Genomic DNA, 56450 nt, shown 5'->3' on the forward strand with positions numbered 1-56450 from the left:
GCGGCTCAAGCAGCAAGGCCACGAGGCTGTGGCAGCCTCACCGAAATCAGGCGTGAATGCCGTGACCGGCGAAGGCCTCGCTGCGGCATTGGCGGGCGCGGATGTCGTCGTCGACGTCGCCAACGCGCCGTCCTGGGAGCCCGCCGCCGTGCTCGAATTCTTCGAGCGTTCGAGCAAGAACCTCGTCGCGACGGAGGCTGCCGCGGCCGTGAAGCACCACGTGGCCCTGTCGATCGTCGGGACGGAGCGGTCGCCCGACAACGCCTATTTCCGGGCCAAGCTCGCCCAGGAGACGATCATCAAGTCGGCCCGGGTCCCCTACTCGATCGTGCGCGCCACCCAGTTCTTCGAATTCCTCGGCGCCATTGCCGAAATGGGTGCGATTGACGGCAAGATCGTCGTTCCCTCGGCATTGTTTCAACCGATCGCCGCGGACGACGTCGCAGCTCGCCTCGCGGAGGTCGCAACGGACAAGCCGCTCAACGGCACGATCGACATCGCAGGGCCCGAGAAGGCCCCTTTCAATGAATTCATCGCGCGCCGCCTGAAGGCGTCCGGCGACCCCCGGACAGTGATCGGAGACCCGAAGGCGCCCTATTACGGCGGCCCTATCGACGATACATCGCTGAACCCGCTCGGCGAGGCGCGGCTGGGGAAGACGCCGCTGGCGGCGTGGCTTGCGAGCCTCTGACAGCCCTGCTGTCGTTCAACCCCGGCGCTTTCCAGCCGTTGCCATCTCAGCCGCGAGCAGCACCGCGGCACGGCTGGCGCCGATCGAAGCAATGCCCTGCCCGGCGATGTCGTAGGCGGTGCCGTGCGCGGGCGTGCAGATCGGGAATGGAAAGCCGCCGAGCATGGTCACACCGCGATCGAAACCCATCAGCTTCATCGCGATCTGGCCCTGGTCGTGATACATCGTCAGCACCGCATCGAAGGCGCCGCTCTTGGCGCGCAGAAACACCGTGTCGGCGGGGAACGGTCCCTCCGCGGCAATGCCCTCGGCCTGCCCGGCTGCGACGACGGGCGCGATGACGTCGATCTCCTCGCGGCCGAAATTGCCGCCGTCGCCGGCGTGCGGATTGAGGCCGGCGACCGCGATGCGCGGCCGCGCGAAGCCGGCGTTGCGCATGCAGGCATCGGTTAGCTTGAGCGCACGATGAATGCGCTCGCTCGACAGCTTGGCTGCGACGTCCCTCAGCGGGATATGGGAGGTGACCCGCGCGTTCCAGAGACGATCGAGCACATTGAATTCGCTGGCGGGAGTCTCGAGACCGACCACCTCCGCGGAGAAAGCGATCTCGTCGTCGTAGTCGGCGCGCGCCAGCCGCATCGCCTGCTTGTTGAAGGGGGTGAAGCAGGCCGCGTCGACGCGGCCGTCCCGGCCGAGCTCGAGCGCGTGCTTGTAATTGGTCAGTGCGAATTTGCCGCCGGCAAGAGTGGCAGTCTTCGGCTCGACCTCGCGGGGAGCGAGATGGCCGAGATCGACGAACAGCGCTTCGCCCTCTGCCGCGTGAAGATCGGCGTCCGGCTCCACCGTCGACAGAGCCGGCTTGACGCCGGCAACGCGCGCGCCCTCGTCGAAGATGCGGCGGTCGCCGATGACGACGAGCCGGCTTTGGGCGCGGATGTCGTCCTGCGCCACCAGCCTGGCCGTCAGCTCGGGGCTGATGCCGGCGGGATCTCCCATGGCCAGCGCAATCAGCGGCTTTGCGGTCATATGATCACTTTCTCCTGGCTCGTCGCCTCAGTGGCGGGGGATGCGGGTTTGCGCCAAAGGCGCGCCAGCTGCAGCACGAGCGGCAGCAGCAGAAGCGCGATGCCGGCCACGATCAGGCATGTCACCAGCTTGTTGGCAAAGAAGATGCCGAGGGATCCCTTGGACATCAGCATCGACTGCCGGAACGCGTCCTCGGCCTTGTCGCCGATGACGATGGCGAGCACGAGCGGTGCCAGCGGATAGAACAGCTTCTTGAAGAGATAGCCGACGATCCCGAAGCCCAGCATCATCACGACGTCGAGATAGGAGTTCGACACCGAATAGGCGCCGACGACGCAGATGATCACGATCAGCGGTGCGATCACCACGAAGGGAATCCGCATCAAGGCGGCGAACACCGGAACGGTGAGCAGCACCAGCGCGACGGCGACGATGTTGCCGACATACATCGAGGCGATCAGGCCCCAGACGAAATCCTTCTGGTCGACGAACAGCATCGGCCCGGGATTGAGGCCCCAGATCATCAGGCCGCCCATCATGACCGCCGCGGTCGCCGAGCCTGGAATGCCGAGCGAGAGCATCGGCAGCAGCGCGCTGGTGCCGGCGGCATGATCGGCAGTCTCCGGCGAGATGATGCCTTCAACCTCCCCTGTGCCGAAATACCGGCCGCGACGCGAGAAGCGGCGGGCAATGCCGTAGCTCATGAACGATGCCGCGGTCGGGCCGCCCGGCGTGATCCCCATCCAGCAGCCGATCGCAGCGCTGCGCAACAGCGCTACGCTGTGGCGCGGCAGCCGGCCGACCGCACGGAACACTTCACGCCAATCGATCTTCGAGGACACGGCGCGGGCATGAAACTCTTCCTCGACCGCGACCAGGAGCTCGCCGATGCCGAACAGGCCCATCACCGCGACGACGAAGCTGACGCCCTTGACAAGTTCGTCGACGCCCATGGTGAGACGCACGCTGCCGGACACCGTGTCGATGCCGATCGCGGCGATGGCAAAGCCGATCGCGAGCGCCACGACCGTCTTGACCGGCGCCGCGCCGCCCATGCCGACGAAGCTGGCAAAGGCCAGGAAATAGACCGCGAAATATTCGGCCGGGCCGAAGGCGAGCGCGACCTGCGCCACCCAGGACGCGAGGAAGGTGATCAGGACAACGCCGATCAGGGCGCCGAATGCGGCCGAGCCGAAGGCGGTCGCGAGCGCCGTGGTTGGCCTTCCGTCCCGCGCCATCGGATAGCCGTCGAAGGTGGTCGCGACCGACGACGGCTCCCCCGGAATGTTGAACAGGATCGAGGTCACGGAGCCGCCGAACAGCGCGCCCCAATACATGCTGGAGAGCAGGATGATCGCCGACACCGGCTGCATGCCGAAGGTCAGCGGCAACAGCAGCGATACGCCGTTCGGTGCACCCAGTCCCGGCAGCACGCCGACGAGAATGCCGAGCAGCACGCCGACGACCATCAGCACCAGATGCGGCACGGTGACCGCGATGCTGAAGCCGTGCAGGAGCTCCGCGAGATTATCCATCGACTTCTCCGTCAGAGCCCGAACATGGCGGCGAGCGCGCCGTGCGGGAGGCTGACCTGGAACATGCGCTCGAACACGACATAGAGCGCGAGCGCCGTTGCCCCCGCCATCGCCAGCGCACGCGGCACGGATTGGTGGCGCGGGATGGCCAGCACCGTGAAGACGTAGAGCGCGGAGGCGACGTACATCCCGGCGAGCGGAATCGCGGCGACGAAGATCGCGGCCGGCACGAACAGGCCGGCAAGCCGGCGCAACTCCACCGGCGTGATGGCGATCGGAACATTGGCCAGGGATGCCACCGGCAGCACGCCCCGTGCCAGATTGTAGAGGCTGCCGAGCACGATGATGATGCCCGTCAGGAACGGGAATGTCCCGGCATCGACGCCCGCGCTCGACCAGCCGATGCCGTTGTCGAGGCTTTGGATCACGACAGCGACACCAAAGCCGCCGGTGAGGACGGCAGTCGCAAGTTCAAGCGCGCGGCGGGAGATCATGGAGGACTCCGCTTCGGCGGCGTATTGTGGCCGAGTCTGACCCAAGCAGTTTCCCAGCGCTCGGTGTCGTCCCTGCGGACGCAGGGACCCATAACCCCGGGAGCAGATTGACGAAGATACGAAGCCAAGTCGGTATGACGATCAATGCACATCGAGAGATCACGCGGTATGGGTCCCTGCGCCTCCGTGCGCAATTGCGCACTAGGCAGGGACGACAGCGGAGGCGTTGGGCAAGCCCGGCGCATATCCAAGCTGGCGCCCCGTCTCACTTCACCAGCCAGCCCTGCTCGCCCGCGACCTGCTTGACGTGTTCGAGGTCCTCCTTGATGAACTTGTCGAATTCGGCGCCGGTCAGGAAGGTGTCGACCTGGGAGGTCTTCTCGATGTAATCCTTCCACTCCGGCGTCGCCTGCACCTTCTTCATGAGGTCGACATAGAACGCGGCCTGGTCCGGCGTGACCTTGCCGGGCAGCCACACGGTGCGCGGCTGCTCATATTGCTTGATGTCGAGGCCCTGCTCGACGCAGGTGGGAACGTCGCCCCAGCCTTCGGTCGCCGTGATCTTGGCGCCCTGCGGCAGCCGCTTCGGGCTGAACACACAGAGCGGGCGCTGCGTGCCGCCGCGCCATTGCCCGAGGCTCTCGCTGGGATTGTTGACGTGGGAGTCGAGATGTCCGCCGGCGAGCTGCACGGCGGTCTCGGCGCCGCTCTTGAAGGGGATGTAGGTCAGCTTGACCTTGCCGGCTTTCTCGATCATGCGCGTCAAGACCTCGTCGGTGTCCTTGGACTGTGCGCCGCCCATCTTGAATTCGCCGGATGCGGCGGCCTTCAGGTAATCGCCCGCATTCTTGTATGGCGCGTCCTGCTTGACCCAGAGCAAAAACTCGTCCTGCGCCATCGCCGCGATCGGGGTGAGATCGGTGTAATTGAAGGCGACCTTGGAGACGAGCGGCTGCTGCCAGGCATTGGAGGTGCCGAAGATCACCTTGTAGGGATCGCCGGCCGACGCCTTGCCGTAGACATAGCCTTCGGCACCGCTACCGCCGCCCTTGTTGACGACGACGATCGGCTGCTCCGTCAGCTTGTGCTTGGTGATGATGTTCTGCACTGCGCGGGCGAGATTGTCGGTGCCGCCGCCGGGGCCGGCGGTGGCCACGAACTCGATCGGCTTTTGCGGTTGCCAGGCACTGAGCGCGGGCATGGTACCGGCGAGCACGGTTAAGGCTGCGGAGAGCAGAAATATTGACGTCCGACCCATGATTTCCTCCAGCTGATTTTTGTCTTTTCTAATTTTTGTCTTTGGCCTTGTCGTATTCACGTCCGATCAGGCGACGCGTTCCGCCTGTCTTCCCGAGGCCAGGACGATTGCGCCTTCTTTTGCGAGCGCTTCGATCTGCTTGTGGTCGAACCCGTGCTCGGCCAGCACGTCTCTCGTGTGCTCACCATAGACCGGTGCGCCTGACAGCACTTTGCCTGGGGTCTCCGAAAACTTCACGGGCAGCCCGATCGTCTTCACGGGACCGAGCGTGGAATGCTCGACCTCGACCACCATCTCGCGCGCCAGCGTCTGGGGATCACTGAGCGCCTCCAGCATGTCGTGCACGGGGCCGCACGGCACGCCCTTCTCGTCCAGCGCGGCAAGCCAGTGCGCCCGAGTTCGGGTGCGGAAGCGCTCGCTGAGGACCGCCTCGAGCTCCTTGAGATTGGCCATGCGGTCGGCGCCGTTGACGAAGCGCGGATCGGCGGCGAGCTCGCTCGCACCGAGCGCTTCCAGCATCAATAGCCAGTGCTTCTTGTTGGCGCCGCCGACCACGAGCCAGCCGTCCGAGGCCTCGAACGCCTGATACGGCGCGTTGAGCGGATGCGCCGAGCCCATCGCGCGCGGCGCGGTGCCTGCGGCGAGCGCGATAGTGGACTGCCAATAGGTCTGCACCAGCGCGGCCTCGTAGAGCGAGGTCTCGACCCACTGCCCCTCCCCGGTCTTGAGGCGGTGCGTGTAGGCCGCCAGAATGCCCATGCTCGCGAGCAGGCCGGCGGTGATGTCGGACAGCGGCGGGCCGCATTTCACGGGCGGACCGTCGGGGCGTTCGCCCGTAAAGCTCATGATGCCGCTCATGGCCTGCGCGACGAGATCGAAGCCGCGGCGGTGCTTGTAGGGACCGGTGCGGCCGAAGCCCGACAGCGAGCAATAGATCAGCGATGGATATTGCTTGTGAAGCTCTTCGTAACCGAAGCCGAGGCGCTCCATGGCGCCGGGCGCGAAATTCTCGACCAGCACGTCGGCATTCGCGATCAGCCGGCGCAGTACCTGTTTGCCGCCCTCGGTCTTGAGGTCCAGCACGATGCCGCGCTTGTTGCGGTTCATCATTAGGAACGAGGCCGCCTCATCGCCGATCTTCGGCGGTACGGAGTGGCGGGTATCATCGCCGTTCGGCGATTTCTCGATCTTGATGACGTCGGCGCCCATGTCGGCGAGCATCAGGGTGCAGGTCGGGCCGGCCATGACATGGGTGAGATCGACGACCTTGAGCCCGGCAAGCGGTCCTGAACGGCGGGAGGTAGATTGCGAACCTGGCATCGGGGCGTCCTATTGGCCGCGCCATTGCGGCGCGCGCTTGTTGAGGAAAGCATCGAGCCCTTCGCGAAAATCCTGGCTCGTGTAGCACATCAGGATGAGGTCTTCGCCCTCGTCCCGGGTCAGCCGCCTCTGCAGGCGGGCGACCGCCTGCTTGGTCGCATTGAGCGTCAGCGGCGCATGACCGGCGACCAGCCGCGCGACCTCATCGGCCCGCTTGTCCAGCGCGGCAAGATCCGCGACGACCTCGCCGAGCAGCCCGACGGTTGCGGCTTTCGCGGCATCGACCAGGCGCGCGGTGAAGATCAGGTCCTTGACGCGCGCGGCGCCAATCAGCGCGGTGAGACGGCTGACATTGGACATCGACAGGCAATTGCCGAGCGTCCGGGCGATCGGAAATCCGATCTTCGCGCTTGCCGTGCCGATGCGCAGGTCGCAGGCCGCGGCAATGCCCGCACCACCGCCCGTGCAGAAGCCGTTGATCGCCGCGATGGTCGGCACGCGGCACGCTTCCAGCGTGGTCAGCACCCGATCGATGCGGTTCTCGTAGTCGATCGCGTCCTGCGGCGTCTTGAACCCGCGGAACTGGTTGATGTCGGTGCCCGAGGCAAACGCCTTGTCGCCGGCCCCGCGCAGCACCAGCACCTTGATCGAGGGGTCGCCGTTCGCCTGCTCGCAGATCGCGGCGAGCCGTTCATACATGGCGAAGGTGAAGGCGTTACGGGCCTGCGGGCGGTTGAAGGTGATCCGCCCGATGCCGTCATTGCATTCAAAAACGAGGTCGTCCGCCTCCGCAGCTAGGTCCATTTCCTCATGTCCTCTTGTTTTTTACATTTTTGAATGCAAAATCTGCGATAAGCAAGCTGGAACTTGCAGATTTCGACAGATTCCCGCATTTTTGAATTCAAAGGGAGCGCTGGTGCCATGCTTCATGAAGACGTCGTCGGACGCATCCGCGCCATTCTGCTCGACGGCGAAATCCCGCCGGGCGCCCGGATTCCCGAGCGCGAGCTGTGTGAGCGGCTCGGGATCTCGCGCACACCGCTGCGCGAGGCGCTCAAGGTGCTCGCCGCCGAAGGCCTCGTGCAGCTCTTGCCGCATCGCGGCTCGCGCGCGGCAAAGCTGACCGACAAGGACATGCGCGACCTGTTCGAGGTCTGCCAGGGCCTCGAGGCCCTCGCCGGCGAGCTCGCCTGCGAGCGCATCACGGATGCCGAGATCGACGCGATCGCCGCAGCGCACGCACAGATGGTGCAGCATTATCGCGACGGCGATCTGATCCAGTACTACCGCGGCAACCGCGCCATTCACGAAGCCATCGTCAGCGCAGCCGGAAACCCCGTGCTGGCGGGGCTTTACACATCCGTGACTGCGCGCATCCGCCGCGCGCGTTATGTCACGCCGATGACGCCGCAGCGCTGGGCCCTCGCCGTGAAGGAGCACGAGGCCATCCTGAATGCGCTGCAGAGGCGCGACGGCGCCGGCCTCTCCCATATCCTGCGTGCGCATCTGCGCCACAAGCGCGAAGAGGTGCTGCAGGCGGGCTTTGCCGAGACGGAAGCAAGCGAACTCGCGCTGAGAATTGCGTAAGGCGCAATTCACGATGCGTTGGATCGCACACAGCGCGTCCACACGCGACCTTCCCGCTCGGCCGCCCCTTCCCGCTCCGCGCGAATTGGCGCACTAATTCCACTTGCTAGCTTGTCGCCCCCGGCGCAGCATACTTTTCTGCCGGCCCGCGGCCACGTCGCCGCTCAGGCCGGCCCCAACGCGCGAACAATCGCGCAAGACAAAAGACAAAAGCGGAGGAAACGCATGACAATCGATGTCTCACGTCGATCCCTACTTGCCCTTGGAGCCGGCCTTGGTGCCAGCGCGATGCTCGGCAGCAGCGCGTTGGCGAAGGCTCCCAAGCTCGGCACCCAGACGCCGTACTGGCACCGCTTCGTTCTCGGCGATGCCGAAGTGACCGTCGTGTCCGACGGACCGCTGCCGCTCGGCGACCCCTCCGGGACCTTCACCGGCGTTCCCAAGGAAGAGGTCAAGAAGATGCTGGCGGACAATTTCCTGTCGCCGGACAACGTCGTGCTCGAACAGAACTCGCCGATCGTAAATACCGGCGACAAGCTCATCCTGTTCGACACCGGCATGGGCTCGTCGAAGATGTTTGGCGCCAGCACCGGGCGGCAGCAGAAGAGCATGATGGAGGCCGGCATCAAGCCGGAGGACATCGATGCCGTGGTGTGCTCACACGCCCATATCGACCACATCGGCGGCATCGTCGATGCCAACGACAAGCCGCTGTTCCCGAACGCGCAGATCTACATCTCCCAGACCGATTTCGACTTCTGGACCGACGAGGGCAAGCTCGGCAGCCCGGCCAAGGACTTCGTCGTTCACGCCCGCAAGAACCTGCTGCCGGTTCGCGACCGGATCAAATTCTTCAAGGACGGCGAGGAATTCCTGCCCGGCGTGCAGGCGATCTCGGCGCCCGGCCACACCGTCGGCCACACCATCTTCATGGTGTCGTCGGCCGGCAAGTCGTTCGCTTTCCTCGGCGATCTCTCGCACCATTCCGTGCTGCTGCTCGAACGGCCGCGGATGGAGTTCTCGTACGACACCGATCCGAAGCAGGCGGCGGAGTCGCGCGTCAAACTGCTGACGATGCTGGCGGCCAACAAGACGCCGGTGATGTCCTATCACTTCGCCTGGCCGGGCTACGGCCATGTCGCCAAGGCCGGTGAAGGCTTCCACTACTATCCCGAACCGATGAAGATGGCGTTGTAGCTCGTCACACCAGGTCCGGGCGGCGCATGCGCTGCCCGGACCCGTCTGATCAAGTCGCGCCGCAATTTCCGCTTTTCGTAATATCTATAAATCCGATTGTAACCGTCCATATTATTCGTTTGTCAAAACCATTCTCCTGCGTAGCGTAAGCCGCGTGGCATCGCCGGCCGGCCGCAACGGCCGCGTCGGCAGACGCCTCACGCACCAGGAGCGACCATGACCACGACGTCACAGAGCGAAACGTCATTCTCCCAACTGCTGCTCCGTTGGATCGCCCATCGGCTGTCACTGACGATGGCGGCGATCAGGCCGGTTTATCGCGCCGGCGACATCGCCGCCGCCGCCGCCGCGAGCAACAGTCCCTCCGGCGCGTAAAGCCGATCCTCAGCGTCGCTTGCGCCCGCGGTTCAGCGGAGTTTCCGTTGCGCGACGGGCCTGCTCGGCCGCGAGGTCACGCATGGTCGCGATCGCGCTCGAGACGTGTGCGTCCGGCTGGTCGACCGAGTAGACGACATAGGCCGGCATCGAAAATTTCGGCGCGCCGCCAACGAGGTGCAGCCGCCGCGCCCTCAGCAGCGGCTCGACGATCCGCTGCGCGAAGTAGCCCGAACCGCCGTTGGCCAGGACATGCCGCAGCCCGAGCCAACCGATATTCGCCGTCAGCGCGGGGCCTGCGAAATTCGGGAAGACGGCGCTGTGGCGGGCGTAGAACTCCGGGCCCCAATCGACGTAGACGTAGCCGTTCTCCGGCTCCGGCCCGCTCCTCGGGTTGGTCGAGACGAGCACGAGCTGCTCCTCGAACAGCAGTTCGACCTTGAGGCCGGGGCGACTTTGCGGCGTGTACATGACGCCGATGTCGATGCGTCCTTCGACCAGCCCTTGCATCAGCTCCGGCTCGAGCGCGCTTTCGGCGCGGATAGAGATCTGCGGATTGGCCTCCTGCATGCGCGGCACCCAGAGCAGCAGGAATTCCTCCCACAGGCCGATGCGCCCGCCGACCACGAGCGCGCCGCTAAAACCTTTGGGGATTCCGACGTCGTGCCGGGCCTGTTCGACAGTGCGCACCAGCGTGGAGGCGTGCCGCTGAAACTGGCGGCCCGCCGCCGTCAACGCCGCACCGGCCTTGTTGCGAACGAACAGCGTGCAGCCGAGCAGCTCTTCGAGGGAATGGATGCGCGTGCTGACGGTGGACTGGCTGACGTGAAGCCGCTCGGCGGCCGTGATGAAATTGCCGGTCGCAACCACGGTCAGGAATGTCCGCGCCAGCTCGGTATCCACGACCCCCTCACATCGATCTTTTCGATATGAAAGGCGCTCTCTTCAGCAATGTCAAACGGACGGCCCTGAAACCTAACAACCGAGCTTGTCGGCGATCCCGCCAAAATCCTTGGCAACGATGTCCCATTTGCCGGTCGCTTCGAAATCGACCTTCTGAAGCGGACCATACTCCGTCGGACGTGCCACGAACGCGGTCTTCAGCCCGTTCTTCTGCGCGGCCGCGAGATCGCCGTTGTGGGCGGCGACCATCATCACCTCGCCCGGATCGAGGCAAAGCAGACGCGCGGCACCGAGATAGGTCTCGGGATCCGGCTTGTAATGCTCGAACAGCTCGGCCGACATGATGAGGTCCCACGGCAGGCCAGCGAACTTCGCCATGTTGGTGAGCAGCGCAACGTTGCCGTTCGAGAGCGGCGAGATCACGAATTTCGACTTCAGCCGCGTCAGGCCGGCGACGCTGTCCGGCCAGGGATTGAGGCGGTGCCAGCCCTTGGTGAGATAGTCGAGATCGGCTTCGGTGAGGCCCTTGATCGCGAACTGCGCGACCAGCTTCTCCAGCGAGCGGCGGTGCAGATCATCGAGCATGACATAGCCGCGCTCGGGATGTTGGCGCACGTCGTCCATCGAGGCCATGTACATGCCGCGCCAGCCGTCGACCAAGGCGGTCCAGTCGGCGCTGATGCCGCGCTGCTTGCTCCACCACATGAAGTCGGTGATCAGGCTGGTGCGCCAGTCCACGACCGTACCGAACACATCGAAGACCAGGGCTTTGACGGCGGAGAGATCGGACATGGCGCTTCCTGATTGTTCTTTTTGTCATTCCGGGGCGATGCGCTGCATCGAACCCGGAATCCATTGAGCGTCAGAGTCTGCCGCCCGATGGATTCCGGGCTCTCCGGGCCGCGCCTGGCGCGGTCCCGTCGCCCCGGAATGACGGCAGCTGTTATTGCCTGGCTTAGTCCAGATGGAACTTCGCCAGCTCGCGATGCTCGGCCTTGATGTAGCGCACGGTGCCGGTGACGGAGCGCATCACGACGGTCTCGGTCTCGATCACGCCGTCCTTGCGGAATTTGACGCCGGACAACAGCGACCCCGTGGTGACACCGGTGGCGGCGAACAGGCAGTCGCCGCGCGCCATGTCCTCGATGCCGTAGATCATCTTGGGATCGTTGACGCCCATCTTGCCTGCACGCTCGATTTTCTCGGCGGAATCGAGGATCAGGCGGCACTGCATCTGGCCGCCGATGCAACGCAGGGCCACGGCGGCGAGCACGCCTTCCGGCGCGCCGCCCGTGCCGAGATACATGTCGACGCCGGTATTGTCAGGGTCGGCGCAATGGATCACGCCGGCGACGTCGCCATCCGTGATCAGGCGCACGGCGGCGCCGGTCGAGCGCACGCTCGTGATGATGTCGGCATGGCGCGGACGGTCGAGCACGAGAACGGTGATGCCCTCCGGCTTGACGCCCTTGGCCTTGGCGAGGCGGCGGACGTTGTCGGCCGGGCTCGCATCGAGATCGACGACGCCCTTGTCGTAGCCGGGGCCGATCGCGAGCTTCTGCATGTAGACGTCGGGCGCGTGCAGCAGCGTGCCGCCGTCGGCCATCGCCATGGTGGCGATCGAGCCCGGCATGTTCTTGGCGCACAGCGTGGTGCCTTCGAGGGGATCGACCGCGATGTCAACTTCGGGACCCGCCTTGAGGCCGACCTGCTCGCCGATGTACAGCATCGGCGCCTCGTCGCGCTCGCCCTCGCCGATCACGATGGTGCCCTGGATCGGCAGCTTGTTGAGCTCGCGCCGCATCGCATCGACGGCGGCCTGGTCGGCCGCCTTCTCGTTGCCGTGCCCGCGCAGCCGCGCCGACGACACCGCCGCCCGCTCTGTCACCCGCACGATCTCCAGCGTCAGGATGCGCTCGAGCAATGCCTGCGGCGGGACTGAAATATGGGTCGACATCGGCTAACTCCTTCAAACGGTTCTGGGCAGACTCTCTCTGCCCACATCAATTCGCAACGCCCACGATTCGTTCGAACGAACCGCCTCAGTTCTTCTCGATCCGGATCACCTGCGGCCGTCCGCTGATCACCTTGTCCTTCTGCACGGCGGCGAGCGCACGGCGCACGGCGTCCTCATGCGTCGCGTAGGTGATCAGGATGACGGGCACGGGGACGGCCTTGCCGTTCTCGGGCGCAACGCCGCCATTGGGATGACGCTGCACGATCGACTCGATCGAAATCTTCTGCTCCGCAAGCCGCGTCGCGATCGCGGCCGCGGTGCCGGGGAAATCGCGCGCCAGCAGGCGGATGTAATAGCCGCCCTCGTGGCGCTCCATCGGCGCCTTCTTGGTGTCGCGCAATTGGGCAATGGGCCGGCCGAACGGATTGGCGCGGATGCCGCGCGCGACGTCGGCGATGTCGGCGACGACGGCGGATGCGGTGGCCGCGCCGCCGGCGCCAGGGCCGACCAGCGTGATCGGCGGAATGCCCTCGCCGTCGATCGTGACCGCATTGGTGACACCCATCACCTGCGCGATCGAGGAGGATTTTGGAACCATGGTCGGATGCACGCGCTGCTCGATGCCCTTGGCGGTGCGCACCGCAACGCCGAGCAGCTTGACGCGATAGCCGAGATCGGACGCCGCGCGCAGATCTTCCGGCGCAATGGATGAGATGCCTTCGACATACACCGCGCTTTGAGCAACTTTCGTGCCGAAGGCGAGGCTGGCGAGGATCGCGAGCTTTTGCGCGGTGTCGTGACCATCGACGTCGAACGACGGGTTGGCCTCGGCATAGCCGAGCCGCTGCGCGTCCTTGAGGCATTCCGCGAAGGACAGGCCCTCCTGCTCCATCCGGGTCAGGATGTAATTGCAGGTGCCGTTGAGGATGCCGTAGACGCGGTTGATGCCGGTGCCGGCAAGCCCCTCGCGCAAGGTCTTGATGACGGGGATCGCGGCGCCGACGGCTGCCTCGAAATTCAGCGCACCGCCGTGCTTTTCGGCCGCCTTGGCGAGCTTGAGGCCGTGCTTGGCCAGCAGCGCCTTGTTGGCGGTGACGACCGACTTGCCGGCGTTGAGGGCAGCCTCCACCGCAGACAGCGCGGGATCGCCGGCGCCGCCCATCAGCTCGACGAAGCAGTCGATGCCGGGATGCATGGCCAGCGCCAAGGGATCCCGGACCCATTCGACGCCGCGCAGATCGACGCCGCGCTTCTTCGCCTTCGAGCGCGCGGTGACGGCGACGACGCGGATGCCGCGGCCGCTGCGGCCCGCGAGCACACGGGCCTGCGTTTCGATCAAACGGACCACTTCGGCGCCCACGGTGCCGAGCCCCGCTATGCCCACTTTCAGGGGTGCAACCATGATGACTTAGAAAACCTGCCGAAGAGAACTCAACGCCGATTGGCGAGCGGAACGACGTTGTGCAACGTTTCGATGCCGCTTTCAAGGAAGCGTCGCACGCCGCGCGCGGCCTGCCTGATCCGTTGCTCGTTTTCCACCATGGCGATGCGGACATATCCTTCACCATGCTCGCCGAAGCCGACGCCGGGCGAGACCGCGACGCCGGATTTCTCCACCATCAGGGTGGCGAACTGCATGCTGCCGACGCTGCGGAAGGCCTCCGGCAGCGGTACCCAGGCGAACATCGAGGCCTCCGGCGGCGGGATCTCCCAGCCGGCGCGGCCGAACGATTCCACCAGCGCATCGCGGCGCTTGCGATAGGTGTCGCGCATCTCCTTGATGCAATCGTCCGGGCCGTTCAGCGCCGCGGTCGCGGCGACCTGCACCGGTGTGAACGCACCGTAGTCCAGATAGGATTTGACGCGGGCGAGCGCGGCGATGACGCGCTCATTGCCGACCGCAAAGCCCATGCGCCAGCCGGCCATCGAATAGGTCTTCGACATCGAGGTGAACTCGACGGCGACGTCCATCGCGCCCGGCACCTGCAGCACCGAGGGCGGCGGATTGTTCTCGTCGAAATAGACCTCGGCATAGGCCAGATCCGACAGGATCAGGATCTCGTGCTTCTTCGCGAACGCGACGAGGTCCTTGTAGAAGTCGAGGCTCGCGACATAGGCCGTCGGGTTCGACGGATAGCAGACGACGAGCGCGAGCGGCTTCGGGATCGAATGCACGATCGCCCGCTCCACCGCCTCGAAGAACTGCGGCGTCGGCTCGGAGGGCACCGAGCGGATCACGCCGCCCGCCATCAAAAAGCCGAAGGCGTGAATCGGGTAGCTCGGGTTCGGACACAGGATGACGTCGCCGGGCGCCGTGATCGCCTGCGCCACGTTGGCAAAGCCTTCCTTCGAGCCGAGCGTCGCCACGATCTGGGTGTCGGGGTTGAGCTTCACGCCGAAGCGGCGGGCGTAGTAGCCGGCCTGGGCGCGGCGCAGGCCGGGGATGCCGCGGGAGGCCGAGTAGCGGTCGGTGCGCGGCTTGCCCAGCGTCTCCTTCAGCTTCTCCAGCACATGCGCCGGGGCCGGCAGATCCGGGTTGCCCATGCCGAGGTCGATGATGTCGGCGCCGGCATTCCGCGCGGCCGCCTTGGCCCGGTTGACCTGCTCGAATACGTAGGGCGGAAGGCGGCGGATGCGGTAAAATTCTTCCATGGCTCTCTGGGCTCCGGGCAACCGGTCAGGACAGAATCGACGGAACAGGACGGCGACTCGAAAAGGGGTTCCGTCTCCTCGCGAAAATTACTCAAAATCAGATACTTAGAGCAATCATCGACAACGCGGACTGAAGTCGTTCGCCCTGACTGTCGGCTGAACCGGGGTCTTTTAGCACGGCAAGGCGGGGGCGCCAGCGATTACCTTGCAGCGCCTCACTTGGCATCCTTGCTGGCGGCGGCCTGGCGATCGCGCGCAGCGGCGAGCTCGGCCTCGATCTTGGCGCGCTGCTCTGGCGGAATGACCGCTTGATTGCGATCCGGCGGCAGGTCGTGCACCGGCAGATAGGTCCCGGGCTCCTTGGGATGCGCCTGCGCGTCCGCGGGCGTCATATCCGCGAATTGACTCGAACAACCGCCCAACACAAATGCCACGCTCAGAAGCGCGCCACCGATCAGCAGCGACCTTTGCAGGACCCTCAACGCCAACACTTGGGAAATCCCCTACTCGTCCCAATGCAAGCTGCCGCACACTAACCCGACAACCTGCCCAAGCTCAAACCATTGCTGCCCACAAATGGTACGAGCGAGAAAAACATCAAAGGCCCACGACGGGAGGGTTGCACCGCGATTGTGACAAAACCAAGAAAATTTGTCGCAGTGCAGCACATCTTGGAGCGTGTTTAACGTCAAACATGCGAGCTTCGCGGTGACGAATACGGAATGACTCGTTACTGTTCTGCTCATGAGTATGGCCACGACCGATACGCCCAAACCCGAGACGAAGTTCGATGCGGAAGCCTTCGCGATGAATGTCGCGCGGGCGATGGAGAGCGGCGGCAAGGCGCTCGCGGCCTATCTCAAGCCGCGCGAGAGCGGCGAGGTGCAGGATCGCCCGCCGGCCGAGCTGGCCGAAGTCGTCAGGACCTTCACATCGGTTGCCGAATACTGGTTGTCGGACACGTCCCGCTCGTCCGATCTGCAGACCAAGCTGGCCAAGGATTACCTCGACCTCTGGGGCTCGGCGGTGCGCCGCATGGCCGGCCAGGACGTTCCGCCCGCGATCGCGCCCTCGCCGCGCGACAAGCGTTTTGCCGATCCGGAATGGAAGTCGAACCAGTTCTTCGAATTCGTCATGCAGCTCTATCTGCTCACGACCAAATGGGCGCAGGAGCTGGTGCGCGATGCCGAAGGGCTCGATCCGCAGACCCGTCGTAAGGCGGAGTTCTACGTCCAGCAGGTCACCAACGCGCTGTCGCCGTCCAACTTCGTGCTGACCAATCCGGAGGTGCTGCGCGAGACCGTGGCGAGCAGCGGCGAGAACCTCGCGCGTGGCCTGAAGATGCTGGCGGAGGACATCGCGGCCGGCAAGGGCATGCTGAAGATCCGCCAGTCCAACCCGGACAACCTCGTCGTCGGCGTCAACATGGCGACGACGCCGGGCAAGGTGATCTATCAGAACGAGATGATGCAGCTGATCCAGTATTCGCCGACCACGGAGACGGTGCTGCGCACCCCGCTCCTGATCGTGCCGCCCTGGATCAACAAGTTCTACATCCTCGATCTCAAGCCGGAGAAGTCCTACATCAAGTGGTGCGTCGACCAGGGCATCACTGTGTTCGTGATCTCATGGGTCAATCCCGACAAGCGGCTCGGCAACAAGAGCTGGGAAGACTACATGAAGGAAGGCCCGCTCACGGCGATGGACGTGATCGAGAAGGTCACCGGCGAGATGAAGGTGCACACCGCCGGCTATTGCGTCGGCGGCACCATGCTCGCGACCACGCTGGCCTGGCTGGCCGAGAAGCGCCGCCAGCGCGTCTCGTCGGCGACGTTCTTCGCAGCGCAGGTCGACTTCACCCATGCCGGCGACCTCCTGGTGTTCGTCGACGAGGACCAGATCGCGGCGCTCGAGCAGGACATGAAGGCGGCGGGCGTGCTCGAAGGCTCGAAGATGGCGATGGCCTTCAACATGCTGCGCTCCAACGACCTGATCTGGTCCTACGTCGTCAGCAACTACCTGAAGGGCCAGCAGCCCAGCGCGTTCGACCTACTGCACTGGAATTCCGACGCAACCCGCATGACCGCGTCGAACCATTCCTATTATTTGCGCAACTGCTATCTGGAGAACCGGCTCTCCACCGGCACGATGGTGCTCGACAACACGCTGCTCGATCTCTCCAAGGTCAAGGTGCCCGTCTACAACCTCGCCACCCGCGAGGATCACATCGCGCCGGCGGAATCGGTGCTGTACGGCTCGCAGTTCTTCGGCGGCCCCGTGAAATATGTGCTGTCGGGCTCGGGCCATATCGCGGGCGTCGTCAACCCGCCGGCCTCGAACAAGTATCAGTACTGGACCAACGACAACATCAAGGACGCCAACGTCGCGCAATGGATGAAGGGCGCCGTCGAGCACAAGGGTTCGTGGTGGCCGGACTGGCGGCAATGGCTCGGCGAGCTCGATCCGGAGCAGGTTCCCGCGCGCGTGCCGGGAAGCGAAGCATTCCCGGCGATCGAGGACGCGCCCGGCAGCTATGTCAGGGTCCGCGCATAGCGGAATCTTCCGCGCTTTTGTATAGACTCACTCTCAACACAGCTGCGACGACAGAGGGGATCGAACCATGACGCGCGAATTGTTCTGGCTGACACTGACGGTGATCCTGACCGGGATCCTCTGGATTCCCTACACCATCAACCGGTGTCAGGTCCGCGGTCTCAGTGGCGCGATGGCCAACCCCTCGCGCGGCGACAAGCCGCAATCGGAATGGGCCAACCGGTTGATGTTCGCGCATGACAACGCGGTCGAGAACCTCGTGCTCTTTGCGCCGCTGGTGCTGATCCTCAACGCGATCGACTATTCCACCAAATGGACCGTGCTGGCCTGCGCCGTCTATTTCTGGTCCCGCGTCGCGCATCTGATCGTCTACGCACTCGGGATCCCGGTATTCCGCACCCTCGCCTTCACCGTCGGCTTCCTCGCCCAGGCCGTGCTGGCGCTGGCGATCTTCAAGGTGCTGTGAACGCGAGCCGCGCCTCACGTCAGGGGAACAGCGCGATCTGCTCCAGCCCGGCCGTCTCGGGCAACCCGAACATCAGGTTCATGTTCTGGATCGCCTGGCCGGCCGAGCCCTTCACCAGATTGTCGAGCGTGGAGATGACGATTGCCCGGTTCTTGATGCGGTCGGCGACGACACCGATCTGCGCATAGTTGGAACCGCGTACATTCTGCGTCTGCGGCAGCACGCCCTTTTTCGCGACATGCACGAAGGGCTCGTTGACATAGGCCTGCTCGAGTGCGGCCCGCAAATCGTCGGGCGTCGCGCCATTGAGTTTTACATAGGACGTGCACAGTTCGCCGCGCGCCATCGGGATCAGATGCGGCGTAAAGTTCACCGTCACCGTCGAGCCGGCGGCAAGGCCGATCTCCTGCTCGATCTCCGGCGCGTGCCGGTGGGTACCGACCGAATAGGGCGAAAGCCCCTCGCCCGCCTCGCTGAACAGCGTGTTCTGTTTCAGCCCGCGTCCGGCACCGGTAACGCCCGATTTCGCGTCGATGACGATGTCGTCGACGTCAATCAGTTTGGCCTTCGCAAGCGGTACCAGCGCGAGCAGCGCCGCCGTCGGATAGCAGCCAGGACAGGCAACCAGCCGCGCCGACGCGATTTTCTCGCGATAGAATTCGGTAAGACCGTAGACCGCCTCGCCCTGCAGTTCGAGCGCTCGGTGCTCATGGCCGTACCATTGCGCATAGGTGTTCTTGTCCCGCAGCCTGAAATCGGCGGACATGTCGAGGACCTTGATCCCGGGATTCGCCTCGAGGACCGCGGCGATGATTTCCTGCGTGGTCCCATGGGGCAGTCCGCAGAACACCGCATCGAGCTTGCTCCAATCGACCTTTTCCCATTCCACAAGCCTGGGCAGGTCCAGCATGAAAAAATGCGGAAACACCTCGCTCATGGTTTTGCCGGCATGGGTATTGGCAGTGAGTGCGGTGATCTCGGCATTCGGATGTCGCGCCAACAGGCGCACCGCGTCGGCGCCGGTGTAGCCGGAGGCGCCGAGAATGCCGATCTTCTTCGTGCTCATCACACGCTCCTCCGACATGGATCGGTTACGCCTCTGGCAGGCCCAGCATCAGCCGCATGTTCTGCACGGCCGCGCCGGAAGCCCCCTTGCCGAGATTGTCGAGCCGGGCGACCAGCACCGCCTGGTGATATTTGTCGCTGGCGAAGACGTAGAGCTCGAGCTGATTGGTCTCGTTCAGCGCTTCCGGCTCGAGCCGGCCGCCCTTTGACGCTTCGTTCTGCAGCGGCATCACCGAAACGTATTTCGAACCGGCATAGCGCTTGGCGAGCGCGGCCTGCAGGTCGGCACCGCCAGGCTTGCCGGGCAGCGTGTCGAGCTGCAGCGGCACCGAGACCAGCATGCCCTGGCGATAGTTGCCGACCGAGGGAATGAAGATCGGCCGCCGCGTCAGGTTCGAATAGAGCTGCATCTCGGGCAGATGCTTGTGCTCGAAGCCGAGGCCGTAGAGCTCGAAGGACGGCGCGCTGCCGTCCTCGAAGCTCGCGATCATCGACTTGCCGCCGCCGGAATAGCCGCTCACCGCGTTGACGGTGACGGGATAATCGCCCGGCAGCAGGCCGGCATCGACGATCGGCCGCAAGAGCGCGATCGCGCCGGTCGGATAGCAGCCGGGATTGGAGACCTTCTTGGCGGCCTTGATCTTGCCGGCCTGGTCAGCCGTCAGCTCGGGAAAACCATAGGCCCAGTCCGGCGCGACCCGGTAGGCGGTCGAGGCGTCCAGCACCTTCGGCCCCGAGGCGCCCATGCTGTCGATGAGAGCCACCGTCTCCCTGGCGGCATCGTCGGGCAGGCAGAGAATGACGAGGTCCACCTCCGCCATCAGCGCCTTCTTGGCCGCGGGGTCCTTGCGCTTGTCGTCGGCAATGGTCTTCACGACGACGTCGTTCTGGAGCTTCAGCCGCTCGTTGATGCCGAGCCCGGTGGTGCCGGAGCCACCGTCGACGAAAACGGTGGCCGGCTTCTTGGCCGCGCTGGTGGTCGAGGCTTTGGTGGTGTCAGCGAGGCTCATGATACGCTTCCTTCGAGCATGTTCGTGTCATCAGCGAAAACCTGCGGCCTTGCCTGCCGCATCAATTGTGAGATCTGCTTCGCGTCGGCATCGCCGGCGCCGAGCGCATTGGCGATCGCCGCATAGTCGGCGTCGGATTTGTGCTGGTTGAGCTTGAAGCTGCCTTCGACCTCTTCAACATTCATGACCAGACCCACGATCGCCTTCTTCATCGCCTCGAGCCGGCCCGCCGTCATCTTGCCCGATGTCCACGGCTTCTTCGGCAGCAGCCAGGTCTCGAACTTCTCGCTGAGCGTGTCGATCTGCACCGACAGCTCGTCATCCGTCAGGAGGCGCACGGGCCCGCTCAGATGCACCGACTGGTAGAGCCAAGTCGGCACCTGGTCCGGCGAGACGTACCAGTCGGGCGATACATAGGCATCGGGACCATTGACCGCGAGCAGCCAGGACGCATCGCCGCCCGCAAGCTTTAGCAGCGGATTGTGACGGGCGACATGAAACGCGGCCTGCGGCGTGCCGTCGGCGGCGTAGGTCAGATAGAACGGCAACGGCGAGGCGATCGGCCTCTTGCCGTCAAAGGCGCACATGGTGCCGAAGCCGCGCTCTTCGGCGAATTTCAGGCTCGCAGCGCGGTCCTGCTTGAAAAAGGGTGGCGTGTACATCGTGGTCTCCTGCTGGGCCTTCTTGGGGGCCGCCGGATCAGATCGCGCTGACAGGAGAGAGAATGCCGCGGATCGGATCCAGCGGCAAAGACGATGATCTCAAACGCGATCGACCGCCCAAACCGCAAGACTGCGGCGGCGGCGACGGGCGAACAGAATGGTCGCGGCGTTGATCATGGCGCGCGGCTATAGAGCGAGATCCGGTTCCCGTCAAGGTTCGGGCGTCAGATCACCCGCCAGATCCATTCCATGATCTTGGCGAGCACGTCGCCGAACAGCAGGAGCACGGCGGACCACACCAGTGCCGAGACGAAATTGGCGGCCTGGAAGCTCCAATAGGGCATCTCGAAGATGCCGGCCGCGAGCGGCACCGAGGCGCGCAAGGGGCCGAAGAACCGGCCGATGAAGATGCTGGGGATGCCCCAGCTGCGCACGAAAGCCTCGCCCCGGGGCAGCAGTCCCGGATAGCGCGAGAGCGGCCACATCTCGGCGACCTTCTCCTTATAGCGATAGCCGAACCAGTAAGAGACCCAGTCCCCCAGCGCCGCCCCGAGGCCGCCGGCAATCCAGACCGGATAGAAGCTGATGCCGCTCGCCCCGATCAGCGCCCCGATTGCGACCAGCGCGCCCCAGGCCGGGATCAAGAGCGAGATGAAGGCGAGCGACTCTCCGAAGGCGAGCAGAAACACGATCGGAGCTGCCCAAGCCTGATGAACGCGCACGAAATCGGCCAGGGCGTGCGCATATTGCTCCATCAAAAATAGCCTTCCCGCCCCGTCTCAAGGTGCTGCTCGATGAAAAAGACTGGTAAGCCAAGCACTTGTGTGACATCAAGTCACAAACCTCAGCTCGCCGTAGACCGACGGGTCAAATTGCCGGGAATTGGAGCACCTGCGGCGTAAAATCGCCGGTATTGGTCCGCAACCACACCGCCCGGCCCACCCTGCGATAACCTTTCCCAGACAGAAGTGGCATAGTCCGCCTAATCGATTCGCCGCTCATGCGGCCCTCAAAGCGCATCAAGATATATGTCCAAGCAGTTGAAACCCAAAGCAAAAGACGACTTTTTCGGCGGCGACGAGCCGAAACCCCGCGCCGCCAAGGCGGCGCCGCGCGGAAGTGGCGGGGAAGCCGACTACACCGCGGCCGACATCGAGGTGCTCGAAGGCCTGGAACCGGTCCGGCGCCGGCCAGGCATGTATATCGGCGGCACCGACGAGAAGGCGTTGCATCATCTGTTCGCCGAGGTCATCGACAACTCGATGGACGAGGCGCTGGCCGGACATGCGACCTTCATCGGAGTCGAGCTGACTGCGGATGGGTTCCTGACCGTCACCGACAACGGCCGCGGCATCCCGATCGATCCGCATCCGAAGTTCCCGAAGAAGTCGGCGCTCGAAGTCATCATGTGTACGCTGCATTCGGGCGGCAAGTTCGACTCCAAGGTCTACGAGACCTCTGGCGGCTTGCACGGCGTCGGCATCTCCGTGGTGAACGCCCTCTCCTCGCGGCTCGAGGTGGAGGTCGCGCGCGGCCAGAAGCTGCATCGCATGATTTTCGAGCGCGGCCACCCCAAGGGCAAGCTCGAGGACCTCGGCAAGGTCAACAACCGTCGCGGCACGCGCGTGCGCTTCAAGCCCGACACCGACATCTTCGGGCCCAAGGCCGCGTTCAAGCCGCAGCGCCTGTTCAAGATGACGCGCTCGAAGGCCTATCTGTTCGGCGGCGTCGAGATCCGCTGGAACTGCGCGCCCGAGCTGCTCAAGGGCGTCGAGGACGTGCCGGAAGAGGCCACGTTCCACTTCCCCGGCGGTCTCAAGGACTATCTGGCGGCGGCGATCCACGCCGATACCCTTGTGCATCCCGACATCTTCTCGGGCAAGTCGGGCCGCAACGGCGCGCATGGTGCCTGCGAATGGGCGGTGGCCTGGACCGCGGATGCGGACGGCTTCCTCTCGTCGTACACCAACACCGTCCCCACGCCCGATGGCGGCACGCATGAATCCGGCTTGCGCAGCGCGCTGCTGCGCGGCCTGAAGGATCACGCCGAGCGCGTCGGCCAGGGCAAGCGCGCCTCGTCCATCACCTCGGAAGACGTGATGGTGGGCGCGGCCGTGATGCTGTCGGTGTTCGTGCGCGAGCCCGAATTCCAGGGCCAGACCAAGGACCGTCTCGCCACCGCCGAAGCACAGCGCATCGTCGAGCAGGCGATGAAGGATCCGTTCGACCATTGGCTGTCGGGCAATCCGAACATGGCCAACCGGCTGCTCGACTTCGTGATCGACCGCGCCGAGGAGCGGCTGCGGCGGCGGCAGGAGAAAGAGACTGCGCGGAAAACCGCGGGCAAGAAGCTGCGCCTGCCCGGCAAGCTCGCCGACTGCACCGATGCCGGCACCGAAGGCTCCGAACTGTTCATCGTCGAGGGCGACTCGGCCGGCGGCAGCGCCAAGCAGGCGCGCGACCGCAAGACGCAGGCCGTGCTGCCGCTGCGCGGAAAAATCCTCAACGTCGCGTCCGCCGGCAAGGACAAGCTGACTGCGAACGCGCAGCTCTCGGATCTCGTGCAGGCGATCGGCTGCGGCCAGCTCCTGCACTATCGCGAAGAGGACCTGCGCTATCAGCGCATCATCATCATGACCGACGCCGACGTCGACGGCGCGCACATCGCTTCGCTTTTGATCACCTTCTTCTACCGGCAGATGCCGAAGCTGATCGACGAAGGTCATCTCTTCCTCGCGGTGCCGCCGCTCTACAAGCTGACGCACGGCCAGAAATCGGTCTACGCGCGCGACGACAAGCACAAGGAAGAGCTGATCAAGAGCGCGTTCAACGCCAATGCCAAGGTCGAGGTGAACCGCTTCAAAGGCCTCGGCGAGATGATGCCTGCGCAGCTCAAGGAGACCACCATGGATCCGCGCAAGCGGACGCTGCTCAAGGTGGTCCTGCTGCCCGACGACCGCGACACCACCGCAGATTCGGTGGAGCGGTTGATGGGCACCAAGGCCGAGGCCCGCTTTGCCTTCATCTCGGACAAGGCCGAGTTCGCCAGCGAAGAGCTGCTGGACGTCTGAGCCTCGGCGGCGTCGTAATTAGCTCAAGAGCCCCGGCAAAGCCGGGGCTCTTTTGTTTTGCGGGGGAAGCCACCCTTTGCCGGGATAGTGGCTGCCTGCAGTCCGCCTCCCACCAGGCGATTCCCGGCACCGTTGCCGCGACTCGGCCAACGACTCACGGCGCTCGGGGCGAGGCTGGACTGCCTCCATTTCGGAGACGGCCGAATTTCCTAACGAAATCCTACCAAAAATCGAGTCGGCGAAATTCTTGCAAGCTATTGAAATTGTACGCGCATTCCTGATTTTGGCGCTGCAGCCCCAAATGCGCGCGCCCCGGCGTTTTCCGGCAACTGTGCCTGCCCGGCAACAGCATTTCGGCGCGAAACGTCTATAGTCCGGGACATCAGATGACACGAACTCCAGTGCGCTCGCGCCTGCTACGACAGACCAAGGTTGGGGATTTTGACAATGAAGAAGGTTTTGCTCGCTCTGACCGCGGTTGCCGCGATGACCGCTTCGGCCTCCGCGGCCGACCTCGGCGCCCGCCCCTACGTGAAGGCTCCGATGCCGGCGCCCGTCGCTAACTGGACCGGCTTCTACATCTTCGGTGGCGCCGGCGGCGGCATCTGGGATGCGGACTCCCACACCAACTTCGTTGGCGTTCCCGTGACGATCGATCAGCGCGTCGGCGGCGACGGCTGGTTCGGAACGGTCGGCGCCGGTTACGACTGGCAGTTCAGCGGGACCTGGGTTGCTGGCGTGTTCGCGGATGGCCAGTTCGGCAGCCTGCGCGGCAGCCTGAACGACGAGTTCGCCGCCCTGACCGGCCGCATCAAGATGGAAAGCGCTTGGGCCGCGGGTGTTCGTCTCGGCTATCTGGTTGCTCCGAACGTTCTCTCCTACGTCAATGCCGGTTACACCGGATCGCATTGGTCGGGCACCGGCCTGACCAATCTCGCCGGCACCCCTTCGGGCTTCCACACCGACTCGTTCAACCGCAACGGCTGGTTCGTCGGCGGTGGCGTCGAGAACAACCTGAACATCTTCGGCATCTCGGCGCCGGGCTGGTTCATGAAGACCGAATACCGCGCTGCCTACTACGATCGCAAGGACATCGCCGTCCGCACCGACGTCGGCAACCTCGTGACCACCGACTCGATCAGCTTCAAGCCCTGGGTCCAGACCATCAGCACCTCGCTGGTCTACCGCTTCAACTGGACCGGTCCGGTCGTCGCCAAGTACTGATCCGATCTCACGATCGAACGTCAAAGCCCCGGCATCGCCCGGGGCTTTTTCGTTGCGCGGTACTTGTCCGCAGCCCAGTGCTCGCTCTTCGAAGCACGCAGCGGGCAACTGAGCTGCGATCAGCCACACGCTATCGCTTGATCGCCCCACCCCACGCGTCGCGCCGCTTTATTCGCCGCGACGGCATCTGCCGGCGCTGCCATTGTATCCCACCCAAACCTACGGGTACTGTGGGCCCAAGCTTTCGCGGCTGTGCATGGTTTATGCCCTACACCGCGACAGCAGCGGACCGATGGGAGGACATGCATGCGCAGATTTCTGCTGGTCGCAGGCCTGTTTGCGACTGCCGTCGGGCTGCTCTGGATCGGACAGGGCACCGGCACGGTCCCCTGGCCGCGATCGAGCTTCATGGTCAACCAGCTGCAATGGGCCGGCTATGGCGCCGCCATGGCCGGCTTCGGGCTGGTGCTGATCTGGCAGAGCAACCAATAGAAGAAACCAGGGAATACAAGCATGACATCCAGCCGGTTCGATCTCCGCGGCAAGGTCGCGATCGTCACAGGAGGCAATGGCGGCATCGGCCTCGGCATGGCGCGCGGACTTGCCGACGCAGGCGCCGACATCGCCGTGGTCGGACGCAACGAGGCGAAGTCCAAGGCCGCCGTCGAAGACCTCAGACAGCGCGGCGTCAAGGCGATCGCAATTGCCACCGACGTCACCGACAGGGGCGCGATCGAAGCCATGGTCGCCCGCGTCGCGAAGGATCTCGGCCGCATCGATATCCTGATCAACAATGCCGGCATGAGCATCCGCAAGCCGCCGCACGAGCTCGAGCTCGACGAGTGGAACAAGGTGATCGACACCAACCTCACCAGCGCCTTCCTGTGCTCGAAGCTCGCTTATCCGCACCTGAAGGCCTCCGGCAACGGCAAGGTGATCAACATCGGCTCGATGATGTCGATCTTCGGTGCGAGCTTCGCCACCGCCTATGCGGCGAGCAAGGGCGGCATCGTGCAGTACACGCGCGCCTGCGCCAACGCCTGGGCGCCCGACAACATCCAGGTCAACGCCATCCTGCCGGGCTGGATCGATACCGACCTCACCCGCGGCGCGCGGCAGCAGGTGTCGGGGTTGCACGAGCGGGTGCTGGCGCGCACGCCTGCGGGACGCTGGGGCGACATCGACGACTTCGCGGGCATTGCCGTGTTCCTGGCATCGCCCGCGTCGAACTTCGTCACAGGCACCGCGATCCCCGTCGACGGCGGCTTCTCGGTGATGGCTTAAGGCGCCGCACGAAAAAAGCCCCGGCATCCCTGCCGGGGCTTCTGGGTCCAAGGGGCCTAGGTCCAAGGGGCCTGGCGCGATCAGTACTTCGCCATCACGGGACCGCCGAACTTGTAGCTGATGCCGACCGTGACGGTCTGGTACTGGCTGGCGACGCTGTAGGGAACATTGCCGTTGGGCGTGACCAGCGGCGCGCCGCCGCGGCGGTAGCGCTCGAAATCGTAATAGCGATACTCGACCTTGCCGAGCCAGTTCGGAGCGAACGCGTATTCCACGCCCGCACCCGCCGTCCAGCCGCTGGTGTTCGAGGAGAAGGCGTCGACGCCGACCCCGAGATTCGTGTTCACGTGGCGCTGCTCGCCATAGGCCCAGCCGCCCGTTGCAAAGAGCAGCCATTTGTCGAACGCAATACCGGCACGGCCGCGAAGGGTGCCGACCCAGCGCAGCGTCGTCTCGTCCCGGGTGCCGCCCACGAAATTGCCGTCACCCTTGATGTCGGCCCAGGCCAGATCGCCTTCGACGCCGAGCACGAAATTCCTGATCTGCCAGTTGTAGCCGGCGAGGCCGCCGGCGATGGCGCCGCTCGAGCTGTAGCTGTTCGCAAAACCGGTGTCATTGAGCCGATCGTGATCGCCCCAACCATATCCGCCGAAGCCGCCGATGTAGAAGCCAGTCCAGTTGTAGACCGCCACCGGCGGCGCGATCAGCGCGGCCTTGACTGCCATGTCGGCTGCCGTCGCAATGCCCGGCGCGGCGACGAGAAGAGACATCATTCCTGCGAAAGCCAAAGCCTTTTTCATCGGTATTGCTCCAGAAAAAGTTGCAACAAATCGAAATGGTCTATTGCCGAATTTATACGTCGCGCCGGTCACGCCGCGAGGCTGAATTGGCCCCGCCCGTCGCTTCCCGTGCGCTATTCGGGAAAAAGTGACATTTGGACCACGCAAGGGTCTGCGATGCTGACGTTTCTCGCCAAGCAAAAAAGAGCCCCGGACGAAGCCGGGGCTCTCAGAGTTGGCAGTGCTTTTTTGATCGTTGGTCGCGTTGCGTCGACGTGCTCAGTAACGGGCGATGGTCGGGGCGTCGAACTTGTAGCTCGCACGCACCACGGCCCATTGGATGTCGCGCGGCTTGGTGTCGAAGGTGTAGTTACCCGAGGTGCCGCCGAGCTGATAGGTCTGGCTGCCGAAGGCAGCGTAGTTGTATTCGAGGCCCACGATCCAGTTGCGGGTGATGCCATATTCCCAGCCGGCGCCGACGGTCCAGCCGTTGTGCCAATGAGTCTGGCCGCCCGAGCCCGTGGACGGGTTCGCAACGTTGTCGACCACCGAGAGACGGTTGTTCACGCCGGCATAGCCGCCCTTGATGTAGAACAGGTTGTTCTGCACAGCGAAGCCCGCACGGCCGACGATCGTCGCGAGCACGTTGGCACGCCAGCTGAACTGGTCGTCGAGGCCTGCGCCGAACACGGTGTTCGTGAACGAGCCCTTGTTGTCGAGGCCGGAGATCGTGCCTTCCATGCCGAACACGTAGTTGTTGGCCTGCCAGTTGTAGCCGATCTGGGCGCCGCCCATGATGCCCGATTTGCGTTGGCGGAAGCCATCGCCTACCGAAAGATCACCGAACGGCGCGCCGGTCCCGTTGTTGATGAATTGCTCGTTGGTCCATGCGCCGCCAATGTGGCCGCCGACATAGAAGCCGGTCCAGTTGAACAGCGGCTCGGCGTAAGCGGGCGCCTTGGTGTAGCGCGCGCCGAGATCGGCGGCGGAGGCCGCGCCCGTCGAAACCAGAGCGGTCGTGCAGGCGAAGGCGGCAATCAATTTGTTACGCATGGTAGACCCCGTGTCCTTTGATGGGTGCACGGTCACAGACGGGTGTTACTAAAATTGGAATCAACAGAGTTAACGCGCCGCGTGGGCACGCGCGGCTCCGCAAATCCGCTTGCGCTGTTGCACACCCGCAACGCTCTACGCGCGATTTAACGCGACATTATCCCTACCGATGTCCTGCGCTACGATGCCGGCGCGGCCTTCGAGTGCACGTGCTCGGGCCGCACGCCGAGCGCAATCAGGCGCGCCGGAATGCCTTGGAGCCAGGGCAGCGCGGTGACGAGGCGCACGATCAGCGGCACCTTCAGCGGGCGGTCGCCGCCCTGCAGGGCGCCGCTGATGATGTTGTTCTGCACCACCACCTGCATGCGTTGCGTCATCTTCACCGGGAACTCGCGGCGACGCCTGACCGCATCGAGCTCACTCTCGGAGGGGCAGCCGTGCTGCAGCTTGTCCGCCAAGAGATTGGCGGTCGCGACCGCGTCCTGCACGGCGAGATTGACGCCGACGCCGCCGACCGGCGACATCGCATGCGCGGCATCGCCGATGCAAAGCAGGCCCGGCTGCGTCCAGCGCGGCAGGCGGTTGATCGCGACGGTCAGCAGCTTGACGTCGTCAAAGCTCTTCACGTCGGCAATGCCGGATTTGAGGATCGGTGCCATGCGCACGACGTCGTCGAGCAGCGTCTGCAGCCCCCTCGCCTTCACCGCCTCTTGCTGTCCCTTGGCGATGACATAGGCGCATTGCCAATAGTCGCCGCGATCGAAGGTGATCATCATCTTGCCGGGCTCGACGCGCGCGAACACGTTCTCCGTCTCGTCGGCCCTGCGGCCGGCACGAAACCACAGCACGTCCATCGGCGCACCGATCTCCTCGACGGCAAGGCCCGCGCGCTCGCGCACGGTCGAATGCCGGCCGTCGCAGGCGATGGTGAGATCGGCTTCGATGTCGATGATTCCGTCAGGCGTTTTCGCCCGCACGCCGGCGATCGTCTCGCCGCGGCGGATAAGATCGACCGCCTCGGTGCTCATCATCACCTCGAGCGAGGCAAAGCGGCGGCCCGCCTCGCGCAGGAAGTTCAAAAAGTCCCATTGCGGCATGAAGGCGATGAACGGGTATTTGGTGTGAAGCCGGGAAAGATCGGCGATGCGCACCGGCGTGCCGCCGAACAGGCCATCCATCTTCTGCAGTCGCTGATGCGGCAGCTTCAGGAAGCCGTCGATCAGGCCGAGCTCGTCCATCACCTGGAGCGTCGAGGGATGCACGGTGTCGCCGCGGAAGTCACGGAAGAAATCCGCATGTTTCTCCAGCACCACGACCTCGATGCCGGCCCTCCCCAGGAGGTAGCCGAGCATCATGCCGGCAGGTCCCCCGCCGACGACGCAGCAGCGGACCTTTTTCGTCCGGTTCGATGGCTGGTCGGATGTCATTGCAGCCGCGATCCGCGCGTAACGAGCAAGATGTCGCAGTCAATGTAGCGCCGATTCAGGGCTTTGGCGCCTGAATCTGGATGCGGAACGCGACCTCCAATGCCGGCCGGCAGCTTGGATCAGGCTTGCGCGTCAGCCGCCGGGAATAGATCGACCTGGCGGTTGTTGTTACAAGGGAACACGACCCAAAAGGGCATCGCGAGGAAACGTCCAACGTGGCATGGTTGCTTGCAGGCGTGGCAGCCTGGCTGGCCGTCAACGTCGCGCTCGTCTATCTGCGCTCGCGGCGAGCCCGTGAGGCCGAAGAGAGCGAGCCGCGGGCCTAGCTTCTTGCGTGCCGCGCGGGTTTCAGACGCTCGCGTCAAAACGGCTGCCCGCCCTTGATGCGCCGAGAAAGGCCCGCGCGACGCAGGCCCACGATGGTGCAGAGAGATTACTTCTGATCCTCGTTGCTAGTCCCGGTGCCCGGACTACCGATCGGCAACCCGTTGGGCGCATGACCGACACCGGCGTTCCGTTCGGCTTGCGCTGCCGTCGGTGTCTTACCGTTCGCGGTCGGCGGCTGGACGTTCGGATTGTTCAGGCTGTTGTTGCTGTTGACGTTGGCCCCAGTGGTGGTGCTGTGCGTTCCCATGCCCGAGGGAGCCGACGGTCCCGAATTGGCGCTGCTGGAGGACGTGCCCATTCCGGCGCCCGAGCTCGCCGCAGATCCCGCGCCTCCAGTCCCCGTCCCGGCAGCAGCCCCTGCACTGGCGCCGCCACCCGCACCACCGCCGCCTGCCCCTCCTCCGCCGCCACCGCCGCCTCCTTGGGCAAAGGCCGCCGTCGAAAGTGCTGCACAAGCAATCGTCACGAGGATGGATTTGCGGATCATGGATGGTCTCCCTGGTTTCGCAGACAATCCAGGGACCTAAGAGTTGTTCCTGGGCCGAACGTCTTCGACCTCAGTCGCTGAGCGCCGAAGACCTCAGCTCTCGTCGCTCTGCCAGAAGCTCAGTGACGGTTGGACGAGGACAGCAAACGCGGCAAGAGCGAGGATGGCGATGGCGACGAATGCAATTGCGAACTCTTCCATGAAGTCTCCCGGCGCCACAGCCCTCTTCCGGCATGCATGCCAGACCGTTGCGGCGGCATGGTGGCTCCAAGGTGGATCTAACATGCCTCTTGAGACGAGTTCCTCGTTACTCCAGCTCGCTCAGGCACAGTCAGATCGCTCTCTTCAGCACATAAGCCTCGTCAGGACATAAGCCTCGCGATGACGATCACCGCTCTCGCGACTTGCGAGAGCGGTCCGGAACATACTCCAAAGTCAGACGGCTTTCTCCTTCAGCTCGAAATCCATCTGCCAGGTCGACTGTCCGGGCTGCTTTCGAAATATCCAAATGGTAAGCGTGGAACCGGCTGGAATCACGATGCTGTCGCCTTCATGCATCGTGAATTGCCGAATATTGTTCTCGGTTGCCCAGATTGAATGAGAGTAAACGTCCTTGTCGCTGGCCTTGGTGCAGCTCAGGACTCCCCCACCGATTACTGCGCGGGTGACAGTCTGGCTAATCGACGAGTCCATGTGAATGGTAGTCATCTCGGCATCTCCAAAAATATGAATAAAACGCCAGATGCTCCCTCAGGTTGTGCCGCTCTGTCAACAACTCGCTCTCGAATGTCGACTATGGTTTCAGGCGCAGGACGCAATCAACATTCGCCGCGACGCATTCGACAAAGATCAATCATCAATTGCTACCCCGGTTCGCGCTCCGAAAGCTCTTGATCTCCGACACGCTCCCGTCGCGATAGGTCAGCTCCACCGAGACGGACTGCGTCGCTGGGGCGAGCTTCATGTAGAGCGGCATGCCGGCGGTGATGGCGCTGGGATCGCGCATGTCGCAGGGCGGCATCTTGAGCACCTGGTTGGGCACGGCGGTGTCGATGCCGATGCGCACCTCGCGGATGGCGCAGCGGTAGGACACGAGGTGGGTGTAGTAGACCAGGAGCCCGTTGAACTCGCGGAACGACAGCCAGCTCGTCGACGTCATGTCGAGGATCTTGCGCTGGTCGCGGATCAGCGCGGCCTCGGGATCGAAGCGGATCGGGAACGGTCCCTGCATGTCGCCGGACTGGTCGACATAGCGGACCTCGATGGTGCCGGCCTGCGCATCCGGCGGCAGCTCGATCGACGGGTTCGGCATGCGCTTGCGCGTGCGCGGATCGAGCGTGTCGATGAATCCGGTCTCGCGGAAATCGCCCTTGCCGGCCATGCGCCAGGAAATGCCGAGCGTCGGGTCGGCGAAGGAGAACACCACGCTCCAGCCGCCATTGTGCCGCGAGAAGCTCGCGATCGGCGCATTCAGCGTCTCCTCCTTCGGCAGCTGCGGCACCGAAACCGGCGGCAGCGCGGCGAGCTTCTGCGGCGGCGGGTCGGCCGGACGCGCAGCGGCATCCTTCGCCATGCCGCTCAGGAAGACGTCGTCGACCATCTGGTCGAAATAGACCGGCACCTGCCTGTGCTTGACGGTGTCGGCCATCTCGCTGACGGCGCGGCGGGTGCGCTGCGCCACCTGCACGAGGTTCTCGCCGGGCTGCAGCAGCTCCCTGGCGAAGGTGCGCGTGAACACCGAATTGGGATTGGTGTCGTCGTTGGAGAGACGATCGAGCGCGGTCTGGCGGGGACCTGCCGAGAACACCGAGAACACGCCTTCAGGCAGCTGCGTCATCGGCGCGAGGCCGCCGGCACCGGCGACCGCGCGGGTGCCCTTGCGCTCGAATGGATTGTTGCGGCAGGCGTCGAACACCAGGATCGAAGTCCGCGCCTTCTTGTTCTGCAGACGCTCGACGATGCGGTCGGCGAGGATCGAGGCGTCGCGCACCAGCTCTTCCTGGCCTTCCATCGCCGCCGGCACGTCGGTCGGCAGCAGATAGTTCTGGCCCGCGATCTCGAAGCCGTGGCCGGCGTAGAAGAAGAACGCGGTATCGCCGGGCTCGATCGCCTTGTCGAAGGCGAGCAGCGTCTCGGAGAATTGCTGCCGGTTCTGGTTCTCGGCGACCATCACCGAGAAGCCGAGTTGCTTGAGCGTATCGCCCATCGTGCGGGCGTCGTTGACCGCCTTGAGCAGCTTCGGCACGTTCCTGTAGTCGTTGTTGCCGACGACCAGCGCAATGCGCTTCTCGGCATGAGCGGGAAGCGCAAAGCCGCTGAGCCCCGCCGCAAGGCCAAGGGCCGCCAGAATTCGCAAAAGCCGACGCGTCATCGCAAGTTTCCCGTTGCAGATCGGCGCAGAGGCCGCTTCCTTCGAACAGCAGTTCATTGGACCCCCTGCCGCTGTGTGATAGTCGGCCCAGACGTAACGACGGTTCAAGGGACGCCGCGCTCCGGTTCCCCGATCTCGCTATGGCAGATTCCCGCGGAATCTGCTCTTTCTAGGGCAATTGCGTGCAAGCGGGGGCTGCCGTGTATCGCTGGTGTACCGACGAGGTCGAGCCGAATGAGCGGTTCGACTATTGGCGCGAGGTGCGCTCCAAGGGATTGTTCGGCGTCACCGCCGAGCTCGCGCGCGAACAGCGCGCGGATTTCTTCGGCGAATTCTCGCTGCGCCAACTGGGCGGCGCCGGCCTCGTCGAGCTGAAGGCCTCCCCCTACACGGTCGAACGCAGCAGCTCCGACATCGCCCACGCGCCGGGCGACGCCATCTGCGTCTACCAGCAGCTCGGCGGTGGCGGATGGTTCGGCGGCCTGCGCGGAAGCGACTTTGCGATCGCCAACGGCCGCTTCGCGACCAGCCATACCGACCTGCCCTACCGCACCGCGCCGCTGGGCGCCGAGGGCTTCCACCTGCGGATCCTCAAGATCCCGCTCGGCGCCATCCCGGCCCAGGACAAGCGCATGCGCGAGCTTGCACCCCGCACGTTCGACGATCCCACCCTGGCGCCCCTGCTCGGGGCCTGCTTTGCCGAACTCGGCGAAGCCTCTACGGAGCAACGCGCGGACGATGCGACCTCCCTTGTCCAGGCGTTGGCCCATCTGGCGCTGATCGAGCGCGGCATCGTCAGACCCGGCAGCCGGCGCGGACAGGCCGCGCTGCGGACCGCCCGCCTCTCGCAGGCCCGGCGGCTGATCGCGCGCCATCTGCAAGATCCCAATCTCACGCCGATCATGGTGGCTGACCTGCTCGGCGTGTCCGTGCGCCACTTGCATATGCTGTTCGAGGCCGCGGAAAGGAGCTTCTCGCAGACCGTGACGGACGAACGGCTGAAACAAAGCCGCCGCCTGATGCGTGAGGCGCCCGAACGGCTGATCGCCGACATCGCGGCCTCCTGCGGCTTCGAGAGCCTTGCGACGTACTACCGAGTCTTCAACGCCGCCTACGGCATGGCTCCCGGAGATTTCCGGGCCCACGGCTCGGATCGGCGTTAGCCGCCCGGCCCGGGAGCTCGCTCGGTCGATGCGCGGGCCGGAAAACCCCAACCGCGCCCGTGATTTGGGCAAAAACCTCTGGTTTTTTAGGACCTTCCCGCGTCCGCTCCATTGACTTTGGCCGATTCCCGCCTATGTTCCGGGGCGACGCGGCTCAGATCGAAGAGCGATTCCTGAGCCTTGCGCTTTGTTCGCGTGAGTCAGCACCCCCAGCTTCTTTGAGAGCGCGCCGTTTCGGGGTGGAACGCGACAGCCTTATTACCCTCGATTCCGAACGGCGGTTTCGACCAGAGGCTCAATGTCCTTTACAGATCTCGGACTGTCCGAAAAAGTCCTCGCCGCAGTGGCGGCCACCGGTTACACCACCCCCACCCCCATCCAGGAACAGGCGATCCCCCACGTCCTCGCACGCAAGGACGTGCTCGGCATCGCCCAGACCGGCACCGGCAAGACCGCGGCCTTCGTGCTGCCGATGCTCACCATCCTGGAAAAGGGTCGCGCCCGGGCACGCATGCCGCGCACCCTGATCCTCGAGCCGACCCGCGAGCTCGCGGCCCAGGTCAAGGAAAACTTCGACCGCTACGGCGCCGGCCAGAAACTCAACGTCGCCCTCCTGATCGGCGGCGTCTCCTTCGGCGACCAGGATGCCAAGCTGACGCGCGGCGTCGACGTGCTGATCGCAACCCCCGGCCGACTGCTCGACCACACCGAGCGTGGCGGCCTCCTGCTCACCGGCGTCGAACTGCTCGTCATCGACGAAGCCGACCGTATGCTGGACATGGGCTTCATCCCCGACATCGAGCGCGTCTGCAAGCTCGTCCCGTTCACGCGCCAGACCCTGTTCTTCACCGCGACCATGCCGCCGGAAATCCGGCGCATCACCGAAGCCTTCCTGCACAATCCGCAGAAGGTGGAAGTCTCCAAGCCCGCCACCACCGCCGTCACCGTCACGCAGGTCCAGGTGCCTGCCGGGCGCGAGGCGCACGAGAAGCGCGAGCTGCTGCGCCGGCTGCTGCGAGAGGCCAAGGATCTCAAGAACGCGATCATCTTCTGCAATCGCAAGCGCGAAGTCGCGATCGTTCACAAGTCGCTCCAAAAGCATGGCTTCAGCGTCGGCGCCCTGCACGGCGACATGGACCAGTCGGCCCGCACGGCCGCACTCGAACAATTCCGCAAGGGTGAGCTGCCGCTCCTGGTCGCCTCCGACGTCGCCGCGCGCGGCCTCGACATTCCCGAGGTCAGCCACGTCTACAATTTCGACGTTCCCCATCACGCCGACGATTACGTCCACCGCATCGGCCGCACCGGCCGCGCCGGCCGCACCGGCACCGCGATCTCGATCGTCACGCCGCTCGACCAGAAGTCGATGGTGGCGATCGAAAAGCTGATCGGCCAGAGCATTCCGCGCGCCGAGGGCGATTACGAAATCCAGGCTGAATCCTCCGATGGGACCGAGCGTCCGCGCGAGTCGCGCGGCCGCGAGCGTTCACGCGGCGGACGCGGCAAGCCGCAGCGCGGCCGCGACCGTGAACGCAGCCACGAGCCGCGCGAGGCCCGCGGCGAGGCAAGGCACGCTTCTGAAACAAGGCCTTCAGCCGAAGCACGGCCCGCTGCCGATGCAAGGCCCGCACGCGAGGCAAGGCCGGCACGCGAGGCAAGGCAGCCGCGTGAAGCCAGGCCGTCATCCGAGCCGCGTCATGGCGCCCGCCCGCAGGCCAACAATTCGCATGTGCCGTCGATCGGCCGTCCCGAGCCGCGCCGCCAACGCGAGGCCGACAGCGAGCCTGGCGATCACTCGCATCTGCCGGCATTCCTGCTGCGGCCGGTCCGTTCTCCCGCGGGCGCCTGAAGCGCGCGAGCGCGCTCCAGGTTTCGGTTGCGAAAACAGGAAGTGCACGTTTTTAGACGTTTCGTGAACGTATATTTACGGGGTGTTCACGATCGTCCGTTAGCCTACGAACATAATTTAAGCATTGCTGCGGTCGTCGGCGCACCGACCGCTGTGGAGTATGTTCCGTGGTCAAGGTGCTCGACGAACACGAACGCACGATGGCGTTCGCCGAAGTAGCGCTCGGTCAGATCCGATCGCTTCGGCAGACGGCGATTCCCCGCAATTACGAGATCTGGTACGTCTACGCCACCGGCTACAATGCGCCGCTCAACAAGATAGTCAACGAGACGCTGGCGCGCAGCGGCAAGCTGACCGAAGCCGATCTCGAGCAGATCTACGAGACCTATCTCTCCCACATCAAGACCACCGACCGCATCGACAAGGTCGGCGCCCGCGTCATCGGCGAGATCGACGACGTGATGAGGGTCCTGAGCGACGCGCTCGGCATGACCAGCTCCTACGATGCCAGCCTGTCGGGCGCGGCCGCGAAACTGTCGTCGGCCAAGAGCCGCGACCAGATCAAGGCGATCGTCGAAACGCTGCTGCGCTCGACCAGCGAGATGCGCGAGACCAACAAGGCGCTGGAAGACCGCCTGACGCTGTCGAAGGACGAGATCAGCAATCTCCAGCAGAGCCTGGAGGCGATCCGCGCCGAGAGCCTGACCGATCCGCTCACCGGCCTCGGCAACCGCAAATATTTCGACCGCATGATCGGCATGGCGGTGCAGAGCGCGCTAGCCTCGGGCGAGCCGCTGTCGCTGCTGCTGTTCGACATCGATCACTTCAAGTCGTTCAACGATTCCTACGGTCATCTCACCGGCGACCAGGTGCTGCGGCTCGTCGGCCTGTCGCTGAAGCAGACCATCAAGGGCCAGGACATCACCGCGCGCTATGGCGGCGAGGAATTCGCGGTCGTGCTGCCCAACACTGCGCTGCGGCAGGCCCTCACGGTCGCCGACCACATCCGCCGCGCGGTGATGGCGAAGGAATTGAAGAAGAAGTCCACCGGCGAGATCCTCGGCCGCGTCACGATTTCGGTCGGCGTCTCCATGCTCAAGCCGGGCGACGACACCGACGCGCTGATCGAGCGCGCGGACGCCTGCCTCTACGCCGCCAAGCGCAACGGCCGCAACCGCGTGATCTGCGAAGCCGATCCGGAATACGCGGTCGAGAGCCATAGCCGGGTGGCGTGAGTTTCCGTCGACTGCCTTAGGATGGACAAAGCGGAGCGTGCCCACGGACTTTCGGCGGGCACGGCGCTATGCGCCTTTGCCCCGTCTACGCGCTGTCTTCTTGACCGTCTTCTTCGTCGTCTTCTTGGCCGCAGGCTTCTTTGGCTCGGTTTTCTTGCTGGCCCCCGTCTTCCCCTTCGGCCGCTTTTTCACCTTGGCGCGCTGGGCGGCGGCGAGTGCCGCCCTCGCCCATTGTGCCAATTCTGCGGAATCATCGAACAGGCGCGCCGGCAACTCCCAATAGGAGTTGACCACCACGGTCTTGGCGCGGGTCGAATATTGGAACGGCTTCGAGCCCTCGGCCTCGAAGTCCGGAATAGTCACCTCGTCGGCGCGGAAGAACAGGCCCCCGCGCAAAGCGAGCGCGAAGTTGACGCCGTCGACGGAGATGCCGTGGCCGGAGAACATTTTGCGGATGGTGACGGGGCCGAAATCGGAAAACAGGTCGATCAGGAATTCGCGGTCCATGCTCACGCTCTCTCGCGCCGCGGACGCAGCGCGCCGTGCAACGGTGCGCTGCTGAGCCGGGGCCCATGCCCTTTGCGACAGGAAGTATAGCGTGGGTCCCGGCTCTGCGCAGCAGCGCAAGAGCGCTGCAGCGCGTCCGGGACACGAGAGCGATGCGTTGGGCTGATTACCCGTCGATCTTGGCCGGCCGCAGCTCGACCGACTCGCCGCAGCCGCAGGCGGAGATCTGGTTGGGGTTGTTGAAGACGAACTGGGCCTGCATCTTGTCGGCCTTGTAGTCCATCTCGGTGCCGAGCAGGAACAGCACGGCCTTGGGGTCGACCAGGATCTTGACGCCCTTGTCCTCGACGACTTCGTCGGTCGGCCGGACGTCGTGGGCGTATTCGACCGTGTAGGACTGGCCGGCGCAGCCGCCGTTCTTCACACCGACGCGCAGGCCCACGATCTCGGAATCGGCGCGCTGGGTCAGCTCGGTGATCCGCTGGGCGGCAGCGTCCGTCAGCCGCATCACCTGCGGGCGCGGCCGCCGGGGCTTTGGAGTGGATGCTGGTGTTGCCTGGGTCATGTTATCTATGTGGTCCGTTGCGGAGCGAATTCAATGCGAGCTGTGACCGTCACCACATGTTGAGGACGAGGCGCGCCTCGTCGCTCATGCGCTCGGGCGACCACGGTGGCTCCCAGACCACCTTGACGTCGACCACGCCGACCCCGGGAACGCTGGCGACCGCGTTCTCGACCATGGTCGGCAGCTCGCCGGCGGCCGGGCAGTTCGGCGTCGTCAGCGTCATCTGGACGTCGACGGAGCGATCGTCCTTGATCTCGACCTTGTAGATCAGGCCGAGCTCGTAAATGTCGGCCGGAATTTCCGGATCGAACACGGTCTTGAGGCCCGCGATGATCTCGGTGGTCAGACGCTCGGTTTCCTCCGGCGGCAGCGCCGAATGGGTCTCCATTGGACTAGCTTTGATTTCGGCAGTGTCACTCATGCGAACAAATCCCGCGCCTTCAACAGCGCCTGTGCCAGATGATCGACTTCTTCCCGCGTATTATACATGCCGAACGAGGCCCGGCAGGTGGCCGTCACGTTGAACCGCTCTAAAAGCGGCATCACGCAATGGGTGCCGGCGCGCACGGCGATGCCCTGGCGATCGATCACGGTCGCGACATCGTGGGCATGTGCGCCCTTCAGCTCGAACGAGATCACCGGGCCCTTGCCCCGCGCCGTGCCGATCAGCCGCAGCGAGTTGATCTCGCGCAGGCGATCCTGAGCGTAAGTCGTGAGGTCGGCCTCGTGCGCGGCGATGCGCTCCTTGCCGATCGAATTGACGTAATCGATGGCCGCGCCAAGGCCGACGGCCTCGACGATCGCCGGCGTGCCCGCTTCGAATTTGTGCGGGGGATCGCCATAGGTGACGACATCGCGCGAGACCTCGCGGATCATCTCGCCGCCGCCGTTAAAGGGGCGCATCGCGACGAGGTGGTCATATTTGGCCCAGAGCACGCCGATTCCGGTCGGACCGTACACCTTGTGACCTGTGAACACGTAGAAGTCGCAGCCGAGGTCCTGGACGTCGACCGGCAGATGCACCGCGCCCTGGCTGCCGTCGACCAGCACGGGAATGCCGCGGGCGTGCGCGATCTTCACCACGTCCTTGACCGGCACGATGGTGCCGAGCGCGTTCGACATCTGCGTGATCGCGACCAGCTTGGTCTTCGATGTCAGCAGCTTCTCGAACTCGTCGATCAGGAAGTTACCTTCGTCGTCGACCGGTGCCCATTTGATCACCGCGCCCTGACGTTCCCTCAGGAAATGCCAGGGCACGATGTTGGAGTGGTGCTCCATGATCGAGATGACGATCTCGTCGCCCTCACCGATGTTCGGCGCGCCCCAGGACGACGCGACCAGGTTGATCGCCTCGGTCGCGTTGCGGGTGAAGATCACTTCCTCGGTTCGGGCAGCGTTGATGAACTGCGCGACCTTGGTGCGACCGCCCTCATAGGCTTCGGTCGCCGCGTTGGCGAGGTAATGCAGGCCGCGATGCACGTTGGCGTATTCGCTGGTGTAGGCCTGCGTCATGCGATCGAGCACGGCGCTCGGCTTCTGCGCCGAGGCGGCGTTGTCGAGATAGACGAGGTTCTTGCCGTAGACCTGCATGGCGAGCGCCGGAAAGTCCTGGCGCACGCGTGCGACGTCATAAGTTCCGTTCTTGACCGCGGGATGGGTGCTCATTGGCGGCGCTCCAGCCAGCGCTCGGCAACGCCGATCACGTGCTCGCGCAGATCGTCGGCGGCGATCTGCTCGATCGCCTCACCGACGAAAGCCTGGATCAGCAGGGCCTGGGCCTGCTTCTCCGGCAGGCCGCGCGCCTTCAGGTAGAACAAGAGGCTGTCGTCGAGCGCGCCGGCGGTGGCACCGTGGCCGCAGGAGACGTCGTCGGCGAAGATTTCCAGCTCGGGCTTGTTGTCCGCCTCGGCTTCGTCCGAGAGCAGCAGCGCGCGAGTCATCATCTTGCCGTCGGTCTTCTGCGCGTCGGGACGGACAATGATGCGGCCCTGGAACACCGAATGGCCGCGGTCGTCGATCACGGCGCGGAAGACCTCACGGCTGACGCAATTCGGCACGGCGTGGTCGACCACCAGCGTGGTATCGCCATGCTCGGTCTTCTTCAGCAGGTTGACGCCGTTGGCCGAGAGCTCACTGCCTTCGCCCGCCAGCGTGATGAAGCCCTGCAGACGGCTCACCGCGGCGCCGGTGGTCATGTTGAAGAAACTGAATTTTACGTTGGCACCGATGGTGACGAAGTGCGAGGTCACGTTCACCGCGTCAGGCGCATCGTCCATCAGGCGGATGTGCGCGACGTCGGAATCGTCGCCGACCGAGACGAGGACGGCGTCGTTGACCTGGTAAGCCTTGGCATCCGCCGTAACAAAGGTCTCGACGATGGTGGCGCGAGCGCCCTTCCCGACCGCGACCTGCGAGCGGGTGAACGCCGAGGCCGACGAAGCGGTCGCGATGTGAATGATCTGAATCGGCGCGGACAGTCTTGCGCCGTCGGCGATCTCCAACACGACGCCGTCGGTCGCCATCGCCGCGTTCAGCGCGATCATGGCGTCGGTGGACGCGGTCTTCAGCAGACCCGCGTCCTTCTCCAGCGCCTCACGCAGGGTCCTGAAGCCGGCCTCGGCGACGAGCGCCTTCACGTCGGACAGATCGGCCGCGAACACGCCGTCGACCAGCACCAGCTTGCGGGCGCCGGCGATCGCATGCGCCTTCACCGCGTCCGCAGCGCGCTTGAACGCGGCCGCATCGGGCGCGGCTGCCAGCGGCAGCACCTCGCCGACCAAGGCGCGCAAATCGGTGTATTTCCATTCCTCGATCCGGCGGTGCGGCAGGCCGAGACGCTCATAGGTCTCGAATGCCTCGCGGCGCACGGCAGTGATCGCGGGCGCCCCCGGCAGTCGGCCTTCGGCGCTGGTGAAGAGATCGCTCACCGCGCGGCCCTTTCCGGTCTTTGCCACAGCAACGTTCATCGCAAAATTCCTTACGCGGCATCCTCGAACTGGGCGTAGCCGGACGCTTCCAGCTCCAGCGCCAGTTCCTTGCCGCCGCTCTTCACGACACGGCCCTTCGACATCACGTGCACGACGTCGGGCACGATGTAGTTGAGCAGCCGCTGATAGTGGGTGATGACGACCATCGACCGCTTGGGCGAACGCAGCGCGTTGACGCCGTCGGCGGCGATGCGCAGCGCGTCGATGTCGAGACCGGAATCCATCTCGTCGAGGATGCACAGGCTCGGCTCGAACAGCGCCATCTGCAGCACCTCGTTGCGCTTCTTCTCGCCGCCGGAGAAGCCGACATTGACGCCGCGCTTGAGCATGTCCTGCGGGATGTTCAGCGACTTCGAGACCTCGCGGACCTTCTTGAGGAAGTCCGGGGTCGAGTATTCATCCTCGCCACGCGCCTTGCGCTGGGCGTTCAGCGCCGTGCGCAGGAAGTTCATGGTGGCGACGCCGGGAATCTCGACCGGGTACTGAAACGCCAGGAACACGCCCTTGGCGGCGCGCTCGTCCGGCGACATCTCCAGGAGGTCCTCGCCCTTGAACAGGATCTGGCCGTCGGTGACCTCATAGCCGGGCTTGCCGGCGATGACATGGGAGAGCGTCGACTTGCCGGAGCCGTTCGGCCCCATGATGGCGTGGATCTCGCCTTCGTTCACGGTCAGCGTCAGCCCGTGGAGGATCTCTCGTTCCTCGACACGAACCTTGAGGTCTTTCACTTCAAGCAAAGCCATCTTGGTATCCAGTCTATTCAATTGATGTTGGAGCGCCGAAGCGCGCCGCGAGGGTCGGTGCTTAGCCGACCGACCCTTCAAGCGAGATCGAGATCAGCTTCTGCGCTTCCACCGCGAATTCCATCGGCAGTTGCTGCAGCACGTCCTTGACGAAGCCGTTGACGACGAGGCCGACCGCCTCTTCCTGCGAGAGACCGCGCTGGATGCAGTAGAACAGCACGTCCTCGGAGATCTTCGAGGTCGTCGCTTCGTGCTCGAAGGTCGCCGAGGAGTTCTTGGCCTCGATATACGGCACGGTGTGCGCGCCGCATTTGTCGCCGATCAGCAGCGAATCGCAGGCGGTGAAGTTGCGCGCGCCGGTGGCTTTCCGATGAGCTGTCACAAGACCACGATACGTGTTCTGCGACTTGCCCGCGGCGATACCCTTGGAGATGATCCGGCTCGACGTGTTCTTGCCGAGATGGATCATCTTGGTGCCCGAGTCGACCTGCTGGAAGCCGTTCGAGATCGCGATCGAGTAGAACTCGCCGCGCGAATTGTCGCCGCGGAGAATGCAGCTCGGATATTTCCAGGTGATCGCCGAACCCGTCTCGACCTGGGTCCAGGAGATCTTGGAATTGTTGCCGCGGCAGTCGCCACGCTTGGTGACGAAATTGTAGATGCCGCCCTTGCCTTCCGAATTGCCGGGATACCAGTTCTGTACCGTCGAATATTTGATCTCGGCATCGTCATGCGCGACGAGCTCGACCACGGCGGCGTGCAGCTGGTTCTCGTCGCGCTGCGGCGCGGTGCAGCCTTCGAGATAGGAGACGTAGGAGCCCTTGTCGGCGATGATCAGCGTGCGCTCGAACTGGCCGGTGTTGCGCTCGTTGATGCGGAAATAGGTCGACAGCTCCATCGGGCAACGCACGCCCGGCGGCACGTAGACGAACGAGCCGTCGGAGAACACCGCCGAGTTCAGCGTGGCATAGAAATTGTCCGATGTCGGAACCACCGATCCCAGATATTTCTGCACCAGCTCGGGATGCTCGCGGATCGCTTCCGAGATCGGCATGAAGATCACGCCGGCCTTCTTCAGCTCCGCCTTGAACGTGGTCGCAACCGAGACCGAATCGAAGACCGCATCGACCGCGATCTTGCGGCGCGCCGGATCTTCCTCGCCGGGCTTGGGCTCGACGCCCTCGAGCATGGCGACTTCCCGCAACGGGATGCCGAGCTTCTCGTAGGTCTTCAGGATCTCCGGATCGATCTCGTCGAGCGAGGTGACCGTCTTCTTCGGCTTCGGCGCGGCGTAATAATACAGGTCCTGGAAGTCGATCTTGGGATAGTCGACGCGCGCCCAGGTCGGCTCCTGCATGGTCAGCCAGCGCCGATAGGCCTCCAGCCGCCACTGAAGCATCCAGGCGGGCTCGTTCTTCTTCTCGGAGATGAACTTGACGGTCTCTTCCGACAGCCCCTTGGGGGCCTTGTCGGACTCGATCAGGGTTTCAAACCCATAACGATACTGGTCGACGTCGATGCGCTTCACGCGCTCGACCGTCTCTTGCACGGCTGGCATTCTATCCTCCGCTCGCGGTTTCAAGGACCGCGGTGGATCAAACTCGAACGAGTATTACGATGTTTCTGTGCGGAAAGCACGGCTTAGAACCGTTCAAGCCGTGTTTCATCGCTTAAGCCTTAAGTAGGCTATTACCGAGCTTTCGCCAAGCCTCTAACGCCCTGTTGATGTCTTCTGGTTCCGTGGACCAGCCCAGACTGAGACGCACCGCTCCCTGGGCCACCGCCGGGTCACATCCCATGGCCGAAAGAACGTGCGACGGCTGGACCTTGCCCGAGGAACAGGCCGAACCGGAGGAAACGGCGACGCCTTCGAGGTCAAAGCCAATCACAGCAGTCTCAGCCTTGAGGCCCGGCGCCGTGAACAGAGCGGTATTTGGTAACCGTCCGACGTCCCCAGAGAAGATGATTGCGCCCGCAACGCTCCGGATGCCATTTTCCAAGCGATTTCTGAGGGTTGCTATGCGCTCCGCATCCTCCGGCAGAGCCTGAAGCGCGACCTTCGCCGCCGCGCCGAAGCCGGCGATGCCTGCGACGTTCTCGGTGCCCGCGCGACGGTTCAGTTCCTGTCCCCCGCCCCGCAGCACCGGCTCCAGTCCGGCGATCCCCTCGGCCACGACCAGCGCGCCGACCCCCTTGGGACCGCCGATCTTGTGTGCAGAAAGGGTCGCAAGGTCGGCGCCTATAGCCTTGATATTGAACGGGATCTTGCCGAGCGCCTGGATCGCGTCGACGTGCAGCAGGCTCCCCGCCTCGTGGACGATGCCCGCAGCTTCGGCGACCGGCTGGAGCGCGCCCGTCTCGTTGTTTGCGGCCATGATCGACACCAGCGCCGGCGGGCCGTTATTGAGCTGCGCCCTGAGATGCTCGACGTCGACCACGCCGGAACGCGTGACGTGGATCAGGTCGATGGCGGCAGCCGGGAACCGACCACCTGCCAGCACCGAGGCGTGCTCGACCGCCGAGACCAGCAGCCGTTCGACGGGTCCGCCTGACGGCCCCCGCAAACCCGGCGACAGGGCCAGCGCATTGGCCTCGGTTCCAGACGAGGTGAAGACGACGTTCCGTGGCAACGCACCGACTGCCGCGGCAAGCGCAGCACGGGCGTCCTCGATCAACCGTCGCGCTTCCCGCCCCTCGGCATGGACCGACGACGGATTGCCGACGAGGTCATAGGCCGCAACCATCGCCGCCCGCGCCTCGGGGCGCAGCGGGGTGGTCGCGTTCCAGTCGAGATAGACACGGGTCGGCATCTCGCCCTCTTAGCACCTTTTGCCATCCGTCCAATCGGAGGGCGGCATGCATCAGGCCGGCTGGTGTTGCTCCATTCGGGCAACCATCCGCGGCACCGCCCGCAGGCCGAACAGAGGCCGCAGCCAAGCGATGCGCCGGACCACTTCATAGGTCACCACGCAGGTGAGCGCGGTGCCGATGATGACAAAGGAGGCTTCGATCCCGACCGGCAGGCCGCTGTCGCGCAATGCGTGCGCGATCACGATGATCGCGGTCTGATGCACGATGTAGTACGGGAAGATCGCGTCGGTCAGATAGCGCCGCACGGGGCTGTCGGCCGTGAGGTGGCGCCGCGCAAAGCCCAGTACGGCGGCGATCGCGAGCCATTGGTAGCAGCCATAGGCCGAGGCGGCGGTCCATTTCAGCGCGGGCGACGGCGCAAACAGACCGGCGCGAAGCAGGATGAAGGCCAGGAAGCAGACGGCTGCAGCTGCCAGAGCCACCCAGCGCTGGCGCTCGACATTGCGCCAGATCCCCTCCTGCTTCGCCAGCAGGAAACCGGTCAGGAAGGCCGTCGCGTGGTCCGCATGGTTGTACCAGTCGCCGAACAGCGCATGCGTCGACGGGAAGGCCGGGAACAACACCAGGCGCCAGGCCGCGTACAGCAGGCAGGGCACGATCAGGAGCCATGGCCCGGCGAGCATGACGGCCAGCTTCCGGCCCAGCCAGTCAGCGCCGGCGGGCCACAATGCGAGCACGCCGATCAAGGCCATCGTGTAGACCCACAAATAGACCACGAACCAGAGATGGTTCCAGGTCGGCAGCACGATGCAGGGATTCGGACAGAACTGCGCACCGAAGGCAAAGTAGTGCCTGGTGTAGAAATCGAAAAAGCCCGCGGGATAGCCGAGGCTTTCGACGACCTGGAGATAGGATTGCGGCGGCACGATCGCGAGCATGCCGAAGATCAGGGGGATCAAGAGCCGCACAGACCGCGCCCCGGCGAGCGAGGCGAGAGTGGACTTGCCGAGCATGAAGCGGGTGGCAACCCCTGACACCAGGAACAACAGCGACAGCCGCCAGGGGTTGAGGAACAGCATCACCGGTTCCAGCCAGGTCAGCCGGTGCACGCTCTTGATGTGAAATCCCCAGGACACGTAGAGCATGCCGACGTGGTAGAAGATCAAGAGCCCGAAGGCTAAAATCCGCACCCAGTCTAGATCGATACGCCTGTCCGTGCTCGGGAATTGCTGTGGTGTTGTCATGGTTTTCTGCTCCTTGAGGGGACGACGAACGCGGTTTTCGGGCCAGGTTGACACTGAAAATGGCTGACACCGAAAATGCCCCACTGACGGAGCGCGTCGAGCCGGTTTGGGATCAGAATCGGACGCGAGGGGATGAGCCGCCGGTGGCTGGGACGAGCGGCGGGCCGTTTGGGATCAGCGGCAGCGACCGGACGATGTTCGCTGCGATCGCAGCCGTCGCGCTCGCGACCGGAATCGTCAATGCGTTTTCGGGCGCTCAGGACGCTGCCTGGCGCGGCGACAGCTACGACATCGGCCGGCGGCTGTTTTGGGAGATGTCGAGCATCGCAATCATCCTGCTGCTGCTGCCGCTCCTGGTGCTGGCGGTTCGCCGCATGCGCCGGAGCGCCGGCCTCGCCACGCGGGCCGGAATCGGGGCGATCGCCCTGCTCGGCTTCTCAGCGCTCCACATCACCGGCATGGTCTGGCTGCGGAAGCTCGCGCTCTGGCTCGCGGGAGGCACCTACGATTTCCGCTTCTCGCTTGCGACGGTCCTTTACGAATTCCGCAAGGACGCCGTGGCCGTCGTCCTGATCGCCGGCACGATCTGGCTGCTCGAAACCCGGCGCGAACTGAAGAGCGCCGCCCTCGCTCCGTCGGCGGCCCCCGCCCCGCAGCAGCCGTCGTCCCCGAATCTCATCTGGCTGCGCGACGGGACGAGCCGCATTCGCGTGGTGCCGCACGACATCCTCTGGGTCGCTTCCGCCGGCAATTACATCGAATACAGCCTCGCCGACGGCACGCAGCACCTGATCCGGGGCACGTTAGCCGCGGCTGAAAGCGAGCTGGCGCGCTTTTCCATTGTTCGCGTTCATCGCACCAAGCTTGCCAATCTCGACCGGCTGAGCGGCGTGGACCTCAAGGCCTCCGGCGATTTCGAGCTCGTCTTCGACAACGGGCAGACACTTGGAGGCAGCCGGCGTTACCGGCCGGCAGTCGTCTCCCTCGGCAGCCGGACCGCCCCGGCCGGAATCGCCGCTACCGATCAACCGACGATCCATAAACAGCCGTGATTCCAATCGGTTGAGTGGCACCTCCGGCACCGCGGTCCGCCACCGTCGTAGCCCGGTTGATCCATGCGGCGACACATCACCGGCGGCCGGCCGGCGATGACGCTGCCATGACGGGCTAAGCTCTTGAGTCGATTGAGAGATGTCGAAGAAGCTTGCTTTTTGACCCTTGCCTCGTGTTAGAAGCGCGCATCAGTTCACCTGCGCGCCACTCGCGCATCATCCGAGGGCGCGCCTCTCCACCTTTCATCCGTGCTCCCGTCGGCGGCAACGCCGGAAGAGCCACAATCGGACGATTGCGCAGGGATCACCTCCAAGGGACTCAATCAGAGACATCCATGCCTGAAGTCATTTTCACCGGCCCTGCCGGCCGCCTCGAGGGTCGCTATCATCCGGCAAAGCAGAAGAACGCGCCGATCGCGATGATCCTGCATCCGCATCCGCAGTTTCACGGCACGATGAACCATCAGATCGTGTACCAGTGCTACTACGCCTTCGCGCATCGCGGCTTCTCGGTGCTGCGCTTCAACTTCCGCGGCGTCGGCCGCAGCCAGGGCTCGTTCGACCACGGCACCGGCGAATTGTCCGATGCCGCCGCAGCTCTCGACTGGGCGCAGACCATCAATCCCGAAGCGCGCGCCTGCTGGGTCGCCGGCTTCTCGTTCGGCGCCTGGATCGGGATGCAGCTCCTGATGCGCCGCCCTGAGGTCGAAGGCTTCATCTCGATCGCGCCGCCCGCCAACCTCTACGACTTCTCGTTCCTCGCGCCCTGCCCGTCCTCGGGCCTGATCGTGCACGGCGAGAAGGACGCGGTGGTGCCGCCCAAGGACGTCAACACGCTGGTCGAGAAGCTGAAGACGCAGAAGGGCATCGTGATCGACCAGCAGGTCATCCCCGGCGCCAACCATTTCTTCGACGCCAAGCTCGAGCCGCTGATGGAGACCATCACGGCGTATCTGGATATGCGCCTGGCAAACGTTCGCTAAGCCAACTTCAACGCCACGATCCCCGTCAAGACGAGCGCGATGCCCGCAAGCTTCATCGCGCTCAGGGTCTCGCCGAACAGCACGACGCCCATCAAGAACGTGCCGGCAGCGCCTAGGCCGGTCCACACCGAATAGGCGACGCCGACTTCGAGCACCTTCAAGGCGCGTCCGAGCAGGACGACGAAGGCGGCGAGCAGCACGACCGAAACGATGCTCCAGCCCAAGCGCGTGTAGCCTTCGGCATATTTCATCGAGATCGCCCAGCCGACATCGAGCGCGCCGGCGACCACCAGCATCAGCCAGGCCATGGATTGCGACATCGGCGTTGCGCTCAGGCCGCGAGCTTGAGCAGATGCGCGTCGTGCCGAACGAGGAAGGCGCGCAGCAATTGCAGATAGTCGGCGCCGACAGCCGTGCGCACGCTCGGACGTTTCGCAAGCTCAGCGCGCCAGGCGCGGACCTTCGGCACATCGCGGAAGATGCCGTGCTCAGTCAATTCGTCGAACAGGTCGAAATAACGAAAGATCGGCGCGAACACGGCGTCGACCAGGCTGAATTGCGCACCGGAGAAGAAGGGACCCGCACCAAGTGTCGCCTCGACACGCGCGAATTTTGCGACGAGCGCCTGCCGCTTGCTTTCGAACGTCGCAGGATCGGCCGTCGTCTCCAGCCCCCAGAGATCGCCGAGGATCGCCGAACCGAACTCCATCCAGGCGCGGTGCTCGGCGCGTTTCAGAGGATCGGCCGGATGCAGCCTGGCGCCGCCTTGCGTCTCCTCGATGTACTCGCAGATCACATTGCTCTCGAACAGCGCGACCTCGCCTTTGTCAGTCGTCACCACCAGCACCGGCACCTTGCCGAGCGGCGACAGCTTCAAGAACCATTCGGGCTTGTTGGCGAGATCGATATCGACCCGCTCGAACGGAACGCCCTTCTCCTTCAACGCGATCACGGCGCGCTGCACGTAGGGGCAAAGCTTGTGGCTGATGAGTTTTAATGAAGCAGGCATGGCGCGATCCCGGCGGTTCGATGCAACTGCATTCAATGTAGATGCATTTGCATGTATCCGTCAAGATCCATGCGGATGCATTAATCCGTCGCCTCAGGGCCGCGCGATCACCCCGCCGGTCATCGGCATCGGCACGCCCGTGGTCGCGGGATAGGACAGCGGCAAGCCCTTCAGGCCGCGCGCGGCGAGGAAGCCGAAGGCCTGGGCCTCGATGGCGTCGGAGGCCCAGCCGAGCGTCTCGGCGGCCTCGACGGTGGCCGAACCCACCCGATCCCGCAGCACCCTGAGCATGGTGAGGTTGCGGGCGCCGCCGCCGCAGACGATCCAGCTCCGCGGCCGCCGTGGCAGCAGCGGAATGATTCGGGTGATCGCCGCTGCGGTGAAGGCGGTCAGCGTCGCGGCGCCGTCGGCCGGCGCGACGTCGCCGAGCCGGAGCGCAGCGAAGTCGTTGCGGTCCAGCGATTTCGGCGGCGGCAACGCAAAGAATGGCAGCTCCAGCGCGCGGGCGATCCAGGCCTCGTCGGCCTTGCCGAGAGCTGCGAACTTTCCTTCCGCATCGAACGCCTGGTTCATGGTGCGGTACATGAAATCGTCCAGCAGCGCGTTGCCGGGGCCGGTATCGCAGGCGATCAGCGTATCGTTGCCGTCGATATAGGTGATGTTGGAGACGCCGCCGATATTGACCACGACGATCGGCCCCTCGCGGTTCAGCGAGTTGGCGAGCGCCCGGTGGTAGACGGGTACGAACGGCGCGCCCTGCCCGCCGGCCTCGACATCGGCGGCGCGGAAATCGTGCATCACGGGGATATGGATCGCCCTGGCCAGTGCCGGCGCGTCGCCGATCTGCACCGTCAGCCGCCGCTCGGGGCGGTGCAGCACGGTCTGGCCGTGGAAGCCGACGATGTCGATATCCTCGGGCTTCATCCGGTTCTGGGCGACGAAGGCGGCAACCGCCTCGGCGTGAGCCTGGGTCACCGCGCGCTCGGCCTCGGCCAGGATGCCCGGCCGGGCGTCTCGTTGCCGCAGGTGCACGGCCTCGGCGAGCGCCTGCCGCAGAAGATTGCGCTCCGCCGGGCTATAGGCCCGGTAGCCGGACGGCCCGAATGCCTTCACCTGTTTTCCATCGGTTTCGATCAGCGCGACATCCACCCCGTCCAGCGAGGTGCCGCTCATCAAACCGAGTGCCGTCAACATCATGGATCAGCGTCCTCGAGACCCTCTCCGGCATGCCGATCTTGTGCCAGAGGGACACATCTTATAATGCCACAGCGCCAAGTGGCGGGTGGCCGTCGGGTTCCAACGCAAGACCCTTAAATTGCCCCCAAAACAGTAAACCAAGAATTGTTGGGCATGCCGACAGATGACTGCATTTAAATCGGATTTCCTCAATACCCTGCAGGAACGTGGCTTCATCCACCAGTGCTCCGATTTCGAGGGGCTGGACGCGCTCGCCGCCAAGGGCGAGGCGACCGCCTATGTCGGCTACGATTGCACCGCCCGCTCGCTGCACATCGGCAACTATCTGACCATGATGATGCTGCACTGGCTGCAGCAGTCCGGCAACAAGCCGATCACGCTGATGGGCGGCGGCACCACCATGGTGGGCGATCCCTCCGGCAAGGACGAGACGCGCGCGATGCGCACGGTCGCCGAGATCGAGGACAACAAGGCCTCGATCCGCGGCGTGTTCGCCAAGGTGCTGCGCTATGGCGATGGCAAGAGCGACGCCATCATGCTCGACAATGCGGAATGGCTGACCAAGCTGAACTGGATCGAGATGCTGCGCGACGTCGGCCGGCATTTCTCTGTCAACCGCATGCTGACGATGGACTCCGTGCGCCTACGCCTCGAGCGCGAGCAGGAGATGAGCTTCATCGAGTTCAACTACATGGTCTGCCAGGCCTACGACTTCGTCGAGCTCGCCAAGCGCACCGGCTGCAAACTGCAGATGGGCGGGTCCGACCAGTGGGGCAACATCATCATGGGCGTCGATCTCGGCCGCCGCATGGGCACGCACCAGTTGTTCGCGCTGACGACGCCGCTGCTCACCACCGCGTCGGGCGCCAAGATGGGCAAGACCGCGCAAGGCGCGGTGTGGCTCAACGCCGACGCGTTCTCGCCTTATGATTTCTGGCAATACTGGCGCAACACCGAGGATGCCGACGTCGGCAAATTCCTGAAACTGTTCACGACGCTGCCGATCGCCGAGATCAGGAAGCTCGAAGCGCTCGGCGGCTCGGAGATCAACGAGGCCAAGAAGGTGCTCGCCACCGAAGCAACGGCACTGCTGCACGGCCGCGATGCCGCGAACGAAGCGGCGGAGACCGCGCGCCGCACCTTCGAGGAAGGCGCGCTCGCCGAGAGCCTGCCTACGGTGGAAATTCCGCGCGGCGAACTGGACGCCGGCCTCGGCGTGCTCAGCGCCTTCGTCAAGGCAGGCCTCGTTGCCTCCAACGGCGAGGCGCGGCGGCAGATCAAGGGCGGCGGCCTGCGTGTCAACGACGAGCCCGTCACCGACGAGAAGATGACGCTTTCTGCAGCCAATCTGACGCCGGAAGGCGTGATCAAGCTGTCCTTCGGCAAGAAGAAACACATCCTGATCAAGCCTGCATAGGCGTATGAGCTTTTCGCTGCTTGTCAGGGTGCGCGGATGCGCGCTCCCTGACCGGCAATGGATCAGAACACGCCCGGCAGGGAAACGAGCAAGGACGGCGTCGCGGCGGCGCCGCAAGCTGCCGTGCGTATCGCGCTCACCGTGCTCGCGCTCTGCTTCACGCTGGCCGTGCTCGGCCGCGGGCTCGGCGACAGTTTTACGGTGTTCCTGAAGCCGATTTCGGAAAGTTTTGGCTGGGACCGTGCGCAGATCGTCTCGGTCTATTCCCTCACCTGGCTTGCGAGCGGTCTCACCGCGCCCTTCGTCGGACGGCTGTTCGACCATTCCGGACCGCGCATCGTCTATGCCCTCGGACTGGCGCTGCTCGGCGCGGCGTTCCTGACCGCGGCCCACGCGCAACATCTCTGGCAATTCCAGCTTACGATCGGCCTCTGCGTCGGCATCGGCGTCGCCTTCATCGGCATCGTGCCGAACTCGATCCTGCTCGGCCGCTGGTTCGGGCCTCGCCTGCCGACCGCGATGTCGGTGGTGTATTCGGCAATGGGCGGCGGCGTGCTGGCGCTGCTCCCGGCGTCGCAGCTCCTGATCGACCGCATCGGTTGGCGCGGGACCTACCAGCTGTTCGGCATCGCGGCCCTGGGCCTTCTGGTGCCGCTGATGCTGCTGCCGTGGCGGCTGTTTGCCGCGGGCTCGCCGCACGTCGTGAAGAAGACCGATCCGGATTTCGTCGACAATGGCTGGACGCTTCTCGGCGCAATGCGCCACCACGCTTTCTGGGCGCTGTTCTCGACCTTCTTCTTCACCGCCGTCGGCATGTACGCGATCGCCGCGCAGATCGTGGCCTATCTGATCGATGCCGGCTTCCCACCGCTGCAGGCCGCGACGGCCTGGGGCTTTTCCGGTGTCGTGCTGGTGTTCGGAATGCTCGGCGTGTCCGCGCTCGACGGGCTGATCGGACGGCGGCCGTCGGTGCTGCTCAGCTACGCGATCTCGATCCTCGGCATCGTGCTGCTATGGCTGCTGCAATATTCGCCGAACATCCTCCTGCTCGCCGGTTTCGTCATCTGCTTCGGCAGCATGATGGGCTCGCGCGGCCCGCTGATCAGCGCCACCGCGATGCGGATCTTCCAGGGCAAGCGCGTGGGAACCATCTACGGCACGATCTCGATCGGCAGTGGCCTCGGCTCGGCGTTCGGCTCCTGGAGCGGCGGCCTGATCCATGATGCGACCCACGGCTACAACGCGCTGCTTGCCTTCGCACTTGCGAGCGTTGTGCTCGGCATGATCCCATTTCTGGTTGTGCCCGCCCTGCGACGGTAGGTGTCCCAGAGGTAACCTGCACGCATGCACGTCACCGGACAATTACGGATCGGCACGGCGCGAATACGCACAAAAATCGGGACCTCGCGCGGCTGAACGCCGCGCGCGCGGTGTTTTGTCCGTCATGACAAAAATGTCAGCGCAAATTGACGCGGACCCGCTTGCGAGACAGAACTGAATACGGTCCAAGTCGCAGCATTGGATGGAGGGCAAACCAATGAACTTTCCTTATCTCACGCGCTTTCAACCGGTTCTCTTGAGCCTGTTTCGCTTCATCACCGGCCTCTTGCTGTTTCAGTACGGCATCGCCAAGATCTTCAAGTTTCCGGTGCTCCCCTACTTCGCCAACATCCCGCCGCTGATCTGGACGGCCGGTGCGCTCGAGCTCGTGCTCGGCGCGCTGCTGATGCTCGGCCTGTTCACCCGCCTCGCCGCCTTCATCCTCGCCGGTGAAATGGCCTTCGCCTACTTCATGGGCCACATGTTCAAGGGCGAGACGCCGGTGTTCCTGCCGCTGCTCAACGGCGGCACCGCGGCGATCCTGTTCTGCTTCGCCTGCCTCTATTTGTCGGCAGCCGGTGGCGGCTCGGTCAGCGCCGACGCCGCGATGGGCAAGGACTAGCGCGTCCGCGTCCGCGCGCGGGCGCTACCGCGTCCGTCTTCGACCCCGCAAACGGACGGCTCCGGCAGATCCGCCGGCGCCGTCTCAGCGCGACCCCAGCACGTTCCAGATCAGAACGAGGGCCGCGACGAGCAGCACGGACATGATGATGCGGTGAGCGAATCGGTTCACTGCAGTTTCAGCCGGGCTCGATCACCAGCAAAATCTGACAACGATACACTCCCGCAAGAATACGGGTGAGCGTCGATGCATGCGTTTTTGCCTGCACGCTTGCGCATATGTCTCCCGAGCGTCTTCAGCACGGTGGGCGCCCATAGCCTATGTTCATGATTGGTAAGAACTTCATGCTACCGGTGCGAGCAATAACAACCATTCCCTAGGGGCTGTGATGAAGCTGCTGAGTCATCTGACGATCCGCACCAAGCTTGCCAGCATGGTCTGCCTTGCGGCTCTCACAGTCACGGCCATTATCGGCGTGTCGTCCGTCCTCAGCAAGAGCCGCATGATGGAGGACCGCGTCCAGCAGATGCGGACCGCCGTCGAGCTGCTCTACAACTACGCGCAATCGCTTCAGGACGAAGTCACCGCCGGCAAGCTGACACTGGCCGATGCCAAGGCCCAGTTCCACCAGCGCGGCCGCCGCATGAATTTCAACGGCAACCAGGGCTACCCCGTCGTCTACAACCCCGACACGTCGATCCTGGTGAACGGCGCCAATCAGCAGCTCGAAGGCAAGATCACCGGCGCCAAGGACTCCAACGGCGTCCTGATCGCCGACGCCATCCTCAAAGCGGGTGACCAGACCGCACAGGGCGGCGTCACCTCCTATCTCTACCCCCGCCCCGGTCAGACCGAACCCGTCCGCAAGACCGTCTTTGCGCGCAAATTCGCGCCCTGGAACGCGACCATCAGCTACGGCCTCTATGTCGACGACATCGATGCCGACGTGCGCGCGTTGACGCTGGAGCTCGCTGCGATCGGTATCGGCCTGATGCTGCTGATGGCGGCGCTGTCCTGGCTGATCGCCCGCGACGTGCTCAGCGCGCTCGATCGCCAGAAGAACCGCATGCAGGAGATTTCCGAAGGCGCCATCGACAAGCCGGTCGAGGAGACCGACCGCGGCGACGAGATCGGCCGCATGGCCGAGACCCTCGAAGTGCTCAGGCAGACCGCTTTGACGGCGCGCTCGCTGGAAGCCGAACAGGCCGCCACCAAGACGCGGACCGAGCAGGAGAAGCGCGACGCCCTGATCGCGCTTGCCGACCGCTTCGATGCCTCGGTCGGCCAGCTCGTCGGCCTGATGGCCTCCGGCTCCGGCGAGCTCGAGCATACCGCCAAGTCGATGTCCTCGACCGCCGAAGGCACCAACCGCCGCGCCGCCGTCGTCGGCTCGGCCGCCACCGAAGCCAGTCAGCGCGTCCAGACCGTCGCGGCGGCCGCCGAGGAGCTCTCCTCTTCCATCACCGAGATCAGCCGCCAGGTGGCCCAATCGGCGGAAGTCACCGGACGCGCGGTCGACAGCGCGCGCCGCACCGACACCATCGTGCGCGCGCTCTCGGACGGCGCCCAGCAGATCGAGCACGTCGCCGAGCTGATCTCCAGCATCGCCGCCCAGACCAATCTGCTCGCGCTCAACGCCACCATCGAGGCCGCGCGCGCCGGTGAAGCGGGCCGTGGCTTTGCCGTGGTCGCCTCCGAGGTGAAATCGCTCGCGAGCCAGACCGCGGAAGCCACCCGCGAGATCGGCGACAAGATCGCCCAGATCCAGGGCGCGACCAAGGAGGCCGTGGACGCCATCGGCGGCATCACCGCCACCATCGAGGAGGTCAGCCGCATCGCCACCTCGATCGGGGCCGCGATCGAGGAGCAAGGCGCCGCCACCGCCGAGATCGCCCGCAGCGTCTCGCAGACCGCGGAGGCGACCAAGGAAGTCACCACCAATATTAGCGGCGTCTCGACCGCGGCGAACGAGACCGGCAACGCCGCCGGCATGGTGCTCGCCGCAGCCAGCAGCCTCTCCAAGCAGGCTGAACAGCTTTCGGGCGAAGTCGGAACGTTCCTGGCCGGCGTGCGCGCGGCGTAGGCGGTGCAGAAGATATAATGCAATCGTCGTCATGCCCGGGCTTGTCCTGGGCATTCACGTTCTCCGCGCCGCGTGGCAAGGCGTGGATGGCCGGGACAAGCCCGGCATGACGACAGAGACAGTCCGTCCCGCGACTACCGCCGCGTCAGGCTGCAGCCGCTCGAGAGCTGACGCGTCGTGCCGGTCGACCCGTCGTTCGACTGCGACGGGAATTCCTCGAACGGCGAGTTCTGCTTGCCGGTGTTGAATTCGAAGATCTTGCGGAAAAGTCCGGGCGCCATCGCCGAGATCGGATTGACGCGCATCACGGGCGCCGCCGGCGTACCGACCACCTCGTAGGTCACGCCGATCAGCCCTTCATTGTTGCCGCCGCCGAGGAAGATGCCGAACAGCGGGATCTGGCCGAAGATGTTGTTGACGCCATACATCGGCACGAAGGTCCCGCTCATGCAGACCTGATTGCCGGGATAGTCGATCGAGCCCTCGATGGTGGCGCCGATCATGGGACCCTTGACGACGCCGTCGCGGATCGTCAGCGCACCGTTCTGCCGCGTGAACTCGGCGCGCAGCGCGCTGAAGGAGACGCCGTTGCCGGTGCCATTGGGAGCGCCGGCAGCAACGCGCTCGAGCTGCGCCTCGCCCTTCACAGTGAAGTCGCGGACGTTGATGAGACCCTCGCGCGAGGTGTTCGGCTCCGATGTCGGCGGCTCCATCGCCACCACCATCTGGCCGCCGACCGCCTTGGTGTAGGTGTCGGTGAAGCGCAGCAGCGCGCCGGCATCGTTGGTCTGGAGGTAGATGACCTCGCGGCTGCCCTGCGCGCGCCCGC

At 64.6% G+C, this 56450-nt stretch carries 54 protein-coding genes (2 of these 54 cut by a window edge); 19 read left to right on the plus strand and 35 right to left on the minus strand.

Annotation, left to right across the window (positions count from 1 at the left end; translation table 11 throughout):
* On the plus strand, window positions 1-691 hold the 3' portion of the coding sequence (locus AC0WRY_RS18370; protein ID WP_491120262.1) for an SDR family oxidoreductase. It extends 53 nt beyond the left edge of the window; 691 of the gene's 744 nt are visible here — the last part of the coding sequence; its start codon lies off the left edge, out of view; the stop codon is at window positions 689-691.
* Window positions 692-706: 15 nt separating this feature from the next.
* On the opposite strand, the gene AC0WRY_RS18375 is transcribed toward AC0WRY_RS18370, so the two are convergent.
* The 6 genes from AC0WRY_RS18375 to AC0WRY_RS18400 form a co-directional block, all read right to left on the minus strand.
* Window positions 707-1717 (minus strand): 4-hydroxythreonine-4-phosphate dehydrogenase PdxA, encoded by a 1011-nt coding sequence (locus AC0WRY_RS18375; protein ID WP_194402223.1) that lies wholly within the window; start codon window positions 1715-1717, stop codon window positions 707-709.
* Complete coding sequence (locus AC0WRY_RS18380) at window positions 1714-3252, minus strand: tripartite tricarboxylate transporter permease (protein ID WP_194402224.1); 1539 nt, start codon at window positions 3250-3252, stop codon at window positions 1714-1716. Before AC0WRY_RS18380 ends, AC0WRY_RS18375 begins: the two co-directional genes overlap by 4 nt.
* Before the next feature lie 11 nt (window positions 3253-3263).
* A complete protein-coding gene (locus tag AC0WRY_RS18385; RefSeq protein ID WP_194402225.1) occupies window positions 3264-3746 on the minus strand; it encodes a tripartite tricarboxylate transporter TctB family protein in 483 nt (160 codons plus the stop codon).
* 265 nt (window positions 3747-4011) lie between these two features.
* Window positions 4012-5004, minus strand: a complete 993-nt coding sequence (locus AC0WRY_RS18390) for a Bug family tripartite tricarboxylate transporter substrate binding protein (RefSeq protein WP_194402226.1) — start codon at window positions 5002-5004, stop codon at window positions 4012-4014.
* A gap of 66 nt (window positions 5005-5070) precedes the next feature.
* Window positions 5071-6324: a CaiB/BaiF CoA transferase family protein gene (locus AC0WRY_RS18395; RefSeq protein WP_194402227.1), complete on the minus strand. Its 1254-nt coding sequence runs from the start codon at window positions 6322-6324 to the stop codon at window positions 5071-5073.
* A 9-nt stretch (window positions 6325-6333) separates the two neighbouring features.
* On the minus strand, window positions 6334-7128 hold the full coding sequence (locus tag AC0WRY_RS18400; protein ID WP_194402228.1) for an enoyl-CoA hydratase/isomerase family protein: 795 nt from the start codon (window positions 7126-7128) through the stop codon (window positions 6334-6336).
* A 117-nt stretch (window positions 7129-7245) separates the two neighbouring features.
* Between AC0WRY_RS18400 and AC0WRY_RS18405 the strand changes: the two genes are divergently transcribed.
* The 3 genes from AC0WRY_RS18405 to AC0WRY_RS18415 all read left to right on the plus strand — a co-directional run bounded on the left by AC0WRY_RS18405 (window position 7246) and on the right by AC0WRY_RS18415 (window position 9483).
* Window positions 7246-7911, plus strand: coding sequence for a GntR family transcriptional regulator (locus AC0WRY_RS18405; RefSeq protein ID WP_194402229.1), 666 nt, complete (start codon window positions 7246-7248; stop codon window positions 7909-7911).
* A 225-nt stretch (window positions 7912-8136) separates the two neighbouring features.
* Entirely contained in the window at window positions 8137-9108 is a 972-nt protein-coding gene (locus tag AC0WRY_RS18410; protein ID WP_194402230.1) for an MBL fold metallo-hydrolase, read from the plus strand.
* Window positions 9109-9324: 216 nt separating this feature from the next.
* Complete coding sequence (locus AC0WRY_RS18415) at window positions 9325-9483, plus strand: hypothetical protein (protein ID WP_194402231.1); 159 nt, start codon at window positions 9325-9327, stop codon at window positions 9481-9483.
* 9 nt (window positions 9484-9492) lie between these two features.
* Here AC0WRY_RS18415 and AC0WRY_RS18420 read toward each other — a convergent pair whose 3' ends face one another.
* The 6 genes from AC0WRY_RS18420 to AC0WRY_RS18445 all read right to left on the minus strand — a co-directional run bounded on the left by AC0WRY_RS18420 (window position 9493) and on the right by AC0WRY_RS18445 (window position 15486).
* Window positions 9493-10386, minus strand: a complete 894-nt coding sequence (locus tag AC0WRY_RS18420; RefSeq protein ID WP_491120263.1) for a LysR family transcriptional regulator — start codon at window positions 10384-10386, stop codon at window positions 9493-9495.
* 72 nt (window positions 10387-10458) lie between these two features.
* Window positions 10459-11178, minus strand: a complete 720-nt coding sequence (locus AC0WRY_RS18425) for a haloacid dehalogenase type II (RefSeq protein WP_194402233.1) — start codon at window positions 11176-11178, stop codon at window positions 10459-10461.
* A gap of 163 nt (window positions 11179-11341) precedes the next feature.
* A complete protein-coding gene (gene glpX / locus AC0WRY_RS18430) occupies window positions 11342-12343 on the minus strand; it encodes a class II fructose-bisphosphatase (RefSeq protein WP_194402234.1) in 1002 nt (333 codons plus the stop codon).
* A gap of 85 nt (window positions 12344-12428) precedes the next feature.
* Window positions 12429-13745 carry a homoserine dehydrogenase gene (locus tag AC0WRY_RS18435; protein ID WP_194402235.1) on the minus strand — a complete coding sequence of 439 codons (1317 nt, stop codon included), beginning with the start codon at window positions 13743-13745 and terminating at the stop codon, window positions 12429-12431.
* A 29-nt stretch (window positions 13746-13774) separates the two neighbouring features.
* Window positions 13775-14995 carry an LL-diaminopimelate aminotransferase gene (locus AC0WRY_RS18440; protein WP_194402236.1) on the minus strand — a complete coding sequence of 407 codons (1221 nt, stop codon included), beginning with the start codon at window positions 14993-14995 and terminating at the stop codon, window positions 13775-13777.
* Between the two features lie 215 nt (window positions 14996-15210).
* Window positions 15211-15486 (minus strand): hypothetical protein, encoded by a 276-nt coding sequence (locus AC0WRY_RS18445; RefSeq protein ID WP_194402237.1) that lies wholly within the window; start codon window positions 15484-15486, stop codon window positions 15211-15213.
* Window positions 15487-15739: 253 nt separating this feature from the next.
* Here AC0WRY_RS18445 and AC0WRY_RS18450 point away from each other — a divergent pair, with 253 nt between their 5' ends.
* Window positions 15740-17548, plus strand: a complete 1809-nt coding sequence (locus AC0WRY_RS18450; protein WP_194402238.1) for a PHA/PHB synthase family protein — start codon at window positions 15740-15742, stop codon at window positions 17546-17548.
* 67 nt (window positions 17549-17615) lie between these two features.
* Complete coding sequence (locus AC0WRY_RS18455) at window positions 17616-18014, plus strand: MAPEG family protein (protein ID WP_063194325.1); 399 nt, start codon at window positions 17616-17618, stop codon at window positions 18012-18014.
* 19 nt (window positions 18015-18033) lie between these two features.
* On the opposite strand, the gene argC (AC0WRY_RS18460) is transcribed toward AC0WRY_RS18455, so the two are convergent.
* The 4 genes from argC (AC0WRY_RS18460) to AC0WRY_RS18475 all read right to left on the minus strand — a co-directional run bounded on the left by argC (AC0WRY_RS18460) (window position 18034) and on the right by AC0WRY_RS18475 (window position 21506).
* Window positions 18034-19080: an N-acetyl-gamma-glutamyl-phosphate reductase gene (argC, locus tag AC0WRY_RS18460; RefSeq protein WP_194402239.1), complete on the minus strand. Its 1047-nt coding sequence runs from the start codon at window positions 19078-19080 to the stop codon at window positions 18034-18036.
* 25 nt (window positions 19081-19105) lie between these two features.
* Window positions 19106-20089, minus strand: coding sequence for an N-acetyl-gamma-glutamyl-phosphate reductase (argC, locus tag AC0WRY_RS18465; protein ID WP_491120268.1), 984 nt, complete (start codon window positions 20087-20089; stop codon window positions 19106-19108).
* Window positions 20086-20751 carry an FMN-binding negative transcriptional regulator gene (locus AC0WRY_RS18470; RefSeq protein WP_194402241.1) on the minus strand — a complete coding sequence of 222 codons (666 nt, stop codon included), beginning with the start codon at window positions 20749-20751 and terminating at the stop codon, window positions 20086-20088. The genes argC (AC0WRY_RS18465) and AC0WRY_RS18470 overlap by 4 nt, the downstream gene beginning before the upstream one ends.
* Before the next feature lie 224 nt (window positions 20752-20975).
* Window positions 20976-21506, minus strand: coding sequence for a DedA family protein (locus AC0WRY_RS18475; RefSeq protein ID WP_194402242.1), 531 nt, complete (start codon window positions 21504-21506; stop codon window positions 20976-20978).
* A gap of 273 nt (window positions 21507-21779) precedes the next feature.
* Between AC0WRY_RS18475 and parE the strand changes: the two genes are divergently transcribed.
* The 4 genes from parE (at window position 21780) to AC0WRY_RS18495 (ending at window position 26330) form a co-directional block, all read left to right on the plus strand.
* On the plus strand, window positions 21780-23822 hold the full coding sequence (parE, locus tag AC0WRY_RS18480) for a DNA topoisomerase IV subunit B (RefSeq protein ID WP_211417183.1): 2043 nt from the start codon (window positions 21780-21782) through the stop codon (window positions 23820-23822).
* 447 nt (window positions 23823-24269) lie between these two features.
* Window positions 24270-25046, plus strand: a complete 777-nt coding sequence (locus AC0WRY_RS18485; protein ID WP_194402244.1) for an outer membrane protein — start codon at window positions 24270-24272, stop codon at window positions 25044-25046.
* Between the two features lie 306 nt (window positions 25047-25352).
* Window positions 25353-25538: a hypothetical protein gene (locus tag AC0WRY_RS18490; RefSeq protein ID WP_018641722.1), complete on the plus strand. Its 186-nt coding sequence runs from the start codon at window positions 25353-25355 to the stop codon at window positions 25536-25538.
* Window positions 25539-25559: 21 nt separating this feature from the next.
* Complete coding sequence (locus AC0WRY_RS18495) at window positions 25560-26330, plus strand: SDR family NAD(P)-dependent oxidoreductase (RefSeq protein ID WP_194402245.1); 771 nt, start codon at window positions 25560-25562, stop codon at window positions 26328-26330.
* 80 nt (window positions 26331-26410) lie between these two features.
* Here AC0WRY_RS18495 and AC0WRY_RS18500 read toward each other — a convergent pair whose 3' ends face one another.
* From AC0WRY_RS18500 to AC0WRY_RS18525, 6 genes are all read right to left on the minus strand, one after another.
* Window positions 26411-27130 carry an outer membrane protein gene (locus tag AC0WRY_RS18500; protein WP_491120276.1) on the minus strand — a complete coding sequence of 240 codons (720 nt, stop codon included), beginning with the start codon at window positions 27128-27130 and terminating at the stop codon, window positions 26411-26413.
* Window positions 27131-27388: 258 nt separating this feature from the next.
* On the minus strand, window positions 27389-28162 hold the full coding sequence (locus AC0WRY_RS18505; protein WP_194402247.1) for an outer membrane protein: 774 nt from the start codon (window positions 28160-28162) through the stop codon (window positions 27389-27391).
* A 179-nt stretch (window positions 28163-28341) separates the two neighbouring features.
* A complete protein-coding gene (locus tag AC0WRY_RS18510) occupies window positions 28342-29589 on the minus strand; it encodes an FAD-dependent oxidoreductase (RefSeq protein WP_491120278.1) in 1248 nt (415 codons plus the stop codon).
* A gap of 433 nt (window positions 29590-30022) precedes the next feature.
* On the minus strand, window positions 30023-30463 hold the full coding sequence (locus tag AC0WRY_RS18515; protein ID WP_194402249.1) for a hypothetical protein: 441 nt from the start codon (window positions 30461-30463) through the stop codon (window positions 30023-30025).
* Between the two features lie 435 nt (window positions 30464-30898).
* Window positions 30899-31171, minus strand: coding sequence for a hypothetical protein (locus AC0WRY_RS18520; RefSeq protein ID WP_285806489.1), 273 nt, complete (start codon window positions 31169-31171; stop codon window positions 30899-30901).
* Window positions 31172-31319: 148 nt separating this feature from the next.
* Window positions 31320-32834, minus strand: a complete 1515-nt coding sequence (locus tag AC0WRY_RS18525) for a caspase family protein (RefSeq protein ID WP_491120280.1) — start codon at window positions 32832-32834, stop codon at window positions 31320-31322.
* A 200-nt stretch (window positions 32835-33034) separates the two neighbouring features.
* Between AC0WRY_RS18525 and AC0WRY_RS18530 the strand changes: the two genes are divergently transcribed.
* The 3 genes from AC0WRY_RS18530 (at window position 33035) to AC0WRY_RS18540 (ending at window position 37081) form a co-directional block, all read left to right on the plus strand.
* A complete protein-coding gene (locus AC0WRY_RS18530) occupies window positions 33035-33997 on the plus strand; it encodes a helix-turn-helix domain-containing protein (protein ID WP_491120282.1) in 963 nt (320 codons plus the stop codon).
* A gap of 298 nt (window positions 33998-34295) precedes the next feature.
* A complete protein-coding gene (locus AC0WRY_RS18535) occupies window positions 34296-35846 on the plus strand; it encodes a DEAD/DEAH box helicase (RefSeq protein WP_491120284.1) in 1551 nt (516 codons plus the stop codon).
* A gap of 167 nt (window positions 35847-36013) precedes the next feature.
* Window positions 36014-37081 (plus strand): GGDEF domain-containing protein, encoded by a 1068-nt coding sequence (locus AC0WRY_RS18540; RefSeq protein WP_491120286.1) that lies wholly within the window; start codon window positions 36014-36016, stop codon window positions 37079-37081.
* 66 nt (window positions 37082-37147) lie between these two features.
* Here AC0WRY_RS18540 and AC0WRY_RS18545 read toward each other — a convergent pair whose 3' ends face one another.
* The 9 genes from AC0WRY_RS18545 to AC0WRY_RS18585 form a co-directional block, all read right to left on the minus strand.
* A complete protein-coding gene (locus AC0WRY_RS18545) occupies window positions 37148-37588 on the minus strand; it encodes a TfoX/Sxy family protein (protein WP_491120288.1) in 441 nt (146 codons plus the stop codon).
* Between the two features lie 166 nt (window positions 37589-37754).
* Complete coding sequence (locus tag AC0WRY_RS18550) at window positions 37755-38153, minus strand: HesB/IscA family protein (protein WP_018323036.1); 399 nt, start codon at window positions 38151-38153, stop codon at window positions 37755-37757.
* A gap of 49 nt (window positions 38154-38202) precedes the next feature.
* Entirely contained in the window at window positions 38203-38574 is a 372-nt protein-coding gene (locus AC0WRY_RS18555; RefSeq protein ID WP_018323035.1) for an SUF system Fe-S cluster assembly protein, read from the minus strand.
* On the minus strand, window positions 38571-39818 hold the full coding sequence (locus AC0WRY_RS18560; protein WP_491120291.1) for a cysteine desulfurase: 1248 nt from the start codon (window positions 39816-39818) through the stop codon (window positions 38571-38573). The genes AC0WRY_RS18555 and AC0WRY_RS18560 overlap by 4 nt, the downstream gene beginning before the upstream one ends.
* A complete protein-coding gene (sufD, locus tag AC0WRY_RS18565) occupies window positions 39815-41119 on the minus strand; it encodes a Fe-S cluster assembly protein SufD (protein WP_491120293.1) in 1305 nt (434 codons plus the stop codon). Before sufD ends, AC0WRY_RS18560 begins: the two co-directional genes overlap by 4 nt.
* Before the next feature lie 11 nt (window positions 41120-41130).
* Window positions 41131-41883, minus strand: coding sequence for a Fe-S cluster assembly ATPase SufC (sufC, locus tag AC0WRY_RS18570; protein ID WP_194402257.1), 753 nt, complete (start codon window positions 41881-41883; stop codon window positions 41131-41133).
* Window positions 41884-41944: 61 nt separating this feature from the next.
* Window positions 41945-43441, minus strand: coding sequence for a Fe-S cluster assembly protein SufB (gene sufB, locus AC0WRY_RS18575; RefSeq protein ID WP_194402258.1), 1497 nt, complete (start codon window positions 43439-43441; stop codon window positions 41945-41947).
* Between the two features lie 112 nt (window positions 43442-43553).
* Window positions 43554-44693, minus strand: coding sequence for a cysteine desulfurase family protein (locus AC0WRY_RS18580; RefSeq protein ID WP_491120296.1), 1140 nt, complete (start codon window positions 44691-44693; stop codon window positions 43554-43556).
* A 51-nt stretch (window positions 44694-44744) separates the two neighbouring features.
* Window positions 44745-45938: an acyltransferase family protein gene (locus AC0WRY_RS18585; RefSeq protein ID WP_491120298.1), complete on the minus strand. Its 1194-nt coding sequence runs from the start codon at window positions 45936-45938 to the stop codon at window positions 44745-44747.
* A 59-nt stretch (window positions 45939-45997) separates the two neighbouring features.
* Between AC0WRY_RS18585 and AC0WRY_RS18590 the strand changes: the two genes are divergently transcribed.
* Window positions 45998-46990, plus strand: coding sequence for a LytTR family DNA-binding domain-containing protein (locus tag AC0WRY_RS18590; RefSeq protein WP_491120300.1), 993 nt, complete (start codon window positions 45998-46000; stop codon window positions 46988-46990).
* 335 nt (window positions 46991-47325) lie between these two features.
* On the plus strand, window positions 47326-47973 hold the full coding sequence (locus tag AC0WRY_RS18595; protein ID WP_014495555.1) for an alpha/beta hydrolase: 648 nt from the start codon (window positions 47326-47328) through the stop codon (window positions 47971-47973).
* Here AC0WRY_RS18595 and AC0WRY_RS18600 read toward each other — a convergent pair.
* The 3 genes from AC0WRY_RS18600 to AC0WRY_RS18610 form a co-directional block, all read right to left on the minus strand.
* Entirely contained in the window at window positions 47970-48293 is a 324-nt protein-coding gene (locus AC0WRY_RS18600) for a DMT family transporter (RefSeq protein WP_491120304.1), read from the minus strand. The two genes, AC0WRY_RS18595 and AC0WRY_RS18600, sit on opposite strands and share 4 nt — an antisense overlap.
* An 11-nt stretch (window positions 48294-48304) precedes the next feature.
* A complete protein-coding gene (locus tag AC0WRY_RS18605) occupies window positions 48305-48982 on the minus strand; it encodes a glutathione S-transferase family protein (protein ID WP_491120306.1) in 678 nt (225 codons plus the stop codon).
* A 93-nt stretch (window positions 48983-49075) separates the two neighbouring features.
* Window positions 49076-50179, minus strand: coding sequence for an anhydro-N-acetylmuramic acid kinase (locus AC0WRY_RS18610; protein WP_491120308.1), 1104 nt, complete (start codon window positions 50177-50179; stop codon window positions 49076-49078).
* A gap of 163 nt (window positions 50180-50342) precedes the next feature.
* On the opposite strand from AC0WRY_RS18610, the gene tyrS reads away from it, so the two are divergent.
* The 4 genes from tyrS to AC0WRY_RS18630 all read left to right on the plus strand — a co-directional run bounded on the left by tyrS (window position 50343) and on the right by AC0WRY_RS18630 (window position 55621).
* Entirely contained in the window at window positions 50343-51596 is a 1254-nt protein-coding gene (gene tyrS / locus AC0WRY_RS18615; RefSeq protein ID WP_211417203.1) for a tyrosine--tRNA ligase, read from the plus strand.
* A 57-nt stretch (window positions 51597-51653) separates the two neighbouring features.
* The gene (locus AC0WRY_RS18620) at window positions 51654-52916 is read left to right on the plus strand and encodes an MFS transporter (protein ID WP_194402267.1); all 1263 of its coding nucleotides are present in this window, start codon (window positions 51654-51656) and stop codon (window positions 52914-52916) included.
* Window positions 52917-53133: 217 nt separating this feature from the next.
* Window positions 53134-53538 carry a DoxX family protein gene (locus AC0WRY_RS18625; protein WP_194402268.1) on the plus strand — a complete coding sequence of 135 codons (405 nt, stop codon included), beginning with the start codon at window positions 53134-53136 and terminating at the stop codon, window positions 53536-53538.
* Between the two features lie 388 nt (window positions 53539-53926).
* Entirely contained in the window at window positions 53927-55621 is a 1695-nt protein-coding gene (locus AC0WRY_RS18630) for a methyl-accepting chemotaxis protein (RefSeq protein ID WP_491120311.1), read from the plus strand.
* 134 nt (window positions 55622-55755) lie between these two features.
* On the opposite strand, the gene AC0WRY_RS18635 is transcribed toward AC0WRY_RS18630, so the two are convergent.
* Window positions 55756-56450, minus strand: partial view of a YhdP family protein gene (locus AC0WRY_RS18635; RefSeq protein ID WP_194402270.1) — the final stretch only. 3121 nt of this gene lie beyond the right edge of the window; only the last 695 of its 3816 coding nucleotides appear in the window; its start codon lies beyond the right edge, outside the window; its stop codon occupies window positions 55756-55758.

It is taken from the genome of Bradyrhizobium sp. T-12 (assembly GCF_058314695.1).

Bases quoted from the DNA above. Each gene is read 5' to 3' on its own strand.
- AC0WRY_RS18520 (WP_285806489.1), bottom strand. From the start codon at position 31,171: ATGACTACCATTCACATGGACTCGTCGATTAGCCAGACTGTCACCCGC.
- AC0WRY_RS18610 (WP_491120308.1), bottom strand. From the start codon at position 50,179: ATGATGTTGACGGCACTCGGTTTGATGAGCGGCACCTCGCTGGACGGG.
- AC0WRY_RS18600 (WP_491120304.1), bottom strand. From the start codon at position 48,293: ATGTCGCAATCCATGGCCTGGCTGATGCTGGTGGTCGCCGGCGCGCTC.
- AC0WRY_RS18410 (WP_194402230.1), top strand. From the start codon at position 8,137: ATGACAATCGATGTCTCACGTCGATCCCTACTTGCCCTTGGAGCCGGC.
- AC0WRY_RS18415 (WP_194402231.1), top strand. From the start codon at position 9,325: ATGACCACGACGTCACAGAGCGAAACGTCATTCTCCCAACTGCTGCTC.
- parE (WP_211417183.1), top strand. From the start codon at position 21,780: ATGTCCAAGCAGTTGAAACCCAAAGCAAAAGACGACTTTTTCGGCGGC.
- AC0WRY_RS18495 (WP_194402245.1), top strand. From the start codon at position 25,560: ATGACATCCAGCCGGTTCGATCTCCGCGGCAAGGTCGCGATCGTCACA.
- AC0WRY_RS18505 (WP_194402247.1), bottom strand. From the start codon at position 28,162: ATGCGTAACAAATTGATTGCCGCCTTCGCCTGCACGACCGCTCTGGTT.
- AC0WRY_RS18380 (WP_194402224.1), bottom strand. From the start codon at position 3,252: ATGGATAATCTCGCGGAGCTCCTGCACGGCTTCAGCATCGCGGTCACC.
- glpX (WP_194402234.1), bottom strand. From the start codon at position 12,343: ATGTCGACCCATATTTCAGTCCCGCCGCAGGCATTGCTCGAGCGCATC.
- AC0WRY_RS18590 (WP_491120300.1), top strand. From the start codon at position 45,998: ATGGCTGACACCGAAAATGCCCCACTGACGGAGCGCGTCGAGCCGGTT.
- AC0WRY_RS18400 (WP_194402228.1), bottom strand. From the start codon at position 7,128: ATGGACCTAGCTGCGGAGGCGGACGACCTCGTTTTTGAATGCAATGAC.
- AC0WRY_RS18620 (WP_194402267.1), top strand. From the start codon at position 51,654: ATGGATCAGAACACGCCCGGCAGGGAAACGAGCAAGGACGGCGTCGCG.
- AC0WRY_RS18490 (WP_018641722.1), top strand. From the start codon at position 25,353: ATGCGCAGATTTCTGCTGGTCGCAGGCCTGTTTGCGACTGCCGTCGGG.
- AC0WRY_RS18515 (WP_194402249.1), bottom strand. From the start codon at position 30,463: ATGATCCGCAAATCCATCCTCGTGACGATTGCTTGTGCAGCACTTTCG.
- AC0WRY_RS18625 (WP_194402268.1), top strand. From the start codon at position 53,134: ATGAACTTTCCTTATCTCACGCGCTTTCAACCGGTTCTCTTGAGCCTG.
- AC0WRY_RS18425 (WP_194402233.1), bottom strand. From the start codon at position 11,178: ATGTCCGATCTCTCCGCCGTCAAAGCCCTGGTCTTCGATGTGTTCGGT.
- AC0WRY_RS18550 (WP_018323036.1), bottom strand. From the start codon at position 38,153: ATGACCCAGGCAACACCAGCATCCACTCCAAAGCCCCGGCGGCCGCGC.
- AC0WRY_RS18500 (WP_491120276.1), bottom strand. From the start codon at position 27,130: ATGAAAAAGGCTTTGGCTTTCGCAGGAATGATGTCTCTTCTCGTCGCC.
- AC0WRY_RS18450 (WP_194402238.1), top strand. From the start codon at position 15,740: ATGAGTATGGCCACGACCGATACGCCCAAACCCGAGACGAAGTTCGAT.
- AC0WRY_RS18385 (WP_194402225.1), bottom strand. From the start codon at position 3,746: ATGATCTCCCGCCGCGCGCTTGAACTTGCGACTGCCGTCCTCACCGGC.
- AC0WRY_RS18475 (WP_194402242.1), bottom strand. From the start codon at position 21,506: ATGGAGCAATATGCGCACGCCCTGGCCGATTTCGTGCGCGTTCATCAG.
- AC0WRY_RS18585 (WP_491120298.1), bottom strand. From the start codon at position 45,938: ATGACAACACCACAGCAATTCCCGAGCACGGACAGGCGTATCGATCTA.
- AC0WRY_RS18405 (WP_194402229.1), top strand. From the start codon at position 7,246: ATGCTTCATGAAGACGTCGTCGGACGCATCCGCGCCATTCTGCTCGAC.
- AC0WRY_RS18390 (WP_194402226.1), bottom strand. From the start codon at position 5,004: ATGGGTCGGACGTCAATATTTCTGCTCTCCGCAGCCTTAACCGTGCTC.
- AC0WRY_RS18440 (WP_194402236.1), bottom strand. From the start codon at position 14,995: ATGGAAGAATTTTACCGCATCCGCCGCCTTCCGCCCTACGTATTCGAG.
- AC0WRY_RS18595 (WP_014495555.1), top strand. From the start codon at position 47,326: ATGCCTGAAGTCATTTTCACCGGCCCTGCCGGCCGCCTCGAGGGTCGC.
- AC0WRY_RS18580 (WP_491120296.1), bottom strand. From the start codon at position 44,693: ATGCCGACCCGTGTCTATCTCGACTGGAACGCGACCACCCCGCTGCGC.
- AC0WRY_RS18455 (WP_063194325.1), top strand. From the start codon at position 17,616: ATGACGCGCGAATTGTTCTGGCTGACACTGACGGTGATCCTGACCGGG.
- AC0WRY_RS18510 (WP_491120278.1), bottom strand. From the start codon at position 29,589: ATGACATCCGACCAGCCATCGAACCGGACGAAAAAGGTCCGCTGCTGC.
- sufB (WP_194402258.1), bottom strand. From the start codon at position 43,441: ATGCCAGCCGTGCAAGAGACGGTCGAGCGCGTGAAGCGCATCGACGTC.
- AC0WRY_RS18470 (WP_194402241.1), bottom strand. From the start codon at position 20,751: ATGTACACGCCACCCTTTTTCAAGCAGGACCGCGCTGCGAGCCTGAAA.
- AC0WRY_RS18535 (WP_491120284.1), top strand. From the start codon at position 34,296: ATGTCCTTTACAGATCTCGGACTGTCCGAAAAAGTCCTCGCCGCAGTG.
- sufD (WP_491120293.1), bottom strand. From the start codon at position 41,119: ATGAACGTTGCTGTGGCAAAGACCGGAAAGGGCCGCGCGGTGAGCGAT.
- sufC (WP_194402257.1), bottom strand. From the start codon at position 41,883: ATGGCTTTGCTTGAAGTGAAAGACCTCAAGGTTCGTGTCGAGGAACGA.
- argC (WP_491120268.1), bottom strand. From the start codon at position 20,089: ATGAGCCTCGCTGACACCACCAAAGCCTCGACCACCAGCGCGGCCAAG.
- AC0WRY_RS18555 (WP_018323035.1), bottom strand. From the start codon at position 38,574: ATGAGTGACACTGCCGAAATCAAAGCTAGTCCAATGGAGACCCATTCG.
- AC0WRY_RS18375 (WP_194402223.1), bottom strand. From the start codon at position 1,717: ATGACCGCAAAGCCGCTGATTGCGCTGGCCATGGGAGATCCCGCCGGC.
- AC0WRY_RS18630 (WP_491120311.1), top strand. From the start codon at position 53,927: ATGAAGCTGCTGAGTCATCTGACGATCCGCACCAAGCTTGCCAGCATG.
- AC0WRY_RS18560 (WP_491120291.1), bottom strand. From the start codon at position 39,818: ATGAGCACCCATCCCGCGGTCAAGAACGGAACTTATGACGTCGCACGC.
- AC0WRY_RS18525 (WP_491120280.1), bottom strand. From the start codon at position 32,834: ATGACGCGTCGGCTTTTGCGAATTCTGGCGGCCCTTGGCCTTGCGGCG.
- AC0WRY_RS18485 (WP_194402244.1), top strand. From the start codon at position 24,270: ATGAAGAAGGTTTTGCTCGCTCTGACCGCGGTTGCCGCGATGACCGCT.
- AC0WRY_RS18395 (WP_194402227.1), bottom strand. From the start codon at position 6,324: ATGCCAGGTTCGCAATCTACCTCCCGCCGTTCAGGACCGCTTGCCGGG.
- AC0WRY_RS18605 (WP_491120306.1), bottom strand. From the start codon at position 48,982: ATGCCTGCTTCATTAAAACTCATCAGCCACAAGCTTTGCCCCTACGTG.
- AC0WRY_RS18435 (WP_194402235.1), bottom strand. From the start codon at position 13,745: ATGGTTGCACCCCTGAAAGTGGGCATAGCGGGGCTCGGCACCGTGGGC.
- tyrS (WP_211417203.1), top strand. From the start codon at position 50,343: ATGACTGCATTTAAATCGGATTTCCTCAATACCCTGCAGGAACGTGGC.
- AC0WRY_RS18545 (WP_491120288.1), bottom strand. From the start codon at position 37,588: ATGGACCGCGAATTCCTGATCGACCTGTTTTCCGATTTCGGCCCCGTC.
- argC (WP_194402239.1), bottom strand. From the start codon at position 19,080: ATGAGCACGAAGAAGATCGGCATTCTCGGCGCCTCCGGCTACACCGGC.